Annotated in this window: 41 protein-coding genes (1 of these 41 running past the window's edge); 29 read left to right on the forward strand and 12 right to left on the reverse strand. The window is 70.1% G+C overall.

Annotated features, from left to right (window positions below; genetic code table 11):
- Nucleotides 1–572, reverse strand: partial view of a biotin synthase BioB gene (bioB, locus tag AB0A74_RS05335; RefSeq protein ID WP_358247643.1) — the 5' portion only. Its footprint begins 523 nt before the window's first position; 572 of the gene's 1,095 nt are visible here — the first part of the coding sequence; its start codon is at nt 570–572; the stop codon falls past the left edge of the window.
- A gap of 69 nt (nt 573–641) precedes the next feature.
- On the opposite strand from bioB, the gene AB0A74_RS05340 reads away from it, so the two are divergent.
- Nucleotides 642–1,529: a LysR family transcriptional regulator gene (locus AB0A74_RS05340; protein ID WP_358247644.1), complete on the forward strand. Its 888-nt coding sequence runs from the start codon at nt 642–644 to the stop codon at nt 1,527–1,529.
- Here the strand turns inward: AB0A74_RS05340 and AB0A74_RS05345 are convergent.
- From AB0A74_RS05345 to AB0A74_RS05370, 6 genes are read right to left on the reverse strand one after another with little or no spacing between them, the layout of a single operon-like run.
- On the reverse strand, nt 1,519–2,190 hold the full coding sequence (locus AB0A74_RS05345) for a hypothetical protein (RefSeq protein WP_358247645.1): 672 nt from the start codon (nt 2,188–2,190) through the stop codon (nt 1,519–1,521). The two genes, AB0A74_RS05340 and AB0A74_RS05345, sit on opposite strands and share 11 nt — an antisense overlap.
- Entirely contained in the window at nt 2,187–4,277 is a 2,091-nt protein-coding gene (locus AB0A74_RS05350) for a cell division protein FtsK (RefSeq protein ID WP_358247646.1), read from the reverse strand. The genes AB0A74_RS05345 and AB0A74_RS05350 overlap by 4 nt, the downstream gene beginning before the upstream one ends.
- Nucleotides 4,274–4,897 carry a hypothetical protein gene (locus tag AB0A74_RS05355; protein ID WP_358247647.1) on the reverse strand — a complete coding sequence of 208 codons (624 nt, stop codon included), beginning with the start codon at nt 4,895–4,897 and terminating at the stop codon, nt 4,274–4,276. The genes AB0A74_RS05350 and AB0A74_RS05355 overlap by 4 nt, the downstream gene beginning before the upstream one ends.
- A complete protein-coding gene (locus tag AB0A74_RS05360; protein ID WP_358247648.1) occupies nt 4,894–5,217 on the reverse strand; it encodes a hypothetical protein in 324 nt (107 codons plus the stop codon). Before AB0A74_RS05360 ends, AB0A74_RS05355 begins: the two co-directional genes overlap by 4 nt.
- Nucleotides 5,214–5,540: a WhiB family transcriptional regulator gene (locus AB0A74_RS05365; RefSeq protein WP_358247649.1), complete on the reverse strand. Its 327-nt coding sequence runs from the start codon at nt 5,538–5,540 to the stop codon at nt 5,214–5,216. The genes AB0A74_RS05360 and AB0A74_RS05365 overlap by 4 nt, the downstream gene beginning before the upstream one ends.
- Nucleotides 5,537–5,719 (reverse strand): helix-turn-helix domain-containing protein, encoded by a 183-nt coding sequence (locus AB0A74_RS05370; RefSeq protein ID WP_358247650.1) that lies wholly within the window; start codon nt 5,717–5,719, stop codon nt 5,537–5,539. The genes AB0A74_RS05365 and AB0A74_RS05370 overlap by 4 nt, the downstream gene beginning before the upstream one ends.
- Before the next feature lie 179 nt (nt 5,720–5,898).
- Between AB0A74_RS05370 and AB0A74_RS05375 the strand changes: the two genes are divergently transcribed.
- From AB0A74_RS05375 to AB0A74_RS05385, 3 genes are all read left to right on the forward strand, one after another.
- Nucleotides 5,899–6,282 carry a helix-turn-helix transcriptional regulator gene (locus tag AB0A74_RS05375; protein ID WP_358247651.1) on the forward strand — a complete coding sequence of 128 codons (384 nt, stop codon included), beginning with the start codon at nt 5,899–5,901 and terminating at the stop codon, nt 6,280–6,282.
- A gap of 150 nt (nt 6,283–6,432) precedes the next feature.
- Complete coding sequence (locus AB0A74_RS05380; RefSeq protein WP_358247684.1) at nt 6,433–8,004, forward strand: transcriptional regulator; 1,572 nt, start codon at nt 6,433–6,435, stop codon at nt 8,002–8,004.
- The gene (locus AB0A74_RS05385) at nt 8,001–8,351 is read left to right on the forward strand and encodes a signal peptidase I (RefSeq protein ID WP_358247652.1); all 351 of its coding nucleotides are present in this window, start codon (nt 8,001–8,003) and stop codon (nt 8,349–8,351) included. The genes AB0A74_RS05380 and AB0A74_RS05385 overlap by 4 nt, the downstream gene beginning before the upstream one ends.
- On the opposite strand, the gene AB0A74_RS05390 is transcribed toward AB0A74_RS05385, so the two are convergent.
- A complete protein-coding gene (locus AB0A74_RS05390; RefSeq protein ID WP_358247653.1) occupies nt 8,340–9,908 on the reverse strand; it encodes a transcriptional regulator in 1,569 nt (522 codons plus the stop codon). The two genes, AB0A74_RS05385 and AB0A74_RS05390, sit on opposite strands and share 12 nt — an antisense overlap.
- Nucleotides 9,909–10,126: 218 nt before the next feature.
- On the opposite strand from AB0A74_RS05390, the gene AB0A74_RS05395 reads away from it, so the two are divergent.
- From AB0A74_RS05395 to AB0A74_RS05405, 3 genes are all read left to right on the forward strand, one after another.
- Nucleotides 10,127–10,357, forward strand: coding sequence for a hypothetical protein (locus AB0A74_RS05395; protein WP_358247654.1), 231 nt, complete (start codon nt 10,127–10,129; stop codon nt 10,355–10,357).
- A gap of 82 nt (nt 10,358–10,439) precedes the next feature.
- The gene (locus AB0A74_RS05400) at nt 10,440–10,760 is read left to right on the forward strand and encodes a hypothetical protein (protein WP_358247655.1); all 321 of its coding nucleotides are present in this window, start codon (nt 10,440–10,442) and stop codon (nt 10,758–10,760) included.
- Between the two features lie 158 nt (nt 10,761–10,918).
- Entirely contained in the window at nt 10,919–11,221 is a 303-nt protein-coding gene (locus AB0A74_RS05405; RefSeq protein WP_358247656.1) for a helix-turn-helix domain-containing protein, read from the forward strand.
- 480 nt (nt 11,222–11,701) lie between these two features.
- On the opposite strand, the gene AB0A74_RS05410 is transcribed toward AB0A74_RS05405, so the two are convergent.
- Nucleotides 11,702–11,992, reverse strand: a complete 291-nt coding sequence (locus tag AB0A74_RS05410) for a hypothetical protein (protein WP_358247657.1) — start codon at nt 11,990–11,992, stop codon at nt 11,702–11,704.
- Nucleotides 11,993–12,760: 768 nt separating this feature from the next.
- On the opposite strand from AB0A74_RS05410, the gene AB0A74_RS05415 reads away from it, so the two are divergent.
- From AB0A74_RS05415 to AB0A74_RS05455, 9 genes are all read left to right on the forward strand, one after another.
- A complete protein-coding gene (locus tag AB0A74_RS05415; RefSeq protein ID WP_358247658.1) occupies nt 12,761–13,672 on the forward strand; it encodes a LysR family transcriptional regulator in 912 nt (303 codons plus the stop codon).
- Between the two features lie 228 nt (nt 13,673–13,900).
- Nucleotides 13,901–15,049 (forward strand): dimethylsulfone monooxygenase SfnG, encoded by a 1,149-nt coding sequence (gene sfnG / locus AB0A74_RS05420; RefSeq protein WP_358247659.1) that lies wholly within the window; start codon nt 13,901–13,903, stop codon nt 15,047–15,049.
- Entirely contained in the window at nt 15,046–16,272 is a 1,227-nt protein-coding gene (locus tag AB0A74_RS05425) for an acyl-CoA dehydrogenase family protein (RefSeq protein ID WP_358247660.1), read from the forward strand. Before sfnG ends, AB0A74_RS05425 begins: the two co-directional genes overlap by 4 nt.
- A 44-nt stretch (nt 16,273–16,316) precedes the next feature.
- Nucleotides 16,317–17,549 (forward strand): SfnB family sulfur acquisition oxidoreductase, encoded by a 1,233-nt coding sequence (locus tag AB0A74_RS05430; protein ID WP_358247661.1) that lies wholly within the window; start codon nt 16,317–16,319, stop codon nt 17,547–17,549.
- 13 nt (nt 17,550–17,562) lie between these two features.
- A complete protein-coding gene (gene ssuE / locus AB0A74_RS05435; RefSeq protein WP_358247662.1) occupies nt 17,563–18,111 on the forward strand; it encodes an NADPH-dependent FMN reductase in 549 nt (182 codons plus the stop codon).
- A gap of 14 nt (nt 18,112–18,125) precedes the next feature.
- Entirely contained in the window at nt 18,126–19,271 is a 1,146-nt protein-coding gene (locus AB0A74_RS05440; RefSeq protein WP_358247663.1) for an LLM class flavin-dependent oxidoreductase, read from the forward strand.
- An 886-nt stretch (nt 19,272–20,157) separates the two neighbouring features.
- The gene (locus AB0A74_RS05445; RefSeq protein ID WP_358247664.1) at nt 20,158–20,427 is read left to right on the forward strand and encodes a hypothetical protein; all 270 of its coding nucleotides are present in this window, start codon (nt 20,158–20,160) and stop codon (nt 20,425–20,427) included.
- Nucleotides 20,420–21,040, forward strand: coding sequence for a DUF6879 family protein (locus tag AB0A74_RS05450; protein ID WP_358247665.1), 621 nt, complete (start codon nt 20,420–20,422; stop codon nt 21,038–21,040). Before AB0A74_RS05445 ends, AB0A74_RS05450 begins: the two co-directional genes overlap by 8 nt.
- A 15-nt stretch (nt 21,041–21,055) precedes the next feature.
- Complete coding sequence (locus AB0A74_RS05455; RefSeq protein ID WP_358247666.1) at nt 21,056–23,446, forward strand: tetratricopeptide repeat protein; 2,391 nt, start codon at nt 21,056–21,058, stop codon at nt 23,444–23,446.
- Here AB0A74_RS05455 and AB0A74_RS05460 read toward each other — a convergent pair.
- Nucleotides 23,430–24,275 (reverse strand): formyltransferase family protein, encoded by an 846-nt coding sequence (locus AB0A74_RS05460; protein WP_358247667.1) that lies wholly within the window; start codon nt 24,273–24,275, stop codon nt 23,430–23,432. The two genes, AB0A74_RS05455 and AB0A74_RS05460, sit on opposite strands and share 17 nt — an antisense overlap.
- Before the next feature lie 835 nt (nt 24,276–25,110).
- Here AB0A74_RS05460 and AB0A74_RS05465 point away from each other — a divergent pair.
- Nucleotides 25,111–29,550 (forward strand): LamG-like jellyroll fold domain-containing protein, encoded by a 4,440-nt coding sequence (locus AB0A74_RS05465; RefSeq protein ID WP_358247668.1) that lies wholly within the window; start codon nt 25,111–25,113, stop codon nt 29,548–29,550.
- A 20-nt stretch (nt 29,551–29,570) separates the two neighbouring features.
- A complete protein-coding gene (locus tag AB0A74_RS05470) occupies nt 29,571–35,411 on the forward strand; it encodes an RHS repeat-associated core domain-containing protein (RefSeq protein ID WP_358247669.1) in 5,841 nt (1,946 codons plus the stop codon).
- Nucleotides 35,412–35,463: 52 nt separating this feature from the next.
- Here AB0A74_RS05470 and AB0A74_RS05475 read toward each other — a convergent pair whose 3' ends face one another.
- The gene (locus AB0A74_RS05475) at nt 35,464–38,727 is read right to left on the reverse strand and encodes a BTAD domain-containing putative transcriptional regulator (RefSeq protein WP_358247670.1); all 3,264 of its coding nucleotides are present in this window, start codon (nt 38,725–38,727) and stop codon (nt 35,464–35,466) included.
- Nucleotides 38,728–39,104: 377 nt separating this feature from the next.
- Here AB0A74_RS05475 and AB0A74_RS05480 point away from each other — a divergent pair, with 377 nt between their 5' ends.
- From AB0A74_RS05480 to AB0A74_RS05490, 3 genes are all read left to right on the forward strand, one after another.
- The gene (locus AB0A74_RS05480) at nt 39,105–41,474 is read left to right on the forward strand and encodes a hypothetical protein (RefSeq protein ID WP_358247671.1); all 2,370 of its coding nucleotides are present in this window, start codon (nt 39,105–39,107) and stop codon (nt 41,472–41,474) included.
- A gap of 213 nt (nt 41,475–41,687) precedes the next feature.
- Nucleotides 41,688–43,703 (forward strand): hypothetical protein, encoded by a 2,016-nt coding sequence (locus tag AB0A74_RS05485; RefSeq protein ID WP_358247672.1) that lies wholly within the window; start codon nt 41,688–41,690, stop codon nt 43,701–43,703.
- 118 nt (nt 43,704–43,821) lie between these two features.
- Nucleotides 43,822–44,739, forward strand: coding sequence for an NADP-dependent oxidoreductase (locus tag AB0A74_RS05490; protein ID WP_358247673.1), 918 nt, complete (start codon nt 43,822–43,824; stop codon nt 44,737–44,739).
- Between the two features lie 6 nt (nt 44,740–44,745).
- Here AB0A74_RS05490 and AB0A74_RS05495 read toward each other — a convergent pair whose 3' ends face one another.
- Nucleotides 44,746–45,141: a MerR family transcriptional regulator gene (locus AB0A74_RS05495; protein WP_358247674.1), complete on the reverse strand. Its 396-nt coding sequence runs from the start codon at nt 45,139–45,141 to the stop codon at nt 44,746–44,748.
- A 187-nt stretch (nt 45,142–45,328) separates the two neighbouring features.
- Between AB0A74_RS05495 and AB0A74_RS05500 the strand changes: the two genes are divergently transcribed.
- From AB0A74_RS05500 to AB0A74_RS05535, 8 genes are all read left to right on the forward strand, one after another.
- Nucleotides 45,329–45,622, forward strand: a complete 294-nt coding sequence (locus AB0A74_RS05500) for a hypothetical protein (RefSeq protein ID WP_358247675.1) — start codon at nt 45,329–45,331, stop codon at nt 45,620–45,622.
- Nucleotides 45,623–45,799: 177 nt separating this feature from the next.
- Nucleotides 45,800–46,138, forward strand: a complete 339-nt coding sequence (locus AB0A74_RS05505; RefSeq protein WP_358247676.1) for a hypothetical protein — start codon at nt 45,800–45,802, stop codon at nt 46,136–46,138.
- A 154-nt stretch (nt 46,139–46,292) separates the two neighbouring features.
- Nucleotides 46,293–47,303 carry a phosphate ABC transporter permease subunit PstC gene (gene pstC / locus AB0A74_RS05510; protein ID WP_358247677.1) on the forward strand — a complete coding sequence of 337 codons (1,011 nt, stop codon included), beginning with the start codon at nt 46,293–46,295 and terminating at the stop codon, nt 47,301–47,303.
- 2 nt (nt 47,304–47,305) lie between these two features.
- The gene (gene pstA / locus AB0A74_RS05515) at nt 47,306–48,430 is read left to right on the forward strand and encodes a phosphate ABC transporter permease PstA (protein WP_358247678.1); all 1,125 of its coding nucleotides are present in this window, start codon (nt 47,306–47,308) and stop codon (nt 48,428–48,430) included.
- A complete protein-coding gene (pstS, locus tag AB0A74_RS05520) occupies nt 48,427–49,959 on the forward strand; it encodes a phosphate ABC transporter substrate-binding protein PstS (protein ID WP_358247679.1) in 1,533 nt (510 codons plus the stop codon). Before pstA ends, pstS begins: the two co-directional genes overlap by 4 nt.
- A complete protein-coding gene (locus AB0A74_RS05525; RefSeq protein ID WP_358247680.1) occupies nt 49,956–52,295 on the forward strand; it encodes a hypothetical protein in 2,340 nt (779 codons plus the stop codon). The genes pstS and AB0A74_RS05525 overlap by 4 nt, the downstream gene beginning before the upstream one ends.
- Nucleotides 52,296–52,503: 208 nt before the next feature.
- Nucleotides 52,504–53,490: a substrate-binding domain-containing protein gene (locus AB0A74_RS05530; RefSeq protein WP_358247681.1), complete on the forward strand. Its 987-nt coding sequence runs from the start codon at nt 52,504–52,506 to the stop codon at nt 53,488–53,490.
- A 71-nt stretch (nt 53,491–53,561) separates the two neighbouring features.
- On the forward strand, nt 53,562–55,085 hold the full coding sequence (locus AB0A74_RS05535) for an Ig-like domain-containing protein (RefSeq protein ID WP_358247682.1): 1,524 nt from the start codon (nt 53,562–53,564) through the stop codon (nt 55,083–55,085).
- Nucleotides 55,086–55,263 lie beyond the last annotated feature (178 nt).

Genomic DNA, 55,263 nt, shown 5'->3' on the forward strand with positions numbered 1-55,263 from the left:
ATCTCGGCGTACCGCTCGCCACTGGTGTTCAGGTTGTGGCTGTAGGCGTACGCGCCCGCCGCCGCCAACCGCTCGGCCTGGCCGTCCGCGAGCAGCCCCAGGCACACGCACACCTCGACACCCGGGTGCTCCGCCTTCACCGCCCCGATCGCCGCCGCGACCCGCGTGACGTCCCGATCACCGGGCCCACGCCCACTGCCGACCAGGCACACCCGCTTCGCCCCGGCCCGCACCGCCCGATCGGCGAGCTCGGCCACCTGGCGCGCCGTGATCCACGAGTACTTCAGCACGTCCGCCTCGGATCCCAGGCGCTGCGAGCAGTAGAAGCAGTCCTCCGGACACAGACCGCTCTTCATGTTGACGATCGTGTTCAACTTCACCCGCCGCCCGAAGAACCGCCGTCGCACCGCGGCCCCCGCCGCGACCACGTCCAGCACCTCGTCCTCGTCGCTCAGGACGCGCAACGCCTCCGCGCGGCTGGGCGGTTCCCCGCGCAGCGCCTTGGTCTTGATCAGGTCGAGCATCCCGGTCGTTCCTCCTCGGTCGGCGTTCTTGGTCGCGCCCACCGTCACCCGGCGTCACCCCGTGCGTCCAATACCGCCGGCCGATCACCTGATCGGCGGCGCTTATGATCGGGAACCGTGGAGTTCCGGAGGCTGCGCTACTTCTCGGTGCTGGCGCGGCGACTGCACTTCGCCCGCGCGGCCGAGGAGCTGCACCTGAGCCAGCCCGCCCTGTCGCAGCAGATCAAGGTCCTGGAACGGGAACTGGGCGTCCGGTTGTTCCACCGCGACCGCAGGGGCGTGTCCCTGACCCCCGCGGGCCTGGCCCTGGTCGAGGAAGCCGAAACCCTGCTGGGCCGCTACGACGCCGTCCGCGACCGCGTCCGCGAGGCGGCCGGGGACAACGGGGGAGTGCTGCGCCTGGCCCACACCCGGTCCGGGGTGGACAACCTCGTCCAAGACCTGGTGGCGCGGTTCCGGGCGCTGCACCCCGACACCACGCTGTCGGTGGTCAGCGGCTGGACGGAGTGGAACGTGCGCCAGGTCCAGGCCAGCGCCGTGGACCTGGCGTTCGTGCGCCTACCGGTGGCCGAGCCCGGCCTGGTCCGCATGCACCTGGCCGACGAGGAGCTGGTGGCGGTCCTGCCCGCGGGCCACCCCTTGTCCCGCACCCGCCGACTCCGTCCCGCCCACCTGCGCGACGAACCCGTGGTCTTCTGGCCTCCCACCCAGGGCCCCGGCTACCACGACGCCGTGATCCGCCGCATCTGGCCCGACGGCCGCCCGAAGATCGTCCGCGAGGACCCGGACGCCGAACACGTCCTGGCGGCGGTGGCGGCGGGCACCGGCCTGACCATCCTGGGCCGGGAACGAGCGGCGCGCCTGCACCCCAAGGGCACCACCCTCCGCCGCTTCACCCACCCCCGCCCCACCGTCGGCCTGTGGGCCACCTGGTCCCGCACCAACCGGTCCCCGTTGCTCGAAGCCTTCGTGGAACTGTGCGAATCCCCCCACGTCACCCCCTGAACGCGCCGGGGGTGTGCCGGTGTCGGACGGCCCTGGCCCACCGGGACCTGACCCGACCGGTTGTCGTTGCCAGGACGACGGATCGGGCGGCGTGGCACAGGACGTAGCGGCGGCGAGCCATCGCGGCCGGGTAGGCGGCCAACCGCGCCATGCAACGGGCGTGGGCCTGTCCGGGCGCGCTTATCAGCATCTTGTGCGAAGGGTTCCGTTCGTCGTACTTGCTGCCGTCCGGGTTTAGCGCGCCTAGCAGTAGGGGAGCCTCCTCGCGTCGCTCCCACGGCACCGACCGCGACTGGCCAACGTCGAAGAACTCGGCGGTGACGACACCGCCCAGCGGCTCAACGAACTTCCGTGCGTTGCCCAACTGCCACCCGAGTGAGGTCTCCGGGTCTTGATTGTCTTCCGTCGAGCACCGCCCGTAGAACGCCACCGGTCCTATGCCGTCCTCGATCGAGTCCACGACCTCGACGCCCATCAGCTCGTCCAGTGCCGTCCACGGGTCGCGGCTGATTTCAGCAGTCACGGTCACCCTCGGAGGTCTGTCCAAGACCTCCACTGTCGTCAGCTCGACCAGTATGGCAAGCAGCATGCGGCTGGTAGCAGCGTTGAGAACGGGAAGCTCCTCCGGCAGCCGCAAGGTGACGTCGTCGCCAGCGCTCATGGAAGCTCACCCTGTTCTGAGCCGATTTCATCAGAACTGGCCCGCTCGACAGCCGCTCTGATGTCCGCCGTGAGGTAGCCCCTGACCCGCCGGACGCTGTCCCCATCCGGCACGTACTGCCGCAGCGGCCGGCAGCCCAGTTCGCTCATCTCCCGGCCGAACCTGGTCGGCTCGACCTCCAGCACCTCCATCAGTTCCGCGGTGGGCACGAACTCGCGCTCGTGCAGCTCGTCACCGAGGTAGTCCACGACCGCTGCCAACGGCTCCGGCAGATCGACCACCCACCCGCCGGCCGACGCCCCACCGAGCACGCTCAGCACAGCGGTTGAATCGACGGGCCGCGCCGCCTGGTCGCCGATGGCGTGACCGGCGAGCGTGCCGGAAGCCTCACGAAGCGCACGCCCACGCTCGCAAATCACCCGCCAGTCCGCGTTCGGCATGTAGTAGGTCCGCACCGTCATGGCGACCATGTCGGCACCGGCGTCCGTCTCACCGTCCGGCCGCAGGATGCCGACGCCTTTGTGGCTGGGAAGCAGAGTTGAAGCGTCGTACCCGCGCGTGTTCATCTGCTCGCCGAGCACGATGTTGGAGTCCCGCCAGTCCATCACCCGCAGCGCGAACCGCGAGCCGAGCACCGACCGCAGCCGCGACGGGATCGTGTTCGAGTCCGGCCGCTGTGTCGCCAGGATGACCACCACACCGGCCGCCGGCCCTTTGCGCACGAGATAGGTCAACAGGTCCGCGATGTACGCGCCGAGCGCGGTCTTCTTACCGCCGACCTGCTCGCGGGTCGGGTTCTCCAGGTACACCTGAACCTCATCGATGATCACGCCGGTGATCGGCATCCCAAGCTCCGCGTCCCGTGAGATCGCCGGGGTGATCTTGGACTCGGGGCACACCTCGTCATCCAGCGTGGCCATCCGCGCGTAGCGTATTTGGACCTCCGCCACGAGCTCGACAAGGTGATCGCGCACAGCCTGCGCGTGTTCGGTCCCATCGCCGCAAACGTACCGGTAGGCGATCTTTTCGGCGGCCTCCCAGTCCTTGCCGCCCTTGCCGTCGAACACGTACAGCCGTGTGTAGGGGTCGAGCACCAACCCGGAGGCGGCGAGCCGCGCCGCGAAGGTCTTGCCCTGTCTGGGAATCGCACCGACCAGCAGCGAAGTCCAGACCAACGGGAGGTCGATGCGGCGGTTCCGCGCGTCACGTCCGAACGGCACCGGCCGCCAAGCGTCCCATCGCTCCACGTCGAGCAGCGGCGTCCGAAGCGGGGGACCGGCGTACGGGTCCTCATCAGCCACCCAGAAGAACACCCGACCCGCATGGCCACCGCGACCACGAACACGCTCAACGATGAGCTGGACCTCATCCACCGCCAGAGCGGACGCCAGCGCATCCCGGTTCTTGATCACGTCCGCTGCCTTGCGCGTGGCCGGCAGGTCCACCGTGACCGCCCAGCCGTCACCAACGCGCGTGGCGCGCTCGACCAGCCGCAGAGTCTCGTCCTTGCCGATCAGCTTCGCGTCCCGAAACGCGTCCACCAACACCTGTGAGTCCATCGTCCACGTCAGTGTGCGCGGGCCTCCGAGCACTGCTTTTCGGCCTGGTGAGCCGTCCTTCCGGCGGCCGGTGATCGCCAATGCCGCCGACGCGACGCCCAACCCCATCCACAGAGCCAGCCCGCCGTAGATCACGTACGCCACGACCAGCGCCGCCGAGACGGCCGCCACCACGACGCCCGTCACCTTCCACCGGAACAGCGTCAGCGCGCGGATCTCGATGAACTTGTCCGCCAACTTCTCGGACTGCTCGGCCGCGTCGCGGTAGTCGTGCACCCGCACCCAGCGCCGCCACGCGCGAAAGGCGACAACGGTTCCACGACCGACCCCGCGGAGGAACGATCCGGGCAGTCGCACCAGCCGTCCGATCGCATCCCCCAAGTAGTAGCGGAACTGCCAACACTTGAAGGCCGTGGGTATGACTCGCGAGCGCTGCCACCCGGCCGTCAATCGGCGGACAAGCTTCGGCCCGTCGGCGACCAATTCGCCGTCATAGACAGGCTCGGTCGGCACCAGGTCGCCACTCACGAGCGACCCCCTTCCTTGGCGAGCGTTGCCGCGAGCCGAGACGACAACCCCCGCGAGCAGCCGGTCACCTGTCGAACCCAAGCGGGAGTAACCGTTACGTCCGCTGTGCGCGCCGCGCGCGCCACTTCGAGGTATTCGGCGAAGGATGTGCGCGGTGTCCGCGGCGCGGCTGGTGCTGAGTCCGCGGGAGCACTTGGAGTTGCCTTCATGACCGCCGCGCCTAGCTTGTCGCGCAGTTCGGTGACCGCCTCAGCGGCCACGAACACGACCAGCGGCGGCACGGAGTGCAGCACCACCAGCGCCGCCGAGCCGGCCGTGAACGCGCTCCACGTGTTCATGACGTACGTGGCCGCGAGCGTGAACCACTTCGCGGCACGCACCCATCCGCCCATCCGAACGCCGTACCGAGCGGTGACCTGCTCGGCCCGGAGGATCGCCAGCAGCACCAGCGACACCATCGGGTCGAGCAGCCACGCCGCACACCACGCCAACGACCACACCGGCGCCCCGGCCGCTGCGAACTGTTGAACGTTCGTCATCGTGAACGCCAGTCCGAGCAGGATCCCGGTCCAGCACAGCCGGTCCACCTGAACCGCTACCCGTTCCACGGACTCGGTCACCGCCGCTCACCTCGCCGTCGGCGCGGCTCGCACGTCGTCAGGGTCAGCGCCCGCGTCAGCGTGTAAGACGCGAAAACCGCAGGCACGACAAGCACCGCCAGGAGTAGCCAACCGTTGGCGCGATAGGTGATAACCACCCACTGAACGATCAAGATCAACACGGCGTTGACCGCCACCCGCCCGGTGAGCGACACCAACCGGGCACTCGTGCGCCGGGCGTTCGCGGCTGCCTTGGCTCGGCGAGCACCCGCTCGCCACACGAACAGCAGCACCAGGAGCACGCCGAGAGCGGCCAAGAGTTGGGTCGGGGTGAAGTTCATGAACGCCCCCTCTCGGCGCGTTCACCACGTTGGAGCCAGTGCCGGTGCAGCTCCCGCCGCTCATCGGCAGGCAGCGCGCCCCACACGCCAACCGTGTCCTCACCGGCGGTGCGCAACTCCAGTTCCAAGCACTCGTCCCGCACCGGGCATCCCGCGCACATCCGCGCGGCCAACTCCCGGTCGGTCAATCCCTCGCCGGCCCACGGTGGTTCGTTCATGAACGCCCACATGCACAGGCCGTCACTGTTCACGGCCTCGGCGAGCACCGGGCTCGGCACCCACCGCAAGCGGTCCAGCCGCCAAGCGATCTCGACCAGGTTCACGGCGTGCCTCCCGGGCGGGGCTCGGCGAGCAGCCGCACCAGGGCGCTTGCCGGGATGACCAGTCGGCCGCCACGGCGGACGGTGCGCAGCGTGCCGAGCCGGATGGCCCGGGAGACCGTGGACGACTCAACCCCGAGCACCCAAGCGGCCTGACGAACGGTGTAGGTGGATGGAGGCATGGAAGTCCTCATGAGAAATGCCCTTCCGGAAATCGAGCTGATGATTTCAGCTCTGAGCTATTGATTTCAGCGCTACGGGAGGCGTGCTCGATCGCGCCCGCCGCGAAACGCGTCGTGTCACATCACGGAACAGCGGGAGGCGGCTAATCTCAGCGCTGAGGCGGAGCGCGGAGGAATACGTGTCGGAAGATTGGGCGGCGGTCGCCAAGGCGATCAACCAGCGCGTCAATGAGCTGGGCTGGCGTCAACGTGAACTCGCGGAGCGGTCGCACGTGTCGCAAGCGATCGTCCGGGAGGTCCAGCACCACACGGTCGAGCGCCGCCGCAGCCCGCGCACCCTGGAATCGCTGTCCACCGCGCTCGGATGGCACCCGCAACACCTTGATGCCGTGCTGCACGGCCGAAGGCCACCGGAAGCCGACGAACCGGTCACGGACCCCGCGGACAGCCTGTGGTCCCGTTTGGACAGTGTTGAACAGCGGCTGAGCGAGATCACCGAACGGCTGGACGACCTCAAGTCGGACCTCTCGACCGTGATCGAACATGTCCGCGAGCGTCGGTAGCGCTGTGGGTTCTACCTGGTGGAACGGAATGAATTCCATGCCGCCAATTCCACTGCGGATTCCTCCGCCGGCCCACGAAAGACCACCGCAAAACCGCAGCAAGACCACCGCAAGTTCGCCGAACATCGCGCTTGGGGGAGTGGCGACACGATGGGCGTGACGAATCGTTGGACCGGGCGGACCGCGTGCGCCCTCCAAGCGGCGTTGCGAATGAGCCAGGAGGGTTTCGCCGAACACTTGGGCATCGCGCCCCGGACCGTCACGTTCTGGCACCAGAAGCCGGACACCCGGCCGAAATCGGACGTGCAACAGCTCCTGGACACGGCGCTCGATCGCGCATCACCGCAGGTCAAGGCCCGGTTCGCCGAGATGACCACACCTGAGCCGCTGGACCTGCCGGAGGGTGCGGCGGCGGATGCCGAGGTCCGGCTGAACTCGGACCCGACCATCGTCGCCGCGCTGGACTGGCTCGATGAGCACGCCCGTTGGGAGCCCGGTAGGGCACGACGTGAGGTCGCCGCGCGGCTCGTCCGCCTGGACGTGCGGGACCTCCACGACCGGGGCGTTCGCCGAGGTCGAGTCAACCAACGTGACACGGCGCGTGCGCTCGCCGACTACTACGGCCACGCCACCGACGGCTACGGCCGCTATTCCGCCCGGTTCGGCACCGGCACTGAAGCCGCCACCACGGTGCTGACGCACCCGGAGTGGCTCGACCTCGACTGCCCGTTGCTCCCGCGTCACGACAAGCTCACCTTGTCCGGCGTAACCCCGGCCGATGATCTAGCGATGGACGAAGAGACCGCCGGGCGCGCCGCTCAGCGGTTGGCCGAAGCGCTGGCACTGGGAAACCGCATGGTCAACATGCCGCTGTTCCGGCTGCTCGACGTGGACGTGCGCAAGAACGCCATCGCCGGAACGGTTGGTGTGACGAGCTTCGTGGGGTACGTGGTGACGATGGACCTGCTGGAGGGTGAGCTGATCGACGCCCTCACGGCCGGTCGGCCCACCACGCCCGGCGCTCTCCCGCTGCGCGACGCCTACCTTCCCAGCCTCTCCGCGGTCCTCGACGTGCCGGAGCGGATGTGCGCAGGCGGAGCGCTCGCCCTGACCGCTATCGCGCGTCCCGCGGACCCGTTCCGTGGCGAAGCGGACTACCTCCTGCTGGTGCAGGAACGCTCTGGCCACGTGATCAACGCCGCGCGTCGCCTGGCGGTGATCCCGAAGGGGTTCCACCAACCGCTGACCGACTTCCGCGCGGATGCGCAGGTGGGCGCGACGCTGCGGCGCGAGATGGAAGAGGAACTCTTCGGGCGCGAGGACATCGACAACACGGTCGGCGAGCAGCGACACGCGGACCCGATGCACCCGAGCCGATTGTCCGAACCGATGCGCTGGCTCATGGGTCAGCCGGGTCGTCTGCGGATGGAATGCACCGGCTTCGGGCTCAACCTGGTGAGCGGCAACTTCGAGTTCGCCAGCCTGATCGTCATCGAGGACGAGGAGTTCTGGACCCGCTACGGCGGACAGGTGCAAGCCAACTGGGAGGCGTCCAGACTTCGCCAGTATTCGAGTCTGGATACTGACCTGTTGGAAGAACTGGTCAACGACGCGGCGTGGAGCAACGAAGGACTGTTCGCGCTCCTGCAAGGACTTCGCCGACTGCGGGAGATCGGCGGAAGCCGGGTCAACCTGCCACCGATCGAATGGGAGACAACGTGACCGCCAACTGGCAAGCCGGGAACGCAGTCGAGGACGGAGCCGACACGCGCGGCTGGTTGGTGGGTCACTTCATCGACCCGTCCCAGGGCGTCCGCTCGCAGAAGGACGTCGAGGTCAAGTGGTTCAACCACCCCGCCGGCGACAAGCGCGTGGAGTGGACGTCCGACGACCAGCGGACGACCCTGGTCATCCTGGTGGACGGCAACTTCCGGGTTGACACCACCGAGGGCAACTCGACGATGAGCCGCCCCGGCGACTACGTCATGTGGGGTCCGGGCGTTGATCACTCGTGGGAGGCGCTGGCGGACTCGACCGTGCTCACGGTTCGCTGGCCGTCACGGACCTAGGTGCTCGACAACCGGCAGCTTCACCCGCTCGCCACCGAGGTCCCGCAGCCTCCGAAGTCCTTGGAGCAACGCGAAGAGCCCTTCGTTGCTCCAAGACTCGCGTGCGGCCAGTTCCGAGACCAACCCACCGTCCAAGCTGGAGTAGAGCTGGAGGCCTGCGGCCTCCCAGTTGGCCTCGACCTGCCCTCCGTAGCGCCGCCAGAACTCATCGTCCTCGATGACGATCAGGCCGGCGAACTCGTAGTTGCCGCTGACCAGGTTCAGGCCGAAACCGGTGCACTCGGTGCGCAAGCGACCAGGCTCCTCCGACAGCCACCGCATCGGTTCCGAGAGGCGTCCGGGGGCCATCGGCAACGCAGCACGCCCTGAATGCGCCGTGGTGTCCAGGTCGCCGCGGCCGAACAGCTCTTCCTCAAGCTCCCTGAGCAGCGTCGCGCCCACCCGTGCGTCAGCGCGGGAGTCCGCCAGCGGCTGGTGGAAGCCCTTCGGGATGACAGCAAGGCGTGCGGTCGCGTTCAGCACGTGCCCGGACCGTTCCTGTACCAAGAGTGCGAAGTCCGGCGCATCACGGAACTGATCACGCGGACGCGCGATCGCGCACAGCGCCAGCACCCCACCCGCACACACCCGCCCCGGCAGGTCGAGTACCGCTCGCAGATCCGGCAGGTACTTGTCCCGCAACGGCAAGCCGCTTCGCCACGTCCCCGTCCCGAGTGCGTCGATGGCTTCCCGCTCCAGCAGGTCCGCGGTCAACGCGTACTCGGCGAACGGGGCCATGCCAACCGTCCCGTCGATCGCGGTCCCGAGGTCGATGCTGAGGAGTCGGTACAGCGGGAGGTTCGCGACGCGCACGCCGAGTGCCGCAGACTCGGCGAGCTGGGTCACGGCCGCCATCGCCTCGACATCACCCAGGGCGGTTCGGGGGAGAGGCGCACCATCGACCAGCGTCAGCCGATCGTGCTCCGGGGTCAGGGGCAACCCGAGGTCCAGCCAACTGCGCCGCGTGAGGATGCTCGTGACGACCTCCGAGCCTCCACATCGGGCCGCATAGAGTCCGTGCGGGCCAGCGCTAGTTCCGTAGTAACCGGCCAGCGCGCTCGTGAGCTGCTTCCGGCCCACCCGTGCCCGCCGCGCTCGGTGGTCGAGCAACGCGCCTTCGCCCAGCTTCGCCAGATGCAGACGAACCTTCGACCGGCTGATCCCAGCCGCCCACCCGACGCGATCGTCCAGCCAGTCGAGCACGACCGCCAGGTCCAACTCAGCGCGCGCAGGCGGCTTGGCGACGACTTCGCCGGCGGCCTCGGAAGGGTCACGGAGCAACTCCTCGACGCTGACGCCGAAGATCCGCTCCAGCAGCCGCGCCGTGACCGGTTGGACCCTGCCGAGCGGTTCGCCCGGCCGCCGGCGGCCGGCAACCAGCCGTTGCAGGTGCCGGACACCGATCGTCCCTGGTTCGCCGTGCTCGCGCGCGAACTGCTCGGCGTACTCGGCGAACTCCTCCAGAGTCAGCCGCCGCTCCCAGATCCGCTGCTCAAGCACCGTGCGGAACGTCCGCATCCCGGTCACCTCCTGCCCGCGCAACGCGCGTGCTCCCAAGTCGTCAGCGGGTCGTGTCCAGGTCGTTCCGCTGATCAGGCGCTGATGAGATCGTGATTTCAGTCTGGCACGACACGCACACGTGAGGTCGCCGGACCGTCCGGCGGCGCTGGCCTCCGCGCCGCCTCAAGCGCCGCCGGACCCTCTCGCCCCCCACACGGAACGGCAGGTGCATCGGCATGAGCGCGCAGGCGTCGCAGCCTCTGTGCATGTGCGGCCCCGTCACCATCGTGGTTCTTCTGCTCCTGATCGCGATTGCGTTGGTCTATGGCGAAGTCGCCGCACGCCTCGCGGTCCGCCACCAGTTTCCGGACCGAGCACGTCACCACGCACTCGGCTTCGATAAGCCGTGCTCTTCGGCTGTGGGCGAGGGCGGGCGTGCCGAGCAGTGCCGAGACGGTTCGTCATGACTGGGCTGATCATCGCCACCAGCCTCGCGTGTGCCGCGATCTGGACATGGATCATCGGTGATGCGTTCGACTGGTGGGGGAGATGGAGCTACAGACGGCGGCATCGTCCCAATTAAACAGTTCGCGACCTCTCTCGGCTTTCGGTGATGGGCGGATGGCAATGGATTTGGGTTACGTGCTGCGGTTGTCCGCCGAAGATTGGCAAGTGCACGCCTTCTCACCTGATCAGGGCGAAGGGCCGGAGTGGCTGGCTGTGTGTGGCCTCCGTTGCCCGTTGGAAACTCTGGAAGACGTTTTCGACATGACTCCGACCCATGACGTCTGCCTACTTCGGTTCGGAAACATGATCAACCTGAAGATCACGGCGCTCCGCAAAGCAGGAAAGCTCGTTGGCGAGTTGTGAGCGCCTCCCCAGTACCCGCGTGGAATGATGATGGCGCTATGCGGCCATGCCTGGGACGTTTGTAACGCTGAGCCCTCGAACGAGGGAAGGCTTCGCGAGTCAGGCGTGAACGCAGACCATTCTTAGCGCCCAAGTCCAACGGTCGGTCGGATTCATACATGAACATGTTCGTTGATGAACTACAGCGCCGCCGCGAACTGGGGGCGCTGCTATTGCATGCACGGCTGGCAGCAGATCTGACCGGTCGTGAAGCAGCAAGGCGCGCATTGATCAGCCAGTCCAAGGTGTCAAAGACGGAGAACGGACGCCTGATCAAGGTCGTAGACATCTTCAGGTTAGCCGTCGTCTATGACGTGACTCCCGAATGCTGTCACAGCATGGTTGCTCTAGCACTCATGATCGCGCGCGACGTCGAGGAGCGGCGCGCGCTGCCCAGGCCGCTGCGCGAATTTCCCAGGTGATGTCAGGCACGACGGTGTCCCGTCCCATCTGACGTCTGCCGTGTCATCCCTGATCTAGTACCTGGCGGGACGGAATAGGACAGGCTCACCCGCAGGTGTCCCAAGCCCAAGCCGGCGTCATTTACGCAGGTCAGCGGCTTATAGCGGATGTCCCAAGTGCCTGTCCCGCTTACCTACGTCCCATGGATAAGCGGGACATGTGGAAGGACGCACTCTCGCTCGTCCAGCGGGCGAGTGGCGTGTCCCCCGGTCGAGTGCGTGAAGTGGTGGGCCTGGCCCGCGGCGACACCGACAGGCCCGGAACAGCGTCTCCTGTCGGGTCCACCTGTCGATAGAGGTGTAACCGGTGTAGCTCGGGTTCTCCAGGATTGATCGGACTGTGCGCGGTGGCGGACCGATCGGGGCCTGTAAAGGAAGGCTGGTCGGCCCGCTGCCAGTAGGAGTGGGCGTGAGCGGCTTGTCAGCCACAGATGGCGGTGTTCACCTCATTCTGACGCGAGTGCGTCCGATGACGGTGCCGTTGTAGTAGCTGCAGGTGTTGCTGGTTTCGCAGACGGGGGTGGCGGTGCCGACCAGAGCTTGCTCAAGGTTGCTGTCGTACGCGAGACCGACCATCTCGTGGGGCAGAGGGCCGACGTAGGTGAAGGTGAGGTCGGCGGTGGTCTCTGCGACTTTGGTGTCGGTCGCGTCGTACCAGTGGATCGTCCACTGGGGAATGTTGATCGAGACTTCGGAAGGGGGCCCGGTGGCGGTTGACCTCGACGTGCTCACCTATGCCGAAGCCCAAATGTTGCTGAAGCGGCGGCTTGGCGCGGCACCCGCCACCGCCGAGCCGGAGGCTGTCGCTGAATTGGTCCGGTTCTGACGGGGCTTCCGCTGGCGCTGGGCATCCTCGCTAGCCGCGCCCACGTCCGCCGGCACGTGCCTCTGGCGAACTCTCCGCCGTACTGCGCGAACTGCGGGGTGGGTCGGCGCGACGCAAGCATTGGCGCTGCCGTCACCGGTCGCCGCACCGGCGGCGAAATTCACCTGCACATTGTCGTGAGCGCTTTCGCAGGTCGCCGCGAAGGTATCTCCATCAGTGGCGGCTTGAGCAGCATCGGCCACACCGCCCGTGACGTCGCCCCCGGTCTGGACATCAAGCTCTTCACTCTTGCCCGCGATACGAGGGTTCCTCTGGTTCGTCGGGTGGCATGGCGGTCGTGGTCATGCTCCCCTTCCCACCGGTCGCAGGTGGCCGATTCAGGAGACCACGATCCTCAAGCGGGGTGCGTGCCGATTGATCAAAGGTTGCAAGGACAGCCGATCGTGAACTTGCGACACGGAGCTGTCGCGCGGCCGGTGACGCCGCAATCGCGGCGACGTGACGGCGGCGTGGACTGCGGACAGGCACCTTGTAGTCGCAAGCACTCCACCGGTGAAAAGTATGCGTGACCGAGCTTGTCACCCGATCGGTGAAGGTGACCAGATGATGGGCGCCGTTGACATCGATCCGGGCTGCCCGGTCCGATGGATCGGGCTCTTCGGGAGGGTGGCGACGTGCGGATCGAGCAGCTTGAGTACATCCAGGCGGTCACCCGGCTCGGCTCGCTGCGCCGCGTCGCGGAGGAGCTGCACCTGTCGCAGCCCGCGTTGAGCGAGACGGTGCGCAACCTGGAGCGCGAGCTGGGCGTCAACATCCTGAACCGCACGCGGTCCGGCGCACGGATCAGCGACGAGGGCCGCGAGCTGCTGCCCTACATCGCCGGGGTGCTCGAAGCCGTGGACCAGCTCCGCCGGGCCGCCGACGACCAGCACCACAGCAACCGGGTGCTGCGCGTGGGCACGGTCAACGCGGCGACCGTCGGGCTGGTGATCCCCACCATCCGGGAGTTCCGCGAGACCCACCCGGCGACCCGCGTCGAGGTGGTGGACGCGCGTGAGGCGGAGATCCACCGGTCGCTGCGGGAGGGCAGCCTGGACATCGGGTTGGTGAACTACCTGCGCGGCGACGACCCGCCGCCGGACTTCGACACGACCGAGCTGCTGCGCGGGCAGCCGGTGGTGTGCCTGCGGGCGGACAGCCCGCTGGCCGCCCGGCCCGCGGTCGAGGTGTCCGACCTGGTCCGCGAGCCGCTGATCGTGATGCGGTCCGGGTACGTCATGCACCGGTACCTGCATCGGCTGCTCGACGGGCGCACACCTTCGTTCTCGTGCTCCACCGATGGCGCCGAGATGGGCAAGCTGATGGTGGCGGAGGGGTTGGGCGTCACCGTGCTGCCGGACTTCAGCGTCGTCGGAGACCCGCTCGAACGCGCCGGGACCATCACCTGGCGCCCGCTGGCGTCCCGTCAGGTGGACGTCATGCTGGTCGCGCAGCGCCGCCGGTCGGACTCGACCACGCGGCCCGCACGCGAGCTGCACCAGCTTTTCGTCAAGCGTGCCATGCAGTTCGGGGAGCGCGCGGCATGAGTTCGACGCGCCCGCGGCGGTGGAAGGGAAACCCTATCGCCCCCTCGGCGATGGCGAATGGACCGATCACGGCGAGCGTGCCTAGACTTTTTCCCATGTCGACCGATCGCTGGGACCTCACCCGGCGGCGGCACGTGGATTTCGTGCGAATCGCCGGCCAGGGTTGTCCGCGCTGATCAGCGTTGATCCGGCCGCCCCCTTTCTACCCCTTTCCCGGGAGTTTTCGCCGTGTCCACAGAAAGCCGCACGGAAATCAATCAAGAGCCGCTGAAGTTCGCCTACTGGGTGCCGAACGTCAGCGGCGGCCTCGTGACGAGCACGATCGAGCAGCGCACCGACTGGACCTACGACTACAACCGCAGGCTCGCGGTCCTCGCCGAGGACAACGGGTTCGAGTACGCCCTGTCCCAGGTGCGGTACATGGCCAGCTACGGCGCCGCGTACCAGCAGGAGTCCACCAGCTTCAGCCTCGCCTTGCTGCTGGCCACCCAGCGGCTCAAGGTGATCGCCGCCGTCCACCCCGGGCTGTGGCACCCCGCGGTGCTGGCGAAGCTGATCGCCACCGCCGACCACCTCTCCGGCGGCCGCGCCGCGGTCAACGTGGTGAGCGGGTGGTTCAAGGGCGAGTTCACCGCCCTGGGCGAGCCCTGGTTGGAACACGACGAACGGTACCGCCGGTCCGAGGAGTTCATCCGGGTCCTGCGCGCGAGTTGGACCGAGGACGACGCGCAGTTCGCGGGCGACTTCTACCGGCTGCGCGGGTACGACCTCAAACCGAAGCCGCCGACCGCGCCGGGCCGGCCGCACCCGGAGATCTTCCAGGGCGGCAACTCGACGGCGGCCCGCGCCATGGCGGGCCGGGTCTCGGACTGGTACTTCAGCAACGGCAAGGACTTCGAGGGGATCAGCGAGCAGATCGCCGAGGTCGACCACACCGCGTCGCGGCACGGGCGGACCGTCCGGTTCGGGCTCAACGCCTTCCTCATCGCCCGCGACACCGAGGCGGAGGCGCGCGACACGCTCCGCGAGATCGTGGCGAAGGCCGATGTCGAGGCCGTGCACGGTTTCCGCGACGCGGTCCGGCAGGCGGGCGGCTCCGCGCCGGACCGGAAGGGCATGTGGGCGGACTCGGGCTTCGAGGACCTCGTGCAGTACAACGACGGGTTCCGCAGCAAGCTCATCGGCACCCCCGAGCAGATCGCGCACCGGATCGTCGAGTACAAGCGGCGCGGGGTGAACCTGCTGCTGCTCGGTTTCCTGCACTACCTGGAAGAGGTCGAGTACTTCGGCCGCCACGTGCTGCCCATCGTCCGCGAGCTGGAGGCCGACCTGGCCACCGGCACCGGCACCCCGGAACCCGTGGGAGTGACCCGATGACCACCACCGAGAACACCACCGACTGGGCCGGGAAACCCGCGCCCGCGGACTCCGCCGGCTGGGTCGCGCGGGCGGCCGAGGTCGCCGCGATCCTGGCCTCCGACGCCGTCGAGCGCGACCGCGCGGGCAAGACCCCGCACGCCGAGGTCCGACTGCTCAAGGACGCCGGGCTGGTGACGCTGCTCGGCCCGGCCGAGCACGGCGGCGGCGGGCAGGACTGGACCACCGCCTACCGGGTGATCCGCGAGGTCGCGAGCGGCGACGGCTCGATCGGGCAGCTCATCGGCTACCACTACCTGTGGGCGTGGGCGGCGCGGCTGGTCGGCACGCCGGAGCAGATCGCGGCCGTGGAGGAGCAGGCGACCCGCGAGCGCTGGTTCTACGGCGGCGCGGTGAACCCGAGGGACGACGACCTCGTCATCACCGAGGACGGCGACGAGCTGGTGTTCAACGGCCGCAAGTCCTTCTCCACCGGCGGCAAGGTCTCCGACGTCACCGTGCTGGAGGGCGTCCTGGCGGGGACGGACAAGCACATCTTCGCGATCGTCCCGTCCGCGCAGGAGGGGATCGTCTTCAACGACGACTGGGACAACCTCGGCCAGCGGCTCACCGAGAGCGGCAGCGTCGAAGTCCGCGGCGTGCGGGTGCCGTGGGCGCAAGCCGCGGGATACGTCGACAAGGAGTTCCGGCCCAGGACCTACAACACGCTCAACGTGCCGCTCATCCAGTTGGTGTTCACCAACTTCTACCTCGGCATCGCCCGCGGAGCGCTGAGCACGGCGACCGCGTACACCCGCGACCGGACCCGGCCGTGGCCCTACGGCGGCGACAACAAGGGTTCCGCGACCGAAGAGTTCTACATCCTCGACACCTACGGCGACCTCCAGGCGAAGCTGTGGGCCGCGGAAGCCCTCGCGGAGCGGGCCGCCGAGGCGATCGAGCGGATCAACGCGCACGCCGACGCGGTCACCCCGGAGGAACGCGGCCACGCGGCCGTGCTCATCGCGGCGGCCAAGCAACGGGCCGTCGACACCGGCCTGGAGATCGGCACGAAGGTCTTCGAGGTGACCGGGGCCAGGGCGAGCGCGAACTCCGTCGGCCTGGACATCTTCTGGCGCAACATCCGCACGCACAGCCTGCACGACCCGGTGGCGTACAAGCGGGTGGAGGTCGGGCGGTACGCGCTGCTCGGCGAACTGCCCGAGCCCACCTGGTACACCTGATCGCCCGCCGGGCCTCGGCCCCCGTCACCACACCGGAGGACGCCATGACCGGACTGGTCGACTCACCACGCGCGGCCGCGGTGCTGCGTGACGGGGCCGAGGCGCTGGCGGCGGCCGACCGGCTCGCCGCCCGGTTCGCCGAACGCGCCGCCGAGCGCGACGCCCACCGACTGCTGCCGACCGGGGAGTTGGCCGAGCTGTCGGCGAGCGGCCTGCTCGGCATCACCGTGCCGCGCGAGCACGGCGGCGCGGACGTCGGCACGGCCGTCGTCGCGGAGGTGTTCCGGCGGCTCGCGACCGCCGACCCGAACATCGCCCAGATCCCGCAGAGCCACATCGTGTACGTGAACGTGCTGCGGCACCAGGGCACGCCGGAGCAGCGGCGGTTCTTCTTCGCCGAGGTGCTGGCGGGCAGGCGGTTCGGCAACGCGCAGTCCGAGGCGGGCACCAGGCACGTCCAGGAGCACCGGACGCGGCTGCTTCCCCACCCTGATGGCGGGTTCGTGCTCGACGGGCTCAAGCACTACTCGACGGGGGCGTTGTTCGCCCACTGGATCCCGGTGCTGGCCAGGGACGCCGACGACCGGGTCGTGGTCGCCTACGTGCCGGCCGACGCGCCGGGGCTGACCGTGGTGGACGACTGGGACGGCATGGGGCAGCGCACCACCGCAAGCGGTTCAGTGCGCCTGGACGGTGTGCGGGTGCCCGCCGAGCGAGTCGTGCCGCACCACTTGACGTTCACCGGCCCGCAGCTCTACGGCGCCCAGGCGCAGATCCTGCACGCCGCCATCGACGTGGGCATCGCGCGTGGCGCGCTGACCGAGGCGGCGGAGTTTGTCCGAACCAGGAGCAGGCCGTGGTTCGAGGCCGGCGTCGAACGGGCCGAGGACGACCCGCTGACCGTGCAGCGGTTCGGCGAGCTGGAGATCTCGGTGCGCGCGGCGGAGGCGCTGCTCGCGGAGGCCGGCCGGGCCGTCGACGACGCGGCCGCGCGGCTCGCCGACGGCGGACCGGAGGCCTCGCCGGCCGAGCAGGCGGCCTCGGCGTCCATCGCCGTCGCGACCGCGAAGGCGTTCGCCGACCGGACGGCCGTCGACGTGACGAGCGCGCTGTTCGAGGTGTCGGGTACCCGGTCCGCGCTGGACCAGCTCAACCTGCACCGCCACTGGCGCAACGCGCGCACCCACACGTTGCACGACCCGGTGCGCTGGAAGGTCCAGCACATCGGCCGCTACGCGTTGACCGGGGCGCCGCCGCCCAGGCACGGCCTGATCTGACCGGAGGCCCGACTTGTCCTCGATCCTCGTCCTGTCCGGCAGCCCGTCGGCCACCTCGCGCACCGCGGCGCTGGCCGAGCACGTCGCCGCCCGGTTGCGAGTGGACGGCCACACGGCCGCCACCGTCCGGGTGCGTGACCTGCCGGCCCGCCCGCTGCTGCACGCGGACGCCGCCGACCCCGCCATCGCCGCCGTCGTGTCGGCCGTCGCCGAGGCCGACGGGGTCGTGGTGGCGTCCCCGGTGTACAAGGCCGCCTACAGCGGGCTGCTCAAGCTGCTGCTCGACCTGCTGCCGCAGTTCGCGTTGAAGGGCAAGGTGGTGCTGCCGCTCGTGACCGGCGGCAGCAACGCCCATGTGCTCGCGATCGACTACGCGTTGCGGCCGGTGCTGTCCTCGCTGGGTGCGGACCACGTCGTGCCGGGCTGGTTCGTGCTGGACCGGCACATCGACGCGCCGGACGGCGACGTGCGGCTGCACCCCGACACCGCAGGCCCGTTCTACCCGGTGGTCGACGCGTTCTCCGCCGCCGTGCGCACCCGTTCGCTCGTGCCCGCACCCTGACCCGGAAGGTCGTCATGACCCTGACGTTCCACTGGTTCCTGCCGACGTACGGGGACAGCCGCTACCTCGTCGGCGGTGGCCACGGCACCGACATCACCGCGGCGAGCGGTGACCGGCCGGCCACCATCTCCTACCTCGCCGAGATCGCCCGCGCCGCCGAGCAGCTGGGCTTCGTCGGCGCGCTCACCCCCACCGGAGCGTGGTGCGAGGACGCCTGGCTCACCACCGCGATGGTGGCGCGCGAGTCGGAACACCTCAAGTTCCTGGTGGCGTTCCGGCCCGGCCTGGTCTCTCCCACGCTGGCGGCGCAGATGGCGGCCACGTTCCAGCGGCACTCCGGGGGCAGGCTGCTGCTCAACGTGGTGACCGGCGGCGAGGACCACGAGCAGCGGGCGTACGGCGACCACCTCGGCAAGGACGAGCGCTACGAGCGCACCGACGAGTTCCTGACGGTGACGCGCGCGTTGTGGCGCGGCGAACGCGTCACCCTGAACGGCAAGCACGTCCAGGTGGTCGACGCGGCCTTGTCACGGGTGCCCGACCCGGTGCCGGACATCTACTTCGGCGGATCCTCCTCCGCCGCCGTCCGGGTCGCCGCCCGCCAGGTCGACGTGTACCTGACCTGGGGCGAGCCGCCGGCGCAGGTGGCGGAGAAGATCGCCTGGGTGCGGGCCGAGGCGGCGACCGGCCGCGCTCCCCGGTTCGGCATCCGGCTGCACGTGATCAGCCGCGACACCTCCGAGCAGGCGTGGGCCGAGGCCGACAGACTGCTGGCCGCGCTGGACCCGCGGGTCATCGCCTCGGTGCAGGACGGCCTGGCGCGCAGCGGGTCGGTCGGCCAGCGGCGGATGCGCGAACTGCACGGCGGGCGCACCGACCGGCTGGAGGTGTCGCCCAACCTCTGGGCAGGCGTCGGCCTGGTCCGGGGCGGTGCGGGCACCGCCCTGGTGGGCAGCCATGCCGAGGTGGCGGAGCGGATCGAGGAGTACCACGCGCTGGGCATCGACGAGTTCGTGCTGTCCGGCCACCCGCACCTGGAGGAGGCCTACTGGTTCGGCGAGGGCGTGCTGCCACTTCTGCGAGCCAAGGGCTTGTGGAACCACCCGGCCGCACCGCCGGAGACGGCACCGACCGGCATACCGTTCGCGCCTTCCCGGTGACCCCGGGGTCAGCCAGCTGCCCAGGTGCAAGGCATGCCCGACCCTGATGATCAACTGCTTTTCTTGAAAGTAGATGGTCGGCGGCGTCGCTGCGATGCGCGGGCTTCGGTGGTGGTGGCAGCGGTAGCCGGGGTGCCCGTGCGCCCACCAGGACTCCATCCGCCGCCGCAAGTTGGACCCGTACTTTCTCCACCTGGGTCTCACACACGCCGTCGATCCGGCGAGGTGGCGGGGTGGTATCTGCCTGACACGGCGGAGCTGGCTCAGGATGGTGCTGTCGTCGTCGGCGTGCATGGCCGTGACGATGGTTCGATTTCGTTGTGATGGGCGGCTGCGCGAGGGGCCGTGGACGACGTCGGTTGGACGGCGGTCACCGCGCAACCCGCGGGCCTGACCGGTGCAGCTGGCATGCGTCTTGCGTCGCAACTTCCAGTGCCTGGGGCACCTCTGCGCGCTGATCGCAGTGTGCGGGCGCGGGCGCTGCCGGCGGCCGGGTGGCACAGTGGGGATCGGCGCGTTCGGCGGCCCGTCGCCGATCAGCGTGGTGCATGTGCATCAAGCGTCAACATAGGCGGCCATACCTGAGCGGTTGCTGCAAAGAGCGTAGTGCGCCCAGTTGGTTCAGTTGTTGGCCGACTGGTTCACCCGATGTCAGTGGCTTGGCAGACCGCAGGAGGCGCTGTCCCAGTTGGCCCTATTATTGCGGATTGTACCGTGCGACCCCGTCTGGCCTCATGTTACGCAGTTAACCCAGGTGGATGACAACTGCTCATATGGCTAGTGCCCATCAGTGTGAACCACGGTTGGAAGATTGACGCTCGTCACATCCCACGAGTAATATTGTTATACATGTATACGTGCCTGTGTACGCCTAGGGGGGATTTTTGTGTCCAAAGCGTGGAATGCAGACTCGTCGGCCTCTTTTGCGCGCAGGTGGGGCAAGTCGTCCCACGAACTCGGGCAGACGTCGGGCAATGGCTCATGTCCCGACATATGGGAACTCGACAACGGTGATGTGGCGGTCATCGGGCGGGACCTGACCAGCGCCTACCACGCGAGGCTGCCGGAAGGTGTGAGCATCGACCCGGGTGAGAGCCTCGTGGTGATCCCCCGGAAGACCATCTTGGCAGCGAAGGCGGACATTCCCGATGCATGAGCTGGTCCATTCGGTCCATCACGAGTTGTTGCCACTGGACGAGTACTGGCCCGATTTCGAGCGGAATTTCTGGCGTACCGGAACCCCGGGGTTTTGGAAGCTCGAACGGCAACAGCACTTCCAGGAACCCGGGTACGACAGTTGGGAAGCGTTCGCCCGGGGTGACTGGAGCGAGTCGCTCCGTCTGTTGGAGGAAGGGCGCGGTGACCTGGCCGCCGAGCAACGGAGAATGGCCGAGGCGGGCTTCACCGCGCGACGCGTGCGCGTCGTCGAAGAACCGATCTCACCCTACCTGCAGTGGGAGTTGCACGTGCTGCGGCTGAGGGACGAGTGTGGTGGCCCGGTGCGGGTGGTGCCGGTAGAACGTGTCGCCCGGTACGAGGCCGCCGAGCCGCTGCCGGAGATCTACACCCTGGGTACCGAGTTGATGTACGAGGCGGTGTACGACGAGCGCGGGATACTCCAGGCCGCGCGTCGCTACACAGATCGTGCGGTGATCATGCGGTGCCAACGCTTCATCTCCGAGCTGTACGCGTCTGCCGAACCGATCGCGAGCTACTTCGAGCGTCGTGTCGCCGGGCTGCCGGCACCGGAGGGCCAGTTGTTGCCCTGACGAAGAGGAGCGTTGGTGGGTACGCAACTGCCGGATGACGCGGACGGCATCGGCGCAGCCGACAACCGGGTGGGCACCTACGGCAGTGTCGGGGACGTGATCCAGGCGCGTGACGTGCACGGCGGGGTGCACCTTCATCGTGCGGCGGATGCGTTCAGTGTCGTACCGCGGCAGTTGCCCAGGCATGTGCGTGGTTTCGTGAACCGACGCAGCGAGTTGGCCCGGCTCGCGGAGGTCCTGGCGACTCACGACGACTCCCCTGGTGTCATCGTGATCACCGGAACCGCTGGTGTTGGCAAGACTTCGCTGGCGCTTCGTTGGGCACATGCCCTGCAGCAGCGGTTCCCCGATGGGCAGTTGTACGTCAACCTCCGCGGCTACGACCCTGATCCACCGGTCGGTCCGGAAGAGGTTTTGGGGCGTTTCCTACGTGCGTTCGGTGTTCCGTCGCGGGCGGTACCCCGGGACATGGACGACCGATCGGCGCTCTACCGTTCGATCGTCGCGAACAAGCAGGTGTTGGTGTTGCTGGACAACGCGGCGACTACGCGCCAGGTCCGCCCCCTGTTGCCGGGTGCGCCGCTCAGTCTGGTCGTGGTCACGAGTCGCAGCCGGTTGTCAGGGCTGATCGCCCGGGAGGGGGCGGCCCGGCTGCAGGTCGATCTGTTGGACGACGACAGTGCGGTGTCATTGCTGCGTGCTGCGACCTCGTCGCAGCGCCGCGGTGACGAGCCCGCCGACCTGGTGGAGTTGGCGCGGCTGTGCGCACGGTTGCCTCTTGCGTTGCGGATCGCGGCGGAGCGGGCCGCGAGTCGACCGTTGGAGCCGTTGACCGCGCTCATGGCCGACCTGCGTGACGAATCCGGCCTGTGGGAAGCACTCACGCCCGAGGCCGACGACGAGGCGGACGCGGTGCGTGCCGTGTTCGCCTGGTCCTACCGCGCGTTGCCGTCCAGGACGGCGGCGGTGTTCCGGTTGGTCGGGCTGCATCCGGGTGACGAGTTCGGAGTGCCCGCGGCCGCGGCGTTGGCTGGTGCCGACATCGTCCGGACCCGCCAGGACCTCGATGCCCTGGTCGGTGCGCAACTGCTGGAGCACAGCGCGCCTCGGAGGTACCGGTTCCACGATCTGCTCCGGGCCTACGCGATAGACCAGGGCCGTAGCCTTGAGGAGGCCGGGGCCGGAGAGAAGGCTGTGCGTCGCATGGTGTCGTGGTACCTCCACACCGCCGACGAGGCACAGAGACTCATCGCGCCGCATGACCGGTTCGTGCTACCGGGGCCGCCACCGCCGGACACGGCACCGTTGTCCTTCACCGACTACGACGCCGCCTTGCTGTGGTATCGGACCGAGGCATCCAACCTGGTGGCGACGGTCCGTCTGGCGGCACGTCTAGGGCTGCACGACCAGGTGTGGCAGATGGCGGCTGTGCTGCGCGCGGTATACATGCACCAGAACGCGTTCGACGACTGGCTCACGGTGGCGGAGCTCGGTGCAGTGTCGGCGGTCGAGGCTGGTGATGTCGCCGCGGAAGCCGAGGCTCAGGACACGCTGGGCAAGCTGCACTTCCAGGCGATGAGGCTGGACCGGGCCGAACAGCACCACCTGCGAGCGTTGGCGCTCCGTCGTCAGCTCGGTGACCGCGTGGGCGAGATGGTGTCGGTCAACGCGCTCGGTCTGCTCGGGTTGAGGCACCGTCGGCTCGACGCCGCGCGCGCCGATTTCGCCCTTGCTGCCGACATCGCGACGGAACTGCGGGATGAGCGTTGGGAAGCGCTGGCCCGGAGCAACCTCGCCGAGGCGCTCACCGACGGCGGCGAGTACGAGTCCGCGAGCGACCTTCTCGGGCAACTGTTGGAAACCTTCCGTAGGCTCAAGGACCGGGCCGGTGAGGGCAACGCGTTGAACACGCTGTCCAGGGCGTTGCGGCAGGCCGGCAGGATCGCTGAAGCGCGTACCGCGATCGACGCCGCCCTGGAGATCGCCGTCGTCGACGACAACCAGGTGTGGCGTGCCCATTGGTTGACCGAACTCGGCCACGTCCAGCTGGCCGAAGATCGAGCACCGGACTCTTTGGAAGCGTTCCAGCAGGCTGCCGTCATCCATCGGCAGTTGGGTGATCGCAGCAGGGAAGCGCTCGCGATCGACGGTTCCGGGCGCGCCTACCAGGCGCTGGAACGACGTGAGGAGGCCGTCGGGTTCCACCGGATCGCCGCATCGGTGCACCGTGGTCTCGGTGATAGGTGGAACCTCGCGAACGCCCTGGCCCATCTCGTCATCGCCCTGACGGACCTGGGACGTCTTGAGGAGGCGGACCAGGCCCGGCTTGAGGCTGCGAACGCGTTGGCGCAGTTCGACGACCCAGTCGCGATCGAACTGCGCGACCGGCTCATCCGGACGTCGTGAACGGTTCCGATTCGACGATCCACAAGGCACCGTCGCCGCATTCGACACGTGGACCGGCGGCGGGGGTGAGGCTGGTCCGGATCAGTCTCACCCAGGTGCCTTCGACCATCGCGAGAGGTGCCGACCTGCTGCCCATGAACCTGAACACCCGGACCTGGTCGTGGATCTGCCGTGCGGGTCGCGTCCAGTCGACGTGGGAGAACTCCGGTTCCAACAGCCCGGCGTAGCGGGTCGCCGCGCCGGCCTGGGGTGTGCCGGCCTCGCCGCGGACGACCTTGTCCAACGCGGTGCGCAGAAGGCTGCCGATGACCGGCATCAGCCGTTCTCGCAGGCGTTCGGGGGTGATGTCGTCGTCGAGCGGAATGCCTGTCTGCTGGGCGAGCACGGGGCCGGTGTCCACTCCTTCGTCGATGCGGTGGATCGTCACGCCGATGGTGGGATCGCCGTTGCGGATCGCCCAGAGCACCGGTGCCGGCCCCCGGTAGTCCGGCAGGGCGGAGGTGTGGATGTTGATCGCTCCGAGGTGCGGAGCACCGAACACCTCCGGCGGGAGTATCCAGTTGAAGCCGTAGACCACCAGCAGGTCAGCCTCGGCGGCGACCAGGGCCCTTCCTACGCCAGTCGCATCTGCGGGCAGCGTCATGTCGACCGAACCGGGCAGGTGGGTGAGTACCTCCTGCACGGATTCGGCGGTTTCAGGGTCGGCCCTGCGCCGGGGCCGCATGGATCGGGACATGACGTAGGCGACCGGAGTGTGACCGGCTGCTTCGACCGTCTCGTGCAGGTACGAGAATTCCTCGACCCCCATGGAAGCCAGCACCACACGCATAGAGGTTCCTTCCGCAGTAGAGCCTGTTCATGCCACGGCACCCGTACAGACGGAAGGCAGACAAACGAGCAGGTCAAGCGTCGACACGTCTGTAGAAGTGCTTGTTGGTCCGCCGACGATACGCGCGCGAATCCAGTCCAGCTTCGCAACACTGCCGGGGTCCTCGATAGCTTTTGCCGATATTCACCCGGGTGTTCCGAATCTCGTGAGGTGATCGCTGCCGTACACCTCCACTCCTGCCGCTGAGGTCGATCGGGGAGCCGGTCCAGTGTCGGAGCCGAACACGACTTCCAGCACGGGCGCGTCGGGGCCCTGCTCGTCGAACGCCCGCCCGGGCGCCATGCCGCCGGTGATCAGTGTGCGGTCGCCCTGGAGCACGAACTGCGGGAAGGTCACCCGGCCCGGCTGCAGCGGACCGCCTCCGAGAGTCGCGTCTCGGAGTGCAGCGGGGCGCGGTTCCTCGCGGGTGGGTAGGTGGCGCGGGGTGGGTTGTGGCGTCGCGTGGAGTGGTGCGGTGGGCCGGGATGGTAGGGGAAGAGGAGCCCGGTGCGCTTCAAAGTGGCTTCATGAGGGTTCGAAGGGGGACAGAAGTCGGGCTCAGCACACTCGCAGCGGTTGCGGCTGGTGGGGCATCTGGCTGCGTGTTGTGTGGGGGGCGAGTGTGAGAGTTCGAAGACTTGTGTTTGCGGGTCTGGTGGCGGTGCTGGTGGGTACTGCCGTCGCGGCCTGGCAGGTTGAGCAAGACCGTGCGCCTGGTGTGTCGGGGCCGGTCGCTGAGGCGGAGACCGAGCAGGCGGCGCTTGTCGCCGCTCGGCGGCAAGGCTCGAAGGTGGAAGTGGCGGGCCTGAAGACCGAGAACACCAGGTTCTTCGCCAACCCGAGTGGCTCGATGACCATGGAGCAGTCCGTGGTGGCCACCCGGCTCAAGCGGGACGGCGAGTGGGTTGACATCGATCCGTCGCTGGTCGCGCGTGAGGACGGCTCGTTCGGGACGCGGGCCACCGCGGCCGAGGTGGTGTTCTCCGGGGGTGGGGCTCAGGAGTTCGCGCGGATGACGGTCGGTGGGGCCGAGATCGCGTTGAGGTGGCCGACGCCGCTTCCCGCGCCGGTGGTCTCGGGGGACATCGCGCTGTACCCGGAGGTGCTCCCGGGGGTCGATCTGCGGGCCAGGGCCGGCCGTGGGGGTTTCGGGCACGAACTCGTGGTGAAGACCCGTGCGGCCGCCACCGCCCTGACCGGGGTCAGCTTCGGGCTGACGACCAGGGGCGTCCAGCTCAGCGAGGACAAGGGCGCGCTCAAGGCGGTCGACTCGAAGGGCGTCACCGTCTTCAGCGCACCTGCGGCGACCATGTGGGACAGCGGGGGGCGCACCGCGGCGGTGGGGGTCGCGGTCGGTGCGGCGGAGCTGGCGTTGACGCCGGACCGCACCCTGCTGACCGACCCGGCGGCGACCCTGCCGATCACCATCGATCCGCAGTACAGCTACCACGAGCCGCGTCAGGCCGAATGGTCCGTGGTCCGCAGCGGTTGGGCCGACAACGCGTACCACAACCCGGCGCCGGCGGACGACGACGAGCGGCTCAAGGGTGTCGCGAGGGTCGGCAAGTGCCCGGACTGCGGCCGGGCCGACACCGCGCGTTCGCTCTTCCGGTTCGACGCGGTCCCCCTCCAGGGCACGAAGATCAACAGCGCGCGGTTCTTCATCAAGCAGGGCTGGAAGAACCAGCACACCTGCGACTCGAACCTGGTGCCCTACGTGGACCTGCACGTGCTCAGCCACGTCGGCTCGGACACGACCTGGAACAACCAACCGGCGTGGAGCGACGCCAACCGGGTCGACTCCGCGCGGCCGGTGGGCAAGGCCGGGTACTGCAACGCCGATTGGGCGAGCTTCGTCATCTGGACCGCGGCGCAGAACGGGGCCGACGAGAACTGGCGGAACCTGGTCTTCGGGCTGAAGGCCAGGGACGAGTCCCACGACAACGGCTGGAGGCGGTTCTTCGTCGCGCGGGAGAACGACGGCACGGAGAGCTACCCGTACATCTCCGTCGAGTACAACCACCACCCCGACAACGCGCGCCACCCCCGCACGGACCCGGCGCTGACGCCGTGCAGGCACTGCAACGGGACGTCCTACGTGGGCGGTGACCGCATCCTGCTCAAGGGCGACCTGTCCGATCCGGACGGAGGGACCATCTGGGGCGGCGTTCACGTCAACGGTGTGTGGCAGACGATGGGCACCGGCACCTCCGGCACCACCTTCAGCACGGAGGTCAACCTGTCGGGCCGACCCGACGGGCAGCGGATCGACTGGAACATCGCGGCCAGTGACGGTGTCCTCGACAGCAAGGTGTGGGAGAACGGCCCTTCGTTCGTGATCGACCGGACGCCGCCCAGGCCACCGATCGTGGACAGCGTGCTGTACCGCCAGGACAACGACTGGCACGGCGGCCCCGGTGTCGCCGACCGGTTCACCTTCAAGTCCAACGGCGATGACGACGTCGACCACTACAAGTACTCGTGGAGGGGCACACCGAGCGAACGGGTCGAGTTGGACCAGGGCAGCAGCCTGGGCGGCGGTTCCACGACCTGGCTGACGCCGCAGGCCACCGGTCGCCAGACGTTGTTCGTGAGCAGCGTGGACAAGGCGGGCAACGCCAGCCAGCCCACCGTCTACACGTTCAACGTGCGCACCGGCCTCGGTCCGAAGTCGCTCTGGCCGCTCGACGGCCACACCCGCGACGACGCGGACCTCGGCGACCGGGACGCCACCCTCCACGGCTCGGCGGCGTGGACCGACGGTGGCGCGGTCGGTTCGGCGGTCCAGCTCGACGGGGTGAACGGCCACCTCACCGCGCCGAACACCGTGCTGACCGGCGCGAGCTTCAGCGTGTCCGCCTGGGTCAGGCTCGACCCCCAGCACCCCGGGTCCACGGCCACCGCGGTCAGCCAGCTCGGCTCCGCGGTGCCCGGGTTCCAACTGTCCTGGCTGGACACCAACAGTTGGGGCTTCGGGATCGCCCGCTCGGCCATCGACGTCGCCAACGACTTCGCCTCGTCCCCGGTCGGTGCGCCGCAGCCGGGCGCGTGGACGCATCTCACCGGCGTCTACGACGCGACGGTCCGGACGCTGCGGCTGTACGTCAACGGGACGCTCGTGGGCACGGCGCAACGCAGCACGAACGACTGGAGCGCGACCGGTGCGGTCCGCATCGGTGACGCGGGCTCGGTCGGGCAGCGGTGGAAGGGCGCGGTGGACGAGGTCCGCGTGTACGACCGGGCCCTGGTCGGCAGCGAGGTGCGTGCGCTGGTCGGTCTCGGCAACGTCCAGGCGGGGCAGTGGAAGTTCGACGACCGGACCGGTGGCAACAACGTCCCCGGCGGCACGCCGATGACGCCGAAGGGCGGCGCCAAGTACGCTCCCGGCGCGGTCGGTGAAGGGTTGCAGCTCGACGGTGTCGACGACACCGCCGAGACCGGTGAGTCCGTGCTGCGCACCGACCAGAGCTTCGCGGTCGCCGCGTGGGTGCGGCAGGACCGGACCGGGCCCGACGGTCGGGCGTACACCGTCCTGTCCCAGGACGCGAGCCCCCGGAGCGGGTTCGCGCTCAACCAACGCCAGCTCAACGGCGTCGGCCGGTGGGAACTCCTGGCCACCGCGTCCCAGGACACGCCCGGCACGCCCTCGGCTCAGGCCTTCTCGTCGATGCCGTCGAAGCTGAACACCTGGACGCACCTCGCGGGCGTGTTCGACCGACCGGCCAAGCAGATCCGGCTCTACGTCGACGGTGTGCTCGCGGCCACCGCCCCGTGGAACAGCCACACCGCGTCGAGCGGCTCGCTCGTGGTGGGCAACGTCAGGTGGAACGGCAGCCTCAACGGCTTCTGGGCGGGCGGGGTGGACGAAGTCCGCGCCTACTCCCGGGTCATCGACGAGGCCGAGATCCGGGGCATCATCGCGGCCGACGCGGTGGCCACGGGCTCGTGGAAGCTCGACGGCAACGCCGCCGACGACTCGGGCCGGGGCCGCGACGGCACCGTGGGCGGAGCGCCGAGCTGGGTGCCGGGGCACAGCACCACGCCCAACGCCGACGACCTCGCCGCCGGCCTGGACGGTCTCGACGACCGCATCTCCGCGCCCAACGCCGTCGACACCACGCGCAGCTACGCGGTGTCGGCCTGGTTGAACCCCAAGGCGGCGGCCGTGGCGCAGACGGCGGTCTCGCAGGACGGGGCTTCCGCCGGCACTCCGACGGAACGCAGCGGGTTCGCCCTGCACGCCACCGCGAACAGCCAATGGGCCTTCACCGGCGTGACGGCCACCGGGGCACCGGTGTCGGTGACCGGCGGAGGCGTGCAACCGGGGGTGTGGACGCACCTCGCGGGCGTGCACGACGTGCAGCGCAAGGAGATCTCCCTGTACGTCAACGGTGTCCTGGTCGGCACGAAACCGCTCGACGCGCCGCTGGCCAGCGGCGGCCAACTCCAGATCGGTCGCGGCCAGGCCGCCGGGAAGCCGGCGGAGTTCTTCCGCGGCGCCATCGACGACGTGCGGACCTACCAACGGACCCTGTTCGAGGAGGAGATCCGGGTCATCGCGGGCCGTGACCTCGCCCTGGTGCACAACCTGAAGCTCGACGAGACCGGCGGCGGCACGGCGGCGGACTCGATCGGCGCACGCGGCGGCACGCTGCACGGTGGCGCGAGTTTCGTGCCGGGCCGGGGGCCGGGCAACGCCGTCGAGTTGAACGGTGTCGACGGCGCGGTCTCGACCACGGGCTTGGACGTGCGCACCGACCAGAGCTTCACCGTCAGCACGTGGGTCAACCTCACAGTGGCGGAGGACGGCGAAGTGTCGGCGGTCAGCCTCGACTCGGGGCAGGCCGGCAAGTTCCGGCTGGGGCACGTCAAGGACGGCTACGAGAACTCCCTCGGCGCCTGGACGTTCGAAATGCCCGAGCAGAACGGAACGGTCACGCAGGCCGCGTTGTCGGTGCTGCCCACCGAGGTGGGGGAGGACAAGTGGGCCCACCTGGTCGGGGTCTACGACGCCAGGGCCAAGAAGATCTGGCTCTACGTCAACGGGTTGCGCGTCGGTGACGGCACGTTGCTCACCCCGTGGGCCGGCGGCGAGGGGTTGCAGCTCGGCCGGTCCAAGCACGACGGGACCTACGGCCGGTACTGGCCCGGCCGGATCGACGACGTGCGGGTCTACACCGGTGCCCTGAGCACCGACCGCGTTTGGGAACTCCACAAGTCCTATGGGTCCGCCTGACTCTCTGGGGGAGAGACATCATGTTTTCGAGCAGGTTCAGAAGATCGACGGCCGCGGGAACGGTCGCGGCGCTGGCGGTGTCGCTGGCCGTCTCGACCGCGTCGACGGCACCGATCGCGTTGGCGGTCGGTGGCCCGTCGGTGCAGCCACCGGGGGTGTCACCGGTTTCCGTCGCCTCCGTCGCGCAGGGCGCCCGCGGCACCGAGAAGGACGAGGCCGCGCAGTCCGCGCGGCGGGGGGACCAGAGCGGCCTGCCACAGTCACTGCCCGGTGAAGGCACCTACACGGCCACCTCGCTGAGCCAGTCCGGCAAGTGGGACGTGGCCGGGCAGACCGGTGACTTCACCTGGTCCTACGCGCTCCGGGTGCCACCCGCCGCGGGCGGACTGGCGCCGTCACTGGGCCTGGGGTACTCCTCCAGCGCGGTCGACGGGCTGACCAGCGCGACCAACAACCAGGCCTCGTGGGTCGGCGACGGGTGGTCCCTGTGGCCCGGCCACGTCGAGCGCACCTACGGCGGCTGCCAGACCGACCTGCCCGGCGACCCCCGGCTCAACCCCGGCGACCTGTGCTGGAAGAGCGACAACGCGACGCTGTCGCTCAACGGCACCCAGACCGCGCTGATCCGCGACGACACGTCCGGCGTGTGGAAACCGAAGAGCGACAACGGTTCCCGCGTCGAGCGGATCGCCGAACCGGGGCGCAACGCCGACAACGACGGTGAACACTGGAAGGTCACCACCACCGACGGGACGCAGTACTTCTTCGGCTCCCGCGCGGCGGCGAGCTCGACCTGGACCGTTCCCGTGTACGGCGACGACCGGGACGAGCCGTGCAACCGGACCGACGGCTTCGCCGGATCCTGGTGCGACCAGGGGTACCGCTGGCAGTTGGACAAGGTCGTCAGCCCCAACGGCGACGTGATGGTCTACGACTACGGCGTCGAGTGGAACAGGTACGGCCAGAACAAGAACACCCGAGCGGCCGAGTACGTCCGCGGCGGTTGGCTGAAGAGCATCGCGTACGGCCTGCGCGACGACACCCCCGACCTCGCCGCGACCGGCAGGGTGGTGTTCGAGGAGGCCGAGCGGTGCGTGCCCGGTTCGGGCTGCGACCCGAACAACGCGGCGCACCGGGCCAACTTCCCGGACGTCCCGCTGGAGCTGAAGTGCGACGGCGCGTCGTGCGACAAGACGTGGTCGCCGTCGTTCTGGACCACCAAGCGCCTGAACAAGATTCGGACCGAGGTCCGCGACGGTGGCGGGTACCGCACGGTCGACTCGTGGACGCTGCGGCACGAGTTCCCCTACCCCGACCACAACGGCAAGCCCGCGCTGTGGCTGGCGGGCATCACGCACACCGGTCACGACGGCGGCACCCTGGCGCTGCCCGAGGTGACCTTCGAGGGCGTCCGCAAACCGAACCGGGTCGTGAAGAACGGTGACGGCGCGTCGTTCCTGCTCCGTTTCCGGATCGGCGCCATCGTGTCCGAATCCGGCGCGGTGACCACGGTCACCTACGCCGAACGCGAATGCGACGAGAACACCGTGATCACCCCGGCGGAGAACACGCTGCGGTGCTTCCCGGCGAAGTGGTCGGCGCCGGGGATCGCCGAGCGCACCGACCTGTTCCACAAGTACGTGGTCGCCTCGGTGTCCAACACGGACTGGATCGGCAGCGACCTGAGCAGCGAGACCACCTACGAGTACGTCGGCGGCGCGGCCTGGCACTACGACGAGTCCGAGTTCACCCGCGACGAGGACAAGACGTGGAACCAGTTCCGCGGTTACGGCAAGGTCGTCGTCCGCACCGGCCGGAGTTCCGACACCCCGCAGTCGCGGACCAAGGTGGCCACCACCTTCTACCGGGGCATGAACGGTGACCGCGGCAAACCGCCCGCCAAGGTCACCGACTCCGAGAACGGCTCCGTGGACGACCACAACTGGCTCAACGGCATCGAACGGGAGTCGATCACCTACCTCGGCGACACGGACGTCGTGGTCGGCAAGACCATCAGCGAGCCTTACTGGCGGGCCGCGCCGACCGCCAAGCGCGGCGTGTACGAGGCCAGGATCGTCCGCGAGGGCACCACGAGGTCGTTCACGGTGCTCGCGGACGGGCGCAAGCAGGAAACGAAGAGCCAGGCCCACTACCAGGACGACGACCCGACCGCGATGGTCTGGCGGGTCCACGACTTCGGTGACGTGACCAAGGACGACGACGACCGCTGCACCACGACGTCCTACGCCCGCAACACCGACAAGTGGCTGATGGCGTTGCCGTCCGAGGTGGACACGGTCGCGGTCGCCTGCGGCGCTGCGGCGACCTTCCCCCAGCACGCGATCGCCAACGACCGCACGACCTACGACGACCGCGGCAACGTGACCTCGACGCAGGCACTCAAGGCGCGCCCTGCCGCCGACCGGTTCGAGCACGTCACGACCTCGACGATCAAGGCCGAGGACATCGACAAGCACGGCCGTGCGCTCAAGGTCGCCGACGCGTTGGGGAAGGTCACCACCGCGGCGTTCACGCCGGCGGTCGGCGGCCCGGTCACGCAGACGAAGTCGACGAACCCGCTGGGGTTCACCATCACCACGACCCTGAACCCGGCCACCGGGGCGACGGTCAAGGTCACGGACGTCAACGGGCGGGTCACGGAGTCCGCGTACGACCCGCTGGGCCGGCTGACCCAGGTGTGGCTGCCGGGACGGGCCCGCAACGGGGACAACGGCAACAAGAAGTTCGCCTACAAGATCTCCCGGACCGAACCGAACGTCGTGACCACCCGCGTGCTCGGCCCGAAGGGCTTCGACCTGCCGGAGACGAAGCAGATCCTGGACGGGCAACTGCGGCCGCGGCAGACCCAGCGCAAGACCGACGGGGGCAGGCTGCTGACCGAGACCCGGTACGACACGCACGGGCGGGCGTTCTTGACGACCGCGCCGTTCTTCACCCTCGGCGACGTGGACGACAAGCTGTGGGTGGCGTCGAACTCCGAGGCGATCCCGCCGCACACCGTCACCGAGTTCGACGGGGCGGGTCGCCCGACCGCCGAGGTCTTCAAGGCGCCCACCGAGAAGTGGCGGACCAAGACGACCTACGGCGGTGACTGGGTCAAGGTGACGCCACCGGCCGGTGGCGTACCCACCACGACCCTGTTCGACGCGCGTGGGCAGGTCGTCGAACGCCGGACCGACGCGCCCGACTCCTCGCACGACACCACGACCTACGGCTACACCGCCGGCGGTCTGTTGAGCGAGGTCAAGGACCCGGAGAACAACGTCTGGCGCAACGAGTACGACCTGCTCGGCCGGCAGACCGTCCAGCACGACCCGGACCGGGGCACCACGCGCAAGACCTACGACGACCTCGGCCGGCTGGTCGAGACCCGGGACGCGCTGGGCACCGTCCTGCGGGCGAAGTACGACGACCTCGGCCGTCCGACGCTGACCGAGCAGGTCTTCCCCGATCGGACGGAGAAGCGCTCGGAGACCACCTACGACACGGTCGCCAACGGGAAGGGACTGCCCGCCACGGCCACGCGCTGGCTGGGCGCCACGGCGTACACCAGTTCCGTGCTGTCCTACGACCGGGCGGGCCGGCCCGCCGCCACCCAGGTGGTGATCCCGAACTCGGAGCAGGACCGGCAGATCGCGGGGACGTACATCACCACCACGCGGTACAACCCGGACGGCAGCCTGCAGAGCACCGGGCTGCCGGCGGTCGGGACGCGGGGCACGCCCGGCTTCCTCGACGCGGAGACGGTCCTGCACGAGTACGACGACCTCGGCCGCGTCCAGAAGACCTCGGGCGGCCCGAGCAACGTGGGACCGTTCAACTACGTCACGGACACGCAGTACACGAGCTACGGCGAGCCGCAGCAGTTCCGGTTCGGCGACGAGGGCAAGCACTCGTGGGTGACCATGATCTACGAGTCGGCCACCCGTCGTCCGGAACGGACCATCGTGGACACCCAGACCTCGGCGCCGATGCAGGCGGACGTCAACTACACCCACAACCCCGCCGGGCTGATGACCTCCATCGTCGATCAGACCCCGGGGCAGCAGGCGGACGTCCAGTGCTTCTCCTACGACCACCTGCAGCGGCTGACCTCGGCGTGGACGCCGGCGAAGACCGCCGAGCCGTGCGCGGCGGAGCCGTCCACCGGGAACCTGGCGGGCCCGGCGAAGTACTGGCAGTCGTTCACCTACGACAAGGTGGGCAACCGGTTGACCGACACCCGGCACGAGGTGCAGGGCGACACCGTCCGCACCTACGGCAAGGCCGGCGGGCACCGGGTGGGGTCGGTGTCCACGGCCGGACCCGGTCTCGCCGCGGCGGAGGTCGACGAACCCGGCTACGACGCCGTGGGCAACACGGTCAGCCGCAAAACGCCCTCAGGCGAGGCCCAGCGGCTCGACTGGGACGCCGAGGGACGACTGGCCAAGGTCACCGAGGGCACGAAGGTCACCGAGTTCGTCTACGGCGCCACCGGCGAACGCCTCATCCGCCGTGAACCGGGCAGCACCACCGTGTACCTGGGTGGCCAGGAACTCAAGGTCACGGGCACGGTCAAGACCGCGACCCGGTACTACTCGCACGATGGCCGGGTGGTGGCCGCACGATCCGGCGACGCGCTCGTCTACGTCGCCACCGACCACCAGGGCACCGTGAACGCGTCCGTCGAGGTCAGCTCGCTCAAGACCGAGCGCAGGCGGCAGCTGCCGTTCGGCGGGCCGCGCGGACCACAGGGGAACTTCGTCGGCGACAGGGGTTTCGTCGGCGGGACCGTCGACTCCTCCGCCGGGTTCACGACCCTGGGCGCCCGGCAGTACGACCCGGACACCGGCCGGTTCCTGTCCGTGGACCCGATCGGCGACTTCTCGGACCCGCAGCAGCTGCACGGGTACTCCTACTCGGCCAACAGCCCGATCAGCAAGAGCGACCCGTCCGGCCTACGCGCGACCCCGTGCATGATCGACGGCCCGTGCGCCAACCCCAGGGGCGACGTTCCGGCCACCACCCCGCGGCGGCCCAGCGCACCCCTGCCGAAGTGGGTGCTCGACACGCAGCCGGCGAACTCGCGGCCGAGCCAGGGCCTGCCCATCCCCGTGGGGGCGAGCCCCGCACACCAGATCGCGATCACGCAGCGGAACCTCGCCGAGACGTCGATGATCGACATCTGCACCGGTCCGAAGCCTGCTCCGACCAAGGGGACCTTCGAGTGCATGTCGGCGCGGAACAGGTTCGAGGCGGCCGCCGAGGCTTATGACGAGCTCCTGGCCAAGGACCGGACCGCGGCGAGCAACAGGGCTCTCGGGGAAGCGATCGGGGACGCGCTCGCCCCCGTCGGTGACACCCTGGCGTTGTCGATGTGCCTGAACCCCGTCATGGGGCCGTGGTGCGCCCGGCCGCCCGGAACCACGATGGGAGCATGCGGCACCGTGGGTGCTTCGGCCGTTGTGGGAGTCAGCGCGGAAGGCTGCGTGGTCATGGACGACAAGGGCGTCGGCATCGTCTACGTCGCCAAGGGCGGCCTTGACCTCAAGGTGGGGGTTTCCACCGGAGCCGGTTACAAGGTCATGAGGGGAGACATCGAGAAGCAGCAGGACCACCCCGGTCAGTACGCCGAGGTCCCCTTCGGTCGAGGTGAGCTGGAGCTGGCCACGAGCGGTGGCAAACTGCATTCCGTCGGCTTGTACGGCGGGGCGCACGCGCGAGCCCAGGTGCCGGGGCTCAACCACCACCTGGCCTCCGGCGGCGCCGAGTACTCGGACGCCGTCCGCATCATCGACATGCCGAACCTGTGTCGCTACTGCCAAGCCTTCAAGGAAGGCGTGGCCGGCTGGTTCAAGTAGGCGCGTGGTCGAGAGGAGCCTCCTCCGGTTCGCCGGGGGAGGCCCCTTCGTCTCACGGCAGCAACGCGGCGACCTCGTCGGCTTCCGGGGCGCCGATCTCGGTGAAGACCCTCAACGCCGCGCGCCACTGCTCGGCGGCGGCGGCACCGTCCCCTTCCGCGTGCCGGACCCGGCCCAGCACCGCACGCGCCCGAGCCCCGTTGAGCCGCTGGCCCGCCCCGACCGTCATCTCCAACGCCTGTGCGCCCCGCGCCGCCGCCTCCGCCAGGTCGCCGCGGGCGAGTTCACCGGCGGCGAGTTCGACCAGCGCCGCGCCCCGGAGCACGTCCATGCCGGTCTCGTCCATCTTCGACATGGCGCGCCGGACGTGCGGCACGGCTTCGTCCGGGCGGCCGGCGGTGCGGTGGGCGGCGGCGAGTCCGAGGAGGGTGGACACCTCGGCGTAGCGGAAGCCGATCTCCGACGCGAGCGCGAGCGCCTCCAGGTAGTCGCGGATGCTCTCCTCGACCTCGCCCTGGCGCAGGCGGACCGTGGCGATGATCTCCATGGCGCTGGCCTCGTGCCTGCGCTCGCCGATCTGCCTGCCGCGCTCCAGCGCCTCGCGGGCGTGGGCCGCCGCCTCGGCGTAGCGACCGAGGTCGCAGCAAGTCTCGGCCAGGCACACGAGCGAGGCGGCGAGGTTGTGCAGCAGACCCCAGCGACCGCACAGCTCCACGCACTCCCCGTGGCGTTCGGCGGCCTCGGTCAGCCGCCCGGCGGTCCAGTGGGCGAGGCCCAGGCCGTTCAGCGCGGGCAGCCGCACGATCATGTCGCCGTGGCGCTTGCTGATGTCCAACGCCTCCGCGTGGCACCGGGTCGCCTCGTCGATGTCGCCGAGCGACAGGTGCGCGACGCCGATGTAGTTGACCTCTCTGGCCTCGATGACCTCGTCGCCCGTGGCCCGCGCGATGGCCAACGCCCGCTCGTGGTGCAGCATGGCCTCGCGGGGCTCGCCGAGCTGGGCGTGCACCCGGCCGAGGTTGTGGTGGCACTCGATCTCGGCGGCCGGGTTCGGTCGCCGCCGGTTCGCCGCGAGCGCCAGCGCGTGCTCGTCGACGGCCCGCCGGTAGTCGCTCAGGTTGTAGAAGATCAAGCCGCGCAGGGAGTGCGCGGAGACCTCGGCTTGCGGATCGTCGGCCTCCCGCGCGGCGGCCAGCGTCACCGCGGACACGGCGAGCCCGTCGGCTCCGTGCCCGCGCCCGGCGAAGTAGCCGCGCAGCGAGTCGGTGAACAAGCCGCAGTAGCGCCGCGTCTCGGGGACGGCCGCGGCGTGCTCCACCGCGGCGACCAGGTTCGGCCGCTCGGCGTCCAGCCAGCGGATCGCGGCCCTGCCGTCCTCGAACGGGTTCGGTTCCGCGCTCGTCATCCGCCGTACGCGCTGGGCGGTGACGCAGAACAACGAGGACGCGGCGGCGGCGTTGGTCAGGTAGTGGTCGAGCAAGCGGGTGTCGGCGGCCCGCAGCAGTTCCGGGGTGTCGTCCTCCCGGGCGCGGTAGGCCGCGTACTCGCGGATCAGGTCGTGGAACTGGTAGCGACCGCCGGGGCACCGGTTGAGCAGGCTGGCCGAGACGAGCCGGTCGAGCGACCGCCGGACCCCGGGCGCGCAGCCGGCCAGCGCCACCGCGGCGGCCTGGGAGAAGTCCGGTCCCGGCGCCCGACCGAGCAGGCGGAACAGCCGCCGCGTCTCCGGATCGAGCGCTTCGTAGGACAGGCGGAACGTGCTGCGCACGGCGACCGCGGGGTCGTCGTCGACGGCCAGCTCGGTGAGCCGGTCCTCGCGCAGGATCGCCACGTACTCGGAGATCCGGGTGTAGCGGCGGCCCCGCAGGTTCGCGGCGGCGATGCGCAGGGCCAGCGGCAGGAACCCGCACAGCGCGGCGAGCTCGCGGGCCGCGCCGGGTTCCGCGGCGACGAGGTCGGACCCGCACAGCTCCGCCAGCAGGTCCCGGGAGTCGTCGGCCGTCAGCACGTCGAGGCTGCGGACGCGCGCGTCGTTCAGGACGGTCATGCTGCGGAGGTCGCCGCGGCTGGTGACGAGGGCGAGACAGCCGGGGTCCGGTGGCAGCAACGGCCGAACCTGCTCGGCGCTCGCCACGTTGTCCAGCACCAGCAACACCCGTTTGCCGGCCAGCAGCGAGCGGTACAGGGCGATCTGCTCGTCCAACGTCGCCGGGACGCGCTGTGCCGGCACCCCGACCGCGCGCAGGAACCTGGTGACCGCCTGCTCGGTGGCGACCGGCGCGACGGCGTCGTAGCCGCGCAGGTCGATGAACAGCTGGCCGTCCGGGAAGTGTTCGCGTACCCGGTGTGCCCAGTGCACGGCGAGTGCCGTCTTGCCGATCCCGCCGGGTCCGACGAGGGCGACGGTGCCCGGCGCGGAGGCTCCCGGCGCGGGCAGCAGCCCGTCGAGCGCCGCGAGGTCCGCCGTGCGGCCGGCGAAACTCGCCAGGTCGGCGGGCAGTTGCATCGGCACCTCGACCGGGGGCCGCGCCGGGGGCCGCGCCGGGGGCCGCAGCTCCTCCCGGAGCACCCTTTCGTACGCCTCCCGCAACCTCGGCCCGGGGTTCGCCCCGTACTCCTCCCGCAGGGCGGCGCGGACCTGCTCGTAGGCCGCGAGCGCCGCGGACTGCTGCCCCGAGCCGCCGAGCCCGAGCAGCAGCGAGGCCCAGAACGACTCCCGCAGCGGGTGCTGCGCGGTCAACCCGCGCAGCTCCGGGATGAGCTGCTCGTGGTGGCCGCACTCGATCTCCGCCGCGATCCGCAGTTCGAGCGCGACCAGCCGCAATTCGTCGAGCCGTTCGGCCTCGGCGCGCAGGAAACCGTCACCGAGCCCGCCGAACGCGGGCCCCCGCCACGACCCGGCCGCGGAACGCAACAACGCGGCGGCCCGCTCGAAGGCGCCTTCGGCGATCAGACCACGAGCGGCGGCGACGGACTCCTCCAACTCCCGCAGGTCGAACCACGCCACCCCGAGCACGGCCCGATACCCCGTGCCGTCCCCGACGAGCAGTTCGGGCGCCCCGGCCTTGCGCAACGCGCTCCGCAACGTGGACACGTACGTCTGGACCATCGCTTTCGCGGAGGCGGGAGGCCGCGACCCCCAGACCAGGTCGACCAACTCCGCCGTACCGACCACGACACCGGCTCTGGCCAACAGCGCCGCGAGGAGCGTCTTGGGCTTCGTGCCACCAAGCGGCACGGGCCTCCCGTCGACGTCGACGGAGACGGTTCCGAGCACGCGGATGTGGACAGCCGGCAGCGTCGTTTTCCCCGTCATCGAGTTGAGCTCCAGTCACCTTGTGGCAGCCAGACAGTACAACGGCGAGTGGACGGTGATCCCCGATTTCGCACCTCTTGGGACGGTGGCCGTGACACGCCCGCGCCGGCGGCAGCCGTCACCGGAGGAGGTGCCGGTGGTTCCACGGCCACCCCATCAGGCATGTCCAGCGCCCGGCGCTTGCCGTCCGTCAGCACATGCCGGCACGGTCGTAGGTGGGCTCGGACCGGGGAGGTCGGGGGATCATGCGTGGTCGGGTGATGGGGGTTGTGGCTGCCTTTCTGCTGGTGGCCGCGTGCACAGCGTTGCCGGACGACCCGGTCCGGAGCACCGATCGTCGGAGTTCGCTCGCCGCGCAGTGTGACGGTGCCGATCCCGTGCCGCGGGTGCCGCCGGAGGTCGATCCCGGCGCTTGCCGCTGGTTCGATCGCGTCGAGGACGTGGTCGGGTACCAGGACCAGGTTGTGGTGACCGCGCGTGATGACGCGGGGAAGTTCACCATGTCCGCGAAGCGCGCGGTCACCGGCGAGGAGTTGTGGTCGGTCGTCCCGATCGACGTCGTGGAGGATCGCGCGAAGGGCCCGCGGGGTTTGAAGGTCGTGCGGGCGCGGGGTGAGGTGTTCGCCGCTTTCCACTACCAGACGAGCACGGGTTCGGGCGCGACGTTCGTGCCGCTCGCCCCGGGCAGCGGCCACAACCCGGTCACCTGGACCGCGCCGGAACGCACCCGTGTGCTGGATGGTCCGTTGTTCCGCCACGACGTCCTCGCTCTGGTGACGGAGGACGCGGGGGACTCGCCGGCGTGTGGCAAGTACTGGACGTACGCGGTGGTCGAGCCGGTGACGGGCGTGTCCGTTCCGCTGGGGGTGCGGCCCTGCCTCACGCTCACCACGGTCGGCGACGGCTGGTTCGCGGCGCCGTTCGGGTCCGCTCCCGTGCCGGTCGGTGTGTTCGACTACAACGGGAACCTGCTGTGGCGGCTCAGCGACAACGTGCCGGAGGGCGCGGAGAGCGGTCTGCCGCACTCGGTGCTCGTCGCCCATGGGGAGTACGCGGTCAGCGAGTGGGACGTCGGCCCCGACATCGACCGGCCCGACCGGCTCCTGGCCGTGCACGACCGGACCGGCCGGGTCGTCGTCAGCAGCTCGTTCGGGTCCTACGTTCCGCCCGGCGAGGACCGCACGTTCACCGCGTCCTCGCCCAACGGCCGGTGGTTGGTCGTGTCGAGCGGGCCGACCAGCGTCGCGATCGACCTGGTGGAGGCCAAGATCAGGTTGCTGGAGAACGGGTCGCGGCCGTACAGCGTCACCGACGACGGTGTGGTCCACGCGGTCATGGGTCAGGCGGTGGTGACCGTGGACGCGCTCACCGGCTCGGTGATCTGGTTCGGCGACTCGGCCACGCGACCGCCGTCCGCCGTGGTGGCCGGTGTTTCCGTGGTGAGCGCGACCGCGCCGGGGACCGTCCTTTCCGGACAGCACGCCACGGCGGGCGCGTGGGCGTTCGGTTCGACGCACCACGCCGTCGCCGCCCGACTGGCGCCGTTGGTGTTCCTGGCCAAGGGCGACTGGACCGGCCCGGCGGACGCCGACTGGTTCATCCAGAACTCCCGCTTGATGTGGGCGCACGAGAACAACTGCCGTGACGAGCTGATCGCGCAGACGGTCGACCGGGACGCGCTCGCGCACGGCGGCTACCGGCACCGGACCGCCGCCAACCCGAACCCGATCGACCCGACGATCCCGTTGGAGTGCACCCGGGAGCAGCACAACGGGCCGGAGTACCGCTCCGACCAGCGCACCCACCCGTTCCGGGTGGACCCGCCACCCGGCCGCGAGGGCTTCTTCCTCGACCTCGGCGACCAGCACCGTCCCGGCACGGGCACGTCCGCGCCGACGTACTGGGAGCACCGCAGGGGCGAGAACGGCAAGAGCGCCTACGTGTTCTGGTTCTTCTACGCCTACAACGACTACACCAACAAGCACGAGGGCGACTGGGAGGTCATCGCGGTCCAGGCCGACGGCACGTCACCGACCGGCGTGGTCTTCTGGCAGCACGACATCCCACCGTGCCTGGTGTCGTGGAACCTCCTGGAACGAACCGAGGACGACCGACCCGTCATCTACTCGGCCGAGCACGCGCACGGCTCCTACCCGCGCGAGGGCGAGTTCAGCCACCCCGGCGGCACCGACCGCACCAGCAAGGGCACGCGGTGGCACACGTGGGATGCGGTGCGCGACGTGCGCTCCGAGGCTTGGTACGGCTTCGGTGGCGGATGGGGCGACGCGGCACCGCCGAACACCCCGTTCGGACGCGAATTCTCGGGCCCCGACGGCCCACACCCGTTGGTGGACAAGGCGGTGGGCGCGTTGACGACGACGTGGTGCGACCCGCTCGCGGAGTTCGCCGCGTCCCGGGAGTCCACGACGTGGGAGTCCACCGATCCGCTGGTCCCGACGTTCCCGGGAGCTTCCCGCGCGGCGATCACGATCGGGCCGGGTACCGAGGGCCGCTACTTCGCGACGATCCGTTATCCGGAAGCGAAGTGCTCGGGCACCTTGACCCTGGTCGAGGCCACTGTGGACCGTGCGTCGTTCACGCAGCGCCTGACGGAAGATCCGTTGGTCCAGTGCGCGGCGTTCACCGAAGGCACGGTCACCTTGACCCGCGATGGCAATGACCTGCTGTTCACCGTCGAGAACTCCACCGACCACCGGACCCACTCCGCGCGGCTGACCAAGCGCTAGGACCGGCGGCGAACGCGGCCGCGCGCGACATCTCGGTTGCAGGTGAGGGACCGCGCCGGCGGCCCGGACCAGACGTGGAGCTTGCCGACCCCCTGAAGGCGGCTGGAACCGATCGCAATTTTGCTTATGCGCCGCGGTGGATCCGGGGTTCGGTGGGCGTGATCGACTATCCGCCTCCTGGCGGACGGCGGTCTTCAATGGGCGGGGGACGAGGTGGGGCACATCGCTCAGGACGGCGTGGTGTCGGGGGCGGGGACGCTGTTCCAGGCCGGGCAGGACATCACTGTGCAAGGTGATCTGGTCGTGCACGGCGTCGTGCCGGAGCGCGGGAAGCCTCCGGTCGGACGGCTGCTCACCGAGGTGACCGACCCGTTCGGCCTGGAGGTGCACCGGCCGTGGGGTGACGAGCGGCACGACCCGCTGGAGGGCGCGTTCGTCACCGATCCGTTCTACTGGCGGAGGTCCCCGCTGCCGGAGTCGCCGGTGCTGCCGTCCTACGTGCCGCGCCCGCACGACGTTGCCCTGCGCGCGGCGCGGGACGAGGCGATGGCCGGCCACCACCGGGTGATCACTCTGGTCGGCGCGTCCTCGACCGGCAAGACGCGGGCGTGTTGGGAGGCGGTGCGCGGCCTGCCACCCGGTTGGCGACTGTGGCACCCGATCAACCCGGACCGCGCCGAGGCGTGCCTGGCGGGACTGCCCTTCGTCGGGCCGCGGACGGTGATCTGGCTCAACGACGTCCAGCACTACCTGTCGGGGCCGGTCGGTGAACGGGCCGCGGCCGGCCTCCGGGAGCTGCTGGGCGACACCGGGCGCGGTCCGGTCCTCGTCCTGGCCACGACGTGGCCCGAGCACTTCACCATGCTCACCGCCGACCAGGGCGGCCACGCCCGCGTGCTGCTCGAAGGCACGGCTATCGAGGTTCCCGCCAAGTTCACCGCGCGGACGTACGAGGCGGCCTGGCCGATCGCCGCCCGGGACCGCCGCCTGGACACCGCGCTGCGCCGCGCGGAAGACGGTCGGGTGGTCCAGTACCTCGCCGGAGCGCCTGCGGTCTTGGAGCGCTACCGGTACGCGCCGCCCGCTGCCCAGGCGCTCGTCCACGCGGCGGTGGACGTCATCGCCCGCCGCGGCGGCCGTGATCTGCCGGCGATCCTGCTGACCGAGTTGGGAGCGCAGTACCTGGCCGGCCGGGCGGAGCTTCGAAGGGCTGACTGGTTCTCTTCCGCGGTGGAGTACCTCACCGCGCCTTGTCGTGGCGTGCCCGGTCCGTTCGAGGTGGTCCACGACCCGTCCGGATCGACCTGCTACCGCCTGGCGGACTACCTGGTCCACGAGTTGACCTGGCGCAGGCTGAACGTCTCGTGCGACGCGGAGTTCTGGAACAGCCTGCTCGCCCATGCGACTCCCGCCCAGTTGCCGGTGCTCGCGGTGAAGGCTGAAGCCAGGCATTTGTACCGCTGCGCCTACCGCGCCCACCGGAAGGCGGGGGACCTGTTCGCGGCCGTATCGCTGCTCTACCGCTGCGGTCGCGCAGCGGAAGCGCTCGTCCTGCTGCGCGGCATGGCGTCTACAGGGCATGTCGATGCTGTGCGCCACGCGGCGGCGCTGCGGCGCTATGTGCGACGGATGCGGAAGGTGGTGCGGAAAGGTCGACGGTGTAGTGGCCCGCGAGCCGCGGCCGACGCCTTCGAAGCGGCGGGAGTGCTGGTGAGATCCGGCCGGCACCGCGAATTGCTGATCTGGGCGGGCGAACTCATCGCTGCGGACCAGGTGTCGCTGGCTTATGAGGCCCTGATCCACCACGCCCTGGAGGCGGGCTGCGCGGAGATCATCGCGGACCAGTTGGTCGAAGCAGGGCTTCCCGGCGTCATGGAGCCCGAAGCGGACTCCTCCGTGCTGACGTGGCGCAAGGGGATGATGCGCGACTTGAACAGCCGGCTGATCAGGGTGCTGAAGGGTCGTCTGGAGGACCAGGAGCCCTTCGACCTCCTGGAAGCGGTCCTGCTGGCGAACCAGGCCGGAGACCGGGAAGCCGAGATCGGTTTCGCGCTCCGCGCGGTCGAGGCGGATCTGCCGTTGCCCGGCGAACAAGCGGTCGATCGCCCGCTGTTCTCCGAAGCCTTGAGGATCCTCCACCACAACGGGAAGTCCGAAGACGCGTTCCGGCTGGCCCGGTACGGTCTCGCGCCCGGCGCGACCATCGCCGAACCCTGGCCGGCGGAGTGACCGGGCACCGCATGCCAAGCGACCGGGTTGCCCGCGTCACATCGGGTGGAAGTTGACACCGGTGTCAACACATAGCGTCGGGATCGTTCGTGATTCGACGTTCCGGGAGCTGTTCACGATGAGCAAAGCGTTGGGCTACACGACTTTCGGCGATGCCGATGTCCAGGAGTACTTCGAGCGACCGGATCCCGTGCCCGGTCCCGCCGAAGTCCTCGTCCGCGTCACGGCGGCGGGGGTGAATCCGGTGGATCACAAGCTCCGGTCCGGGCATGTTCCGGCGTTGAACGGCCACCTGCCCTTCCCGCAGGTCCTGGGGTTGGAAGCGGCCGGAATCGTGCTCGCGGTCGGTGAGGAGGTGACCGGCCTGGTCGTCGGCGACCGGGTCGCCGGATTCGCCCTGACCGGCTCGGGCACTTACGCGCGGACGACGCTGCTGCTCGGCGGCTCCACGGCCCGCGTCCCCGACGCGCTGCCGGACACCTGGGCGGCGACCATCCCCGTCGCCGGCACCACCGCGCTGGACGTGCTGGACCAGCTCGACCTGCCCGCTGGATCCTCGTTGCTGGTCAACGGGATCGGCGGCGGCGTCGGCATCGCGCTGGCCCAGCTGGCCCGGGGCCGGGGCCTGGTCGTGACGGGGACGGCGAGCGCGGCGAAGCGGGATCTCGTCACGTCGACCGGCGCCTCCTTCGTGGACTACGCCGGCGGCGGCGTCGTGGACCGGCTCCGCGCACAGGCCCCGGACGGCTTCGACGCCGCGGTCGACAACGTCGGCGGCGAGTCACTGCGCGCGATCGCCCCGTTGGCGGCGAAGCTCGTGTCCGTCGGGGACCCGTCCGTGACCGAACTCGGTGGCGTGCTCGTCCACCGCCGCCTCGACCGGGCGGGCCTCGAACGCGTTGCCGACCTGATGGTCACCGGGAAGCTCGACCCGCACATCACCCGGACGTACCCGCTCGAACGCGCGCACGAGGCGTTGGCGCTGGTCGAGTCCGGGCACGCCACGGGCAAGCTCGTCATCGACCTGAGCCGCTGACCACACTCACCCGGCGCCGATCCCGGTCCGGTGCCGGGTGTTGATCTCGATCAGCTCGTCCAGGACGGCCCGGGCCTCGACGAGCCGGGCGATGTCGGCGGTCAGCCGGTCGCGCTCCTCGTGCATCGTGGCGAAGGCGTCTTCGGCGACGTCCTTGGCGTCGCTGCCCACACACGGCAGCAACCGGGCGATCACCTTGCTGCTCAGCCCCGCGTCGAACAACAGCCGGATGATCTCGACCCGTTCGACCTCCGTCGCCGCGTAGTGCCGCTGCCCGCCGACGGAGCGCGTGCTGTGCATCAGCCCCTGCTGCTCGTAGTACCGCAACGAACGAGCGCTGACCCCGGTCAGCCGGGCCAGTTCGCCGATCTTCATCGTCGCGGCGGAGGACGTCGTGGTCACGACGACCAGCCTACGGCGCGGAGGACGGGAAGCCGGGCGGGGAGAAGACAGTGCCCCATGGCGTCGCCGATGGGGGCGGGCCGTCCGCGCGCTCGGACATGGACGACCCCGGGGGTTGACTGCTGTTGGGTGGGGTAGCCGGTGACGGCCGACTGCGTCGGGGTCGTTGGAGGGAGTGCTTGGCCGGATGAGCGTGCAGCCGAGTGTGGCCGCGTCCAGCCGTGAGGTGGACGAGGACGGTGTGCGTCAGCCGTCCGGTGAGCTGCACGCCTGGCTGCCGCACACCAACCAGACCCTGTGCGGGCTGGCGTTGAGCCGCAGCCGCCTGGACCGGTTCCCGCACGTGCCGTGGGCCGACGCGGTGTGGCGGTCGCAGACCGACGAGCGGGGGCTGTGGCTGTGTCCCCGTTGTGTCGCGGCGACCACCCCGCGCGCCGCCCGCACCGGCCGTCGGTGGAAGCGGTGGAACCCCCGCCCGTGAGGGCCGGTTCCGGCGCTCGGAGTGGCGTTGCGTGGCCGCGTGGTTCTATTGCGTGACGCTGTTCGCTGTGAGGGTGATGGACACGCGCCGGTCATCGGTTCTTTTTCTGGTGTCCACTCTCGAAACTGAGCATTCCGCTTGACGTCGGGGGGCGGGCCAGTGATGGGAGAAACCCCGATGGCGGTCGCGCGTTTTCAGATCTACCGTTCCACTCCGGCCGGGGTGACGTGGCGCTTCCTGTCGGCCAACAACCGCAGCCTCGGGCAGGCGGCCGGCTCGTTCCCGAGCGTGGCCGCCTGCGCGCTCGCGGTGGCCCGGTTGCGGGAGTCGCTGGCAGGCAGCACGCCGGCCGTGTCCAGGGACACCCAGCTGTGGTCGTGGCGGCTCCGGCTCGGGGCCGCGGACGTGGCCGTGTCCAGTCGCCGGTACCACCGCAGGGTGCAGGCGCAGCACGCCTGCCGCAGTTTCCTCGACCTGGTCGTCGAAGCGCCCGTCGCGACCGCGGAGCATTTCTGATGCGGAACACCGACCATTGTTCGCGGCGCTGTTCGGAGTATCGGGCACCAATTCGCGTCGGGCGTTCGTCCGTTGTTCACGAACCGATCCGGGGCCGGCCAACTGAGCGGGTTCTGCTTGCGCCCGAACCGATCAGAACGCGGAGCCGCCGAAGATGACGCTTCTCATGGACGCGCCGCCCGTCGCGCCACCGGACGAGCCGCGCCGCAGGGTGACCGCGCCCGGCGGCGTGGACCGGGTGTTCCGGCTGCTGCTGCGGTGCGCCGGACTGGCCGTGCTCGCCGTCATGGCGACCGTGGGGCTGTTCCTGCTGACCCAGGGCGCGGAGGCGTTCTCGGCGGCGGGCTTCGACTTCCTCACCACGCAGGCGTGGGAGCCGGACTCGCTGAACTTCGGCATCGCCGCCGTCCTGGTCGGCGCGCTGCTCATCGCGTCCGTCGCGCTGGTGGTGGCGTTCCCGCTGGCGCTGGGCGTGGCCCTCTACATCTCCGAGTACGCGCCGCGCCGGCTCAAGCGGGCGCTGACCAGCATGGTCGACCTGATGGCCGCGGTGCCCAGCGTCGTCTACGGCCTGTTCGGCTCGGTCTACCTCCAGTGGCAGGGCGTCGACGTGCCGCGCTGGCTGTCCCTCCAGTTCGGCTGGGTGCCGTTCCTGCACGTGGACGGCGTGGACCCGACCGACCCGCTGGCCACCGACGCGGCGTACGTGACCTCGACGTTCTGGGCCGGACTCATCGTCGGGTTCATGGTCATGCCGTTCATCTGCTCGGTGATGCGCGAGTCGTTCACCCAAGCACCGCAAGGGGAACGCGAGGGCGCCTACGCGCTGGGCGCGACCCGGTGGGGCATGGTCCGCAGCGTCGTGCTGCCGTTCGGGCGCGGCGGCATGATCGGCGGCACCATGCTGGGCCTGGGCCGCGCGCTGGGCGAGACCATCGCCGTGGCCATGATCATCGCGCCGGTGTTCGCCATCCAGACCCGGATCCTGGGCAGCGGCGGCAACTCCGTGTCGGCGCTGATCGCCCAGCGCTGGGGCGCGGCCAGCCCGTTCGGCCTGTCGGCGTTGATGGCCGCCGGCCTGGCGCTGTTCGTGCTCACGCTCATCGTGAACTTCGCGGCGTCGGCGGTCATCGCGCGCAGTCGCTCCGGGCAGGGGAGCGACTGACCATGACCGAAGTCCGCCGCGTGACGCGCGCCCGCCGGGGCGCGGACATCGCCGCCGTGCTGGGCGCGCTGGCGTCGGCCGCCGCCCTCACCGGCCTGCTGTTCGACCAGATCGCGCCGTTTTCCGGCGTGGTCGGGTTCATCGCCATCGCGTACCCTCTCTTCCTCGGCCTGTACGCACTGCTGGTGTCGTTGGACGACAACGCCTTGGCGGTGCGGGACAAGCTCGCCGGCGCGGTCGTGCACAGCCTGGCGTTCCTCGCCCTGGCCGCGCTTCTCACCATCGTGGCCTACCCGATCATCATGGGCTTCGACGCCCTGGGACATCTCAACTTCTTCACCGAGGACATGGCGGACGCCGGCACGCTGGACCCGCTCGACCTCGGCGGCGTCCTGCACGCGGCGGTCGGCACGCTGGAGCAGATCAGCATCGCGCTGGTCATCACCGTGCCGATGGGCCTGGCCTGCGCGGTGTTCCTCAACGAGACCCGAGGCTGGTTCACCCGCCTGGTCCGCACGGTCGTCGAGGCGATGACCGCGCTGCCGTCCATCGTGGCCGGTCTGTTCGTCTACGCCTCGCTCATCCTGGTGGTGGGCTTCGAACGGTCCGGCTTCGCGGCGGGCTGCGCGATCAGCGTCATGATGCTGCCGATCATGATCCGGGCGGCGGACGTGGTGCTGCGCCTGGTGCCCAGCTCGCTCAAGGAAGCCTCGCTGGCGCTGGGTGTGGGCCAGTGGCGCACGGCGTGGCACGTCACGCTGCCCACCGCCCGGTCCGGCCTGACCACCAGCGTGCTGCTGGCCACCGCGCGCGGCATCGGCGAGACCTCGCCGGTGCTCATCACGGCCGGGTTCACCCCGTTCCTGAACTGGAACCCGTTCACCGGCTCGCAGGTGTCGCTGCCGCTGGCCACCTACCAGCTCGTCACCTCCTCCGAACCGACCATGAAGGAACGCGGGTTCGGCGCGGCGGCCGTGTTGATGGGCCTGGTGCTGGTGCTGTTCGTGCTGGCCCGGGTGGTCGGCGGGCGCGGCCCCGGCGAGCAGTCCGCGCGCCGGGCCCGCCGCCGCGAGCGGCAGTCGCAGTCACACCTCCGCCGCATCCAAGCCGTTCAAGGAGTGTCATGACCAGGACCACCCTGGCGGTCCTCGCGGTTCTCGGCGTGCTCCTGGGCACGACGCCGTCGGCCGCCGCGCAGAGCTACACGCCCATCAGCGGCGCGGGCTCGACGTGGAGCTACAACGCGCTCGACCAGTGGCGCAAGAACGTCGTGCAGTACGGCATGCGGATCAGCTTCGCCGGCACCGGGTCCAGCGACGGCCGCAACCAGTTCCGCGCGGGCCAGGTGGACTTCGCGGTCTCCGAGATCCCCTACGGCCTGGAGGACAACGGCAAGAAGGAGGCGTCACCGCCGACGGGTTCCTTCGCCTACATGCCGATCGTGGCCGGCGGGACGTCCCTTATGTACAACCTCAAGATCGGCGGCAAGCGGGTCACCAACCTGCGCCTGTCCGGCGAGGTGGTCACGAAGATCTTCACCGGCGCCATCACCTCGTGGGCCGACCCGGCCATCGCCCGCGACAACCCCGGCCTCAAGCTGCCCAACCGCAAGGTCGTGCCGGTCGTGCGGTCGGACGGTTCGGGCACCAGCGCCCAGTTCACCGCGTGGATGGCGGCGCAGCACCCCGCGGTGTGGGACGACTTCTGCCGCCGCGCCCAGCGCGCCACCCCGTGCGGGTTCACCTCCAACTACCCGTTGATCGCGCCGGTGGTCGGTCAGAACGGCTCGCTCGGCGTGGCCAACTACGTGCGCCAGGAGGGCAGCGAGGGCTCGATCACCTACGTCGAGTACTCCTACGCCCGCAACGCGAACTTCCCGGTGGCCAAGCTGCTCAACGCGGCCGGCTACTACGTCGAGCCGAAGGCGACGGCCGTGGCGGTCGCGCTGCTCAAGGCCGGCATCCGCGAGGACCTCACCCAGGAACTCGGCCAGGTCTACGCCAACCCCGACCCGCGCAGCTACCCGATGTCCAGCTACAGCTACATGATCCTGCCGGTCGTCGAAGGCGGGAAGTTCACCAGGGACAAGGGGCGGACGCTGTCCGACTTCGCCTACTACTTCCTGTGCGAGGGCCAGCAACAGGCCGACCGGCTCGGCTTCTCGCCACTGCCGATCAACCTGGTCCGCGCGGGCCTCGACCAGGTGGCCCGCGTGCCCGGGACGACCCGGCAGAACAAGGACATCGGCAAGTGCAACAACCCGACGTTCTCCGCCGACGGGTCCAACACGCTGGCCAAGAACGCCCCCATGCCGCCGGACTGCGACAAGCAGGGCGCGGCGCAGTGCGAGGAGGGCACCGGCGGCGCGGCGGAGGAGACCGACACCGGCGGCGGGTCGGACACCCCGCAGGCCGACGCGGCACAGCCGACCGACGCGCCCGTCGCCGCCGAGACCCCCGGTGAGCAGGCCGCGGTGGACGACCCGAAGACCGCGCGCCGGTCCGTGCAGGGCGCTTCGGCGGTGCCGGTGTCGGTGGACGTCCGGGACCACGACACCACGTTGCCGGTCGTGATCGCCGTCGTGCTGCTGGCCGCGCTGGTCGTGGGCCCGCCGCTGGTCGCCAGACACCTGCGCGGACGGGACGGGAACGGATGAGACGCCTGCTGCTGGCCGCGCTCCTGGTCCTCGCCGGCGTCGCCGTGTGGCCGCCGGCCGCGACCGCCCAAACCGACTCGGCGCAGACCGTGTCCGGGTCGGGGGAGTTCGAAGACCTGAAGGTCACCGTCGCCCAGACCAGGGGCCTGATCAACCAGACCGTCCGGATCAGCTGGACCGGCGGTGAGGAGACCGGGCCGGTGGGCCGGTTCGCCACCCACTACCTCCAGGTCATGCAGTGCTGGGGCGACGACCCGGCCGGACCGACCCGCGAGCAGTGCCAGTTCGGCGGGCTGGACGCGCAGACCGGCCTGGGCCTGGGCGACTACACCAAGAGCCGCCAGATCCGGTACCACAACCCCAGGGACCCGGCCGAGACCGAGGAGCCGCCGGCCGGCGGCGCCGCGTACGCCCCGTTCCGGCCGGTCACGGGCGAGCCCACGACCAGCTTCGGCAAGTACTTCGACGGCGGCACCACCAACGAGGTGCCCTTCGCCAAGACCCGCCGCGACGGCACCGGCGACCTCGACTTCGAGGTGCAGACCGCGCTGGAGGCCTACGGGCTGGGCTGCGGGGCGGTCCGCGCGGACGGCCCGGACCGCGGCAAGCCCCGGCACTGCTGGCTGGTCGTCGTCCCGCGCGGGGACACCGAGGTCAACGGCCGGAAACCCGGCGTGGACCACACGTCGAGCAACCTCGACTCCTCGCCGCTGAGCGCCACCAACTGGAAGAACAAGATCCAGGTCAGGCTGGAGTTCCAGCCGGTGGGTCGGGCGTGCCCGATCGGCGTGGAGGAGCGGTCGCTGACCGGGCACGAGTTCGTCGCCGACGCGGTGGCGCGCTGGCAGCCCGCGCTGTGCGCCGGCGGCGGCACGGTGTTCGGGTTCACCCAGGTGCCCGACGGCATCGCCCGCGACCAGCTCGCGGGGGCCGACCCCGGCATGGTCCTGCTCAGCGAGCCGCAGTCGCCCGACCAGGCCACCCGGCCCGTGGTGTACGCGCCGGTCGCGGTGTCCGGGTTCGCCATCGCGTTCGTGCTGGAACGCCAGTCCCGCGGCCCCGAGGTCGAGACCGACCCGGCGGTGTGGGGCCGGGACGGGCAGGTGATGACCGAGCTGAAGCTGACCCCGCGGCTGGTCGCGAAGCTGCTCACCCAGTCCTACCGGGACGTCGTGCCGGGCGGCCAGGACTACCTCAAGGGCAACCCGCGGCGGCTCAACGAGGACCCCGAGTTCCTCGACCTCAACCCCGAGTACCGCACGTACGGGGTGCTGATGAACGCGCTGGACATCCTGTCGCCCTCGACCGACCTCGACGCCGTGACCGCGCTGTGGACGTGGATCGACGCCGACCCGGACGCCCGCGCGTTCCTCAACGGCACCCCGGACCCGCACGGCATGGTGGTCAACAAGAACTACCAGGGCCTCGCGCTGCCCGTGCCCAACTTCCCCAAACAGGACCTGACCTGCGTGGACCTGCCCAAGATCGGCCCGGAGTGCGCGTTGCTGCTGCGCCCGCTGGCCGCCGACCTGCACGAGGCCGGCCGCGCGATCAGTCGCGGCGACACCCTGGGCAAGACCCCCAACGGCCTGCCCGACCCGGCGGACCCGGCCAAACCCGGCTACTCGCGGGTGCCGCGCCAGCCCATCGGCGAACGCAGCCTGCTGGCCGTGGTGGACACCGCGACCGCCGCCCGCTACGGCCTGCCCACCGCCAAGCTGCGCAACGCGGCGGGCAACTTCGTGGCCCCCGACCACGCCGGGCTGGCCGCCGCGCTGAACGAGATGACCCCGACCGCGGTGCCGGGCGTGCGACGGGCCAACCCGAAGGCGACCGGGTCCGGCGCGTACCCGTTGCCCAGCGTCACCTACGCCGCCATCGCACCCTCCACAGTGGACAAGCAGCGCGGTGCGGAGTACGCGAAGTTCCTGCGCTACGCCACGGGCCCCGGCCAGACCCAGGGCGAAGCCGCGGGCCGGTTGCCGCTGGGCTACCTGCCGCTGCCGGACCCGATGCGCAGGCAGGCCGCCGACGCCGCGACCGTCATCGAGCGTGACGCGGGCAAGCCGCTCGCCACCGAGGCGCAAGCCGTGGCGCGGACGACCACCGCGACCACCCGGCCCACCCAGGCCCCGGCGTCCGCGCCACCACCGCCACCCGCCGCACCGGCGCCCACCTCGACGTCGGCCACCCCGGTCGCGGAGGTACGGGCCACGCCGGCGCTGCCGGTCACCTGGGTGCTGCGGTACCTGCTGGCCGGATTGCTGGTAGCGGGCGGCGTGGCGACCGCCGCCGGACCGGTGCTGCTGCGCCTGGGCGGCCGACCACCGGAGTGACGTCCGCCGCTCATCCCGACCCGTCCGCCCGGCACCCCGGCGCGCGACAGACCAAGCAGGAGAACACGAGGGGGAGGTGAGGCACCCGCCCGACCCGCCGGAGTTGCCGCTCCAGCGGGACGGACAAGCACCGAGCCGGTGCGCCAACACCGGCACCCGTGTGCGGACACCGGTCCGCGCACACTTCGCGGAGAAAAGGATACATGCAGTGAGCAGGAAGCGTTTGCTCTGCGCGGCCTTCGCCGCCCTGGCCGCCGCGGCCCTCGTCGCGTCCCCGGCCCAGGCCGACCCGACCGGCACGCCCACCTACCGCGACATCGCCGTCGTCGGCTCGGACACGACCCAGACCGTCATGAACGGCCTGGCCGACGCCGTCACGGTGGACGGCGTCAAGCGCCTGGGCTCCTACGACGCCCGCGGCAGCGAGACCATCAAGACCAAGGAGACCGGCTGCGTCATCACGCGTCCGGCGTCCTCCGGCGCGGGCGTCACCGCCCTGGTCGCGTCGCTGGAGGCCGGTGACGGCTGCGTGCAGGCCGCGCGGACCTCGTCGAACAACTCGGCCAACTACGCGGGCAAGAACCTCACCTACGTGCCGTTCGCGGTCGACGCCATGACCTACGCGGTGCGCGGCGACAGCACCCTGAGCAAGAAGCTCACCACGGCGCAGCTCAAGTCGATCTACAACTGCACCGCGCCCGGCTCCGGCACCAACTTCAAGCCGCTGCTGCCGCAGTTCGGCTCGGGCAGCCGGGACTTCTTCCTCAAGCAGCTCGGCCTGTCCAACACGGCGAACTTCACCACGCAGTTCCCGTGCGTCAGCGACGTGGACGTCAACGGCGAGCCGATCCAGGAGCACGTCGGCACCTACCTGACCGACACCAAGCACATCCTGCCGTACTCGATCGCCGTCTACCTGTCCCAGGTCTACGGCACCGCGCCGGCCGCGCAGGGCAAGGCCGTGCTGGCCACGTTCAACGGCATCGCGCCGTCGCAGCTCAACACCGCTTCGACGTTCAAGCGGGACGTCTACAACGTCATCCCGTCGGCCAAGGTGACCGACCCGCAGTACGCCCAGATCTTCGTCGGCTCGTCGTCGCTGATCTGCGCCAACCAGAACGTGATCAAGCAGTACGGCTTCGGCATCTCCGAGAACTGCGGCTCCACGCAGCTCGTCACCCCGCCCGCTCCCTGATCCTCTTCTCCTCGAAAGGCACGATCGTGCGCGCTAACACCGCAATCCGTCGCCTGCTCGGTGGCGCCGTAGTGCTCGCAGCCGCGGCTGCGACGACCCTGGGCACCGCGGGCGCCGCGCTGGCCGCCCCGCCCGCCGGCAACCTGGGCACCCTGTCGATCAGCAAGACCAGCGGCACCGACGTGGAGGCCCCGTCCTACACCACGTCCGCCGGCTGCGCCGCCGACTCCGACGGCTACAACCTGTTCGTCTACGGCCCGGGTGGCTTCGAGAACGGCCTCATCGGCACCACGCCGACCGACGTCGGCTTCTCCACCTCCGGCCCGATCACCGTCGTGCAGGGCCTGTCCTTCAGGGACATCGCCGTCGACAACAGCACCACCGTCCAGCCCGGCGTCTACACCATCGCCGTGAACTGCGTGGACCTGTTCTCGGGCGAGGTCAAGGGCACCTTCACCCGGACCGTGACGTTCACCAGCGCCACCCAGTGGACCGCCGTGGACGCCGTCTCGACGTCCACCGCGCTCGCCGTGTCGCCGAACGCCCCGGTCACCGAGGGCACCCCGGTCACGCTGACCGCGACCGTCACCCCGGCCTCGGCCACCGGCACGGTGCAGTTCAAGGACGGCGCGGGCAACCTGGGCGCGCCGGTCGCGGTGTCCGGTGGTGCGGCCACCTTCACCACCACGCTGCCGCAGGGCACCCGCTCGCTGAGCGCGGTGTTCACCGGCTCGGCCGCGCACATCCAGGGCTCCACCTCGCCGGTGGTGTCCTACCAGGTCAACGCCCCGGCGGCGATCACCACCACGACCGCGCTGGCGGTCACCCCGAGCGGTTCGGCCGCGCAGTACAGCCCGGTCACCCTCACCGCCACCGTGGCCCCGGCCGGCGCCGCCGGTTCGGTGCAGTTCCTCGACGGCGCGGCGAACCTGGGCAACCCGGTCCCGCTGTCCGGCGGCACCGCCACACTGAGCACCTCCACCCTCGCGGTGGGCGCGCACAGCTTCTCGGCGCGTTTCGTCCCGGCGAACGCGGGTGCGTACGAGCCGTCGCAGTCCGCGGCCGTGGCGCTGGAGGTCACGCCGTTCGCCGGTGTCACCGCCTCGGAGACCATCACCACCGAGGTGCTCGCCGGTGAGCTGCTGATCAGCGTCGCCGACCAGAACGTGGTGCTGCCCTCGCCGGTCATGGCCGCCGACGGCTCGCTGCTGACCACGTCCGGTGCGCTCAACCCGATCACCGTCACCGACACGCGGGCCGGCAACCCGGGCTGGAACGTCTCCGGCCAGGTGACCGACTTCGCCAGCGGCACCAACGCGATCAACGGCGCCAACCTCGGCTGGAGCCCGAAGATCGTGGACAAGTCGCCGGTGCAGAACATCACCGCCGGCCCGGTCGTCGAGCCCGCGAACGCCCTCGTCCCCGGCGCCGCGGCACCGGCCGGCCGGGGCCTGGCGTCCTCGCGCACGCTCGCCACGGCGGCGGCGCTGGGCGGCAACGGCACCGCGAACCTCGGCGCCGACCTGGCGCTGAAGGTGCCGACGTCCACCCTCGCGGGCACCTACACCGCGGTCCTGACGCTCACCGCCATCTGATCCACCGGCCGGGGCGGGCGTGTCGTGCCCGCCCCGGCCACCCTCCAGTGAGGACAGTGCTATGAAGCGGATCCGGCTTCGGGCGGCGGCATTCGGCCTGCTCGTGGTGGTGGCGCTCGGCCTGGGGCAGCCGCTGCCCGCGGGGGCGGCGCTCGGCGCGGCGGGGGCGCTCGGCGCG

It is taken from the genome of Saccharothrix sp. NPDC042600 (assembly GCF_040647305.1).
GTDB lineage: Bacteria > Actinomycetota > Actinomycetes > Mycobacteriales > Pseudonocardiaceae > Actinosynnema > Actinosynnema mutabilis.

Bases quoted from the DNA above. Each gene is read 5' to 3' on its own strand.
- AB0A74_RS05345 (WP_358247645.1), bottom strand. From the start codon at position 2,190: ATGAGCGCTGGCGACGACGTCACCTTGCGGCTGCCGGAGGAGCTTCCC.
- AB0A74_RS05360 (WP_358247648.1), bottom strand. From the start codon at position 5,217: ATGAACTTCACCCCGACCCAACTCTTGGCCGCTCTCGGCGTGCTCCTG.
- AB0A74_RS05370 (WP_358247650.1), bottom strand. From the start codon at position 5,719: ATGCCTCCATCCACCTACACCGTTCGTCAGGCCGCTTGGGTGCTCGGG.
- AB0A74_RS05380 (WP_358247684.1), top strand. From the start codon at position 6,433: ATGGGCGTGACGAATCGTTGGACCGGGCGGACCGCGTGCGCCCTCCAA.
- AB0A74_RS05390 (WP_358247653.1), bottom strand. From the start codon at position 9,908: ATGCGGACGTTCCGCACGGTGCTTGAGCAGCGGATCTGGGAGCGGCGG.
- AB0A74_RS05395 (WP_358247654.1), top strand. From the start codon at position 10,127: ATGAGCGCGCAGGCGTCGCAGCCTCTGTGCATGTGCGGCCCCGTCACC.
- AB0A74_RS05400 (WP_358247655.1), top strand. From the start codon at position 10,440: ATGGAGCTACAGACGGCGGCATCGTCCCAATTAAACAGTTCGCGACCT.
- AB0A74_RS05405 (WP_358247656.1), top strand. From the start codon at position 10,919: ATGAACATGTTCGTTGATGAACTACAGCGCCGCCGCGAACTGGGGGCG.
- AB0A74_RS05425 (WP_358247660.1), top strand. From the start codon at position 15,046: ATGACCACCACCGAGAACACCACCGACTGGGCCGGGAAACCCGCGCCC.
- AB0A74_RS05430 (WP_358247661.1), top strand. From the start codon at position 16,317: ATGACCGGACTGGTCGACTCACCACGCGCGGCCGCGGTGCTGCGTGAC.
- AB0A74_RS05440 (WP_358247663.1), top strand. From the start codon at position 18,126: ATGACCCTGACGTTCCACTGGTTCCTGCCGACGTACGGGGACAGCCGC.
- AB0A74_RS05450 (WP_358247665.1), top strand. From the start codon at position 20,420: ATGCATGAGCTGGTCCATTCGGTCCATCACGAGTTGTTGCCACTGGAC.
- AB0A74_RS05460 (WP_358247667.1), bottom strand. From the start codon at position 24,275: ATGCGTGTGGTGCTGGCTTCCATGGGGGTCGAGGAATTCTCGTACCTG.
- AB0A74_RS05470 (WP_358247669.1), top strand. From the start codon at position 29,571: ATGTTTTCGAGCAGGTTCAGAAGATCGACGGCCGCGGGAACGGTCGCG.
- AB0A74_RS05475 (WP_358247670.1), bottom strand. From the start codon at position 38,727: ATGACGGGGAAAACGACGCTGCCGGCTGTCCACATCCGCGTGCTCGGA.
- AB0A74_RS05490 (WP_358247673.1), top strand. From the start codon at position 43,822: ATGAGCAAAGCGTTGGGCTACACGACTTTCGGCGATGCCGATGTCCAG.
- AB0A74_RS05500 (WP_358247675.1), top strand. From the start codon at position 45,329: ATGAGCGTGCAGCCGAGTGTGGCCGCGTCCAGCCGTGAGGTGGACGAG.
- AB0A74_RS05505 (WP_358247676.1), top strand. From the start codon at position 45,800: ATGGCGGTCGCGCGTTTTCAGATCTACCGTTCCACTCCGGCCGGGGTG.
- pstC (WP_358247677.1), top strand. From the start codon at position 46,293: ATGACGCTTCTCATGGACGCGCCGCCCGTCGCGCCACCGGACGAGCCG.
- pstA (WP_358247678.1), top strand. From the start codon at position 47,306: ATGACCGAAGTCCGCCGCGTGACGCGCGCCCGCCGGGGCGCGGACATC.
- pstS (WP_358247679.1), top strand. From the start codon at position 48,427: ATGACCAGGACCACCCTGGCGGTCCTCGCGGTTCTCGGCGTGCTCCTG.
- AB0A74_RS05525 (WP_358247680.1), top strand. From the start codon at position 49,956: ATGAGACGCCTGCTGCTGGCCGCGCTCCTGGTCCTCGCCGGCGTCGCC.